Origin of the sequence: Avibacterium paragallinarum, assembly GCF_900450705.1 — a bacterium.
In the GTDB taxonomy this organism is placed as follows: domain Bacteria; phylum Pseudomonadota; class Gammaproteobacteria; order Enterobacterales; family Pasteurellaceae; genus Avibacterium; species Avibacterium paragallinarum.
This window is the reverse complement of the sequence record NZ_UGHK01000002.1, coordinates 567,896-625,566: the sequence shown is the minus strand read 5'-3', so window position 1 is coordinate 625,566 and position 57,671 is coordinate 567,896. Positions and strand designations below refer to the sequence as shown.

Annotated in this window: 52 protein-coding genes and 4 pseudogenes (1 of these 56 cut by a window edge); 31 read left to right on the top strand and 25 right to left on the bottom strand. The window is 41.6% G+C overall.

Annotated elements, in window-relative coordinates; translation table 11 throughout:
• Nucleotides 1–42: 42 nt before the first annotated feature.
• A complete protein-coding gene (locus tag DXZ23_RS07750; RefSeq protein WP_017806013.1) occupies nt 43–1,257 on the top strand; it encodes a pyridoxal phosphate-dependent aminotransferase in 1,215 nt (404 codons plus the stop codon).
• 68 nt (nt 1,258–1,325) lie between these two features.
• Here the strand turns inward: DXZ23_RS07750 and fadR are convergent, their stop codons facing one another.
• Nucleotides 1,326–2,051 carry a fatty acid metabolism transcriptional regulator FadR gene (fadR, locus tag DXZ23_RS07745; protein ID WP_017806014.1) on the bottom strand — a complete coding sequence of 242 codons (726 nt, stop codon included), beginning with the start codon at nt 2,049–2,051 and terminating at the stop codon, nt 1,326–1,328.
• A gap of 131 nt (nt 2,052–2,182) precedes the next feature.
• Between fadR and nhaB the strand changes: the two genes are divergently transcribed.
• Both nhaB and dsbB read left to right on the top strand, forming a co-directional pair.
• Complete coding sequence (gene nhaB / locus DXZ23_RS07740; protein WP_017806015.1) at nt 2,183–3,724, top strand: Na(+)/H(+) antiporter NhaB; 1,542 nt, start codon at nt 2,183–2,185, stop codon at nt 3,722–3,724.
• Between the two features lie 12 nt (nt 3,725–3,736).
• Nucleotides 3,737–4,270, top strand: coding sequence for a disulfide bond formation protein DsbB (gene dsbB, locus DXZ23_RS07735; protein WP_017806016.1), 534 nt, complete (start codon nt 3,737–3,739; stop codon nt 4,268–4,270).
• 155 nt (nt 4,271–4,425) lie between these two features.
• Here dsbB and DXZ23_RS07730 read toward each other — a convergent pair whose 3' ends face one another.
• From DXZ23_RS07730 to DXZ23_RS07700, 7 genes are all read right to left on the bottom strand, one after another.
• The gene (locus DXZ23_RS07730; RefSeq protein WP_017806017.1) at nt 4,426–5,148 is read right to left on the bottom strand and encodes a TerC family protein; all 723 of its coding nucleotides are present in this window, start codon (nt 5,146–5,148) and stop codon (nt 4,426–4,428) included.
• A gap of 139 nt (nt 5,149–5,287) precedes the next feature.
• The gene (gene mutH, locus DXZ23_RS07725; protein WP_017806018.1) at nt 5,288–5,956 is read right to left on the bottom strand and encodes a DNA mismatch repair endonuclease MutH; all 669 of its coding nucleotides are present in this window, start codon (nt 5,954–5,956) and stop codon (nt 5,288–5,290) included.
• 21 nt (nt 5,957–5,977) lie between these two features.
• Nucleotides 5,978–6,517 (bottom strand): methylated-DNA--[protein]-cysteine S-methyltransferase, encoded by a 540-nt coding sequence (locus DXZ23_RS07720; protein ID WP_017806019.1) that lies wholly within the window; start codon nt 6,515–6,517, stop codon nt 5,978–5,980.
• A 46-nt stretch (nt 6,518–6,563) separates the two neighbouring features.
• Nucleotides 6,564–6,884 (bottom strand): HigA family addiction module antitoxin, encoded by a 321-nt coding sequence (locus DXZ23_RS07715; RefSeq protein ID WP_017806020.1) that lies wholly within the window; start codon nt 6,882–6,884, stop codon nt 6,564–6,566.
• Between the two features lie 9 nt (nt 6,885–6,893).
• The gene (locus tag DXZ23_RS07710; protein WP_017806021.1) at nt 6,894–7,199 is read right to left on the bottom strand and encodes a type II toxin-antitoxin system RelE/ParE family toxin; all 306 of its coding nucleotides are present in this window, start codon (nt 7,197–7,199) and stop codon (nt 6,894–6,896) included.
• A gap of 111 nt (nt 7,200–7,310) precedes the next feature.
• On the bottom strand, nt 7,311–8,666 hold the full coding sequence (locus DXZ23_RS07705; protein WP_035695748.1) for an outer membrane protein transport protein: 1,356 nt from the start codon (nt 8,664–8,666) through the stop codon (nt 7,311–7,313).
• Between the two features lie 437 nt (nt 8,667–9,103).
• On the bottom strand, nt 9,104–9,922 hold the full coding sequence (locus tag DXZ23_RS07700; protein WP_017806023.1) for an HI_1241 family integral membrane domain: 819 nt from the start codon (nt 9,920–9,922) through the stop codon (nt 9,104–9,106).
• Nucleotides 9,923–10,084: 162 nt separating this feature from the next.
• Here DXZ23_RS07700 and DXZ23_RS07695 point away from each other — a divergent pair, with 162 nt between their 5' ends.
• The 4 genes and pseudogenes from DXZ23_RS07695 to DXZ23_RS07680 all read left to right on the top strand — a co-directional run.
• On the top strand, nt 10,085–10,756 hold the full coding sequence (locus DXZ23_RS07695; RefSeq protein WP_017806024.1) for a trimeric intracellular cation channel family protein: 672 nt from the start codon (nt 10,085–10,087) through the stop codon (nt 10,754–10,756).
• Between the two features lie 12 nt (nt 10,757–10,768).
• Nucleotides 10,769–12,028: a glutamate-5-semialdehyde dehydrogenase gene (gene proA, locus DXZ23_RS07690; RefSeq protein ID WP_017806025.1), complete on the top strand. Its 1,260-nt coding sequence runs from the start codon at nt 10,769–10,771 to the stop codon at nt 12,026–12,028.
• A gap of 196 nt (nt 12,029–12,224) precedes the next feature.
• Nucleotides 12,225–13,583: a lysine-sensitive aspartokinase 3 gene (gene lysC, locus DXZ23_RS07685; protein ID WP_017805611.1), complete on the top strand. Its 1,359-nt coding sequence runs from the start codon at nt 12,225–12,227 to the stop codon at nt 13,581–13,583.
• 104 nt (nt 13,584–13,687) lie between these two features.
• Nucleotides 13,688–13,891 (top strand): annotated as a pseudogene (locus DXZ23_RS07680) (helix-turn-helix domain-containing protein); the annotation flags it as partial.
• A gap of 15 nt (nt 13,892–13,906) precedes the next feature.
• On the opposite strand, the gene DXZ23_RS07675 reads toward DXZ23_RS07680, so the two are convergent.
• A complete protein-coding gene (locus tag DXZ23_RS07675; protein ID WP_017805439.1) occupies nt 13,907–14,557 on the bottom strand; it encodes an IS1595-like element ISHpa1 family transposase in 651 nt (216 codons plus the stop codon).
• 52 nt (nt 14,558–14,609) lie between these two features.
• Between DXZ23_RS07675 and DXZ23_RS07670 the strand changes: the two are divergent.
• Nucleotides 14,610–15,754: pseudogene (locus tag DXZ23_RS07670) on the top strand (IS3 family transposase); the annotation flags it as partial.
• On the opposite strand, the gene DXZ23_RS07665 reads toward DXZ23_RS07670, so the two are convergent.
• The 3 genes from DXZ23_RS07665 to DXZ23_RS07655 are packed head-to-tail and all read right to left on the bottom strand — an operon-like array spanning nt 15,704 to nt 18,551.
• Nucleotides 15,704–16,615, bottom strand: coding sequence for an ABC transporter permease (locus tag DXZ23_RS07665; RefSeq protein ID WP_017806026.1), 912 nt, complete (start codon nt 16,613–16,615; stop codon nt 15,704–15,706). The pseudogene DXZ23_RS07670 and the gene DXZ23_RS07665 sit on opposite strands and share 51 nt — an antisense overlap.
• A complete protein-coding gene (locus tag DXZ23_RS07660) occupies nt 16,612–17,481 on the bottom strand; it encodes an ABC transporter permease (protein ID WP_017806027.1) in 870 nt (289 codons plus the stop codon). The genes DXZ23_RS07665 and DXZ23_RS07660 overlap by 4 nt, the downstream gene beginning before the upstream one ends.
• Nucleotides 17,478–18,551, bottom strand: coding sequence for an ABC transporter ATP-binding protein (locus DXZ23_RS07655; protein WP_017806028.1), 1,074 nt, complete (start codon nt 18,549–18,551; stop codon nt 17,478–17,480). Before DXZ23_RS07655 ends, DXZ23_RS07660 begins: the two co-directional genes overlap by 4 nt.
• Before the next feature lie 221 nt (nt 18,552–18,772).
• On the opposite strand from DXZ23_RS07655, the gene DXZ23_RS07650 reads away from it, so the two are divergent.
• The gene (locus tag DXZ23_RS07650; protein ID WP_017806029.1) at nt 18,773–19,597 is read left to right on the top strand and encodes a glycerophosphodiester phosphodiesterase; all 825 of its coding nucleotides are present in this window, start codon (nt 18,773–18,775) and stop codon (nt 19,595–19,597) included.
• A gap of 31 nt (nt 19,598–19,628) precedes the next feature.
• On the opposite strand, the gene DXZ23_RS07645 is transcribed toward DXZ23_RS07650, so the two are convergent.
• From DXZ23_RS07645 to DXZ23_RS07630, 4 genes are all read right to left on the bottom strand, one after another.
• Nucleotides 19,629–20,048 carry a type II toxin-antitoxin system VapC family toxin gene (locus DXZ23_RS07645; protein ID WP_017806030.1) on the bottom strand — a complete coding sequence of 140 codons (420 nt, stop codon included), beginning with the start codon at nt 20,046–20,048 and terminating at the stop codon, nt 19,629–19,631.
• Nucleotides 20,049–20,063: 15 nt separating this feature from the next.
• Nucleotides 20,064–20,339, bottom strand: coding sequence for a hypothetical protein (locus DXZ23_RS07640; protein ID WP_017806031.1), 276 nt, complete (start codon nt 20,337–20,339; stop codon nt 20,064–20,066).
• A gap of 247 nt (nt 20,340–20,586) precedes the next feature.
• Entirely contained in the window at nt 20,587–21,222 is a 636-nt protein-coding gene (locus tag DXZ23_RS07635) for a bifunctional 4-hydroxy-2-oxoglutarate aldolase/2-dehydro-3-deoxy-phosphogluconate aldolase (protein WP_017806032.1), read from the bottom strand.
• Nucleotides 21,223–21,231: 9 nt separating this feature from the next.
• On the bottom strand, nt 21,232–22,173 hold the full coding sequence (locus DXZ23_RS07630; RefSeq protein WP_017806033.1) for a sugar kinase: 942 nt from the start codon (nt 22,171–22,173) through the stop codon (nt 21,232–21,234).
• A 159-nt stretch (nt 22,174–22,332) separates the two neighbouring features.
• Here DXZ23_RS07630 and kdgR point away from each other — a divergent pair, with 159 nt between their 5' ends.
• Nucleotides 22,333–23,121 carry a DNA-binding transcriptional regulator KdgR gene (gene kdgR / locus DXZ23_RS07625; protein WP_017806034.1) on the top strand — a complete coding sequence of 263 codons (789 nt, stop codon included), beginning with the start codon at nt 22,333–22,335 and terminating at the stop codon, nt 23,119–23,121.
• 49 nt (nt 23,122–23,170) lie between these two features.
• Here the strand turns inward: kdgR and kduD are convergent, their stop codons facing one another.
• The 3 genes from kduD to DXZ23_RS07610 all read right to left on the bottom strand — a co-directional run bounded on the left by kduD (nt 23,171) and on the right by DXZ23_RS07610 (nt 27,145).
• The gene (kduD, locus tag DXZ23_RS07620) at nt 23,171–23,929 is read right to left on the bottom strand and encodes a 2-dehydro-3-deoxy-D-gluconate 5-dehydrogenase KduD (protein ID WP_165381624.1); all 759 of its coding nucleotides are present in this window, start codon (nt 23,927–23,929) and stop codon (nt 23,171–23,173) included.
• Nucleotides 23,930–24,080: 151 nt separating this feature from the next.
• Nucleotides 24,081–25,571, bottom strand: coding sequence for a DUF2264 domain-containing protein (locus DXZ23_RS07615; RefSeq protein ID WP_035695745.1), 1,491 nt, complete (start codon nt 25,569–25,571; stop codon nt 24,081–24,083).
• 17 nt (nt 25,572–25,588) lie between these two features.
• Nucleotides 25,589–27,145 carry a sulfatase family protein gene (locus tag DXZ23_RS07610; RefSeq protein WP_017806037.1) on the bottom strand — a complete coding sequence of 519 codons (1,557 nt, stop codon included), beginning with the start codon at nt 27,143–27,145 and terminating at the stop codon, nt 25,589–25,591.
• Between the two features lie 296 nt (nt 27,146–27,441).
• On the opposite strand from DXZ23_RS07610, the gene kbaZ reads away from it, so the two are divergent.
• From kbaZ to DXZ23_RS07530, 16 genes are all read left to right on the top strand, one after another.
• Complete coding sequence (kbaZ, locus tag DXZ23_RS07605) at nt 27,442–28,725, top strand: tagatose-bisphosphate aldolase subunit KbaZ (protein ID WP_017806038.1); 1,284 nt, start codon at nt 27,442–27,444, stop codon at nt 28,723–28,725.
• Between the two features lie 15 nt (nt 28,726–28,740).
• A complete protein-coding gene (locus DXZ23_RS07600) occupies nt 28,741–29,901 on the top strand; it encodes an SIS domain-containing protein (protein ID WP_017806039.1) in 1,161 nt (386 codons plus the stop codon).
• Between the two features lie 14 nt (nt 29,902–29,915).
• Nucleotides 29,916–30,404 (top strand): PTS N-acetylgalactosamine transporter subunit IIB, encoded by a 489-nt coding sequence (agaV, locus tag DXZ23_RS07595; RefSeq protein ID WP_017806040.1) that lies wholly within the window; start codon nt 29,916–29,918, stop codon nt 30,402–30,404.
• A gap of 19 nt (nt 30,405–30,423) precedes the next feature.
• Nucleotides 30,424–31,191 (top strand): PTS N-acetylgalactosamine transporter subunit IIC, encoded by a 768-nt coding sequence (gene agaW / locus DXZ23_RS07590; RefSeq protein ID WP_017806041.1) that lies wholly within the window; start codon nt 30,424–30,426, stop codon nt 31,189–31,191.
• Nucleotides 31,181–32,053, top strand: coding sequence for a PTS system mannose/fructose/sorbose family transporter subunit IID (locus DXZ23_RS07585; RefSeq protein WP_017806042.1), 873 nt, complete (start codon nt 31,181–31,183; stop codon nt 32,051–32,053). Before agaW ends, DXZ23_RS07585 begins: the two co-directional genes overlap by 11 nt.
• A gap of 74 nt (nt 32,054–32,127) precedes the next feature.
• Nucleotides 32,128–32,562, top strand: a complete 435-nt coding sequence (gene agaF, locus DXZ23_RS07580) for a PTS galactosamine/N-acetylgalactosamine transporter subunit IIA (protein ID WP_021723988.1) — start codon at nt 32,128–32,130, stop codon at nt 32,560–32,562.
• Between the two features lie 17 nt (nt 32,563–32,579).
• Nucleotides 32,580–33,626 (top strand): glycoside hydrolase family 88/105 protein, encoded by a 1,047-nt coding sequence (locus tag DXZ23_RS07575; protein ID WP_017806043.1) that lies wholly within the window; start codon nt 32,580–32,582, stop codon nt 33,624–33,626.
• Nucleotides 33,627–33,661: 35 nt separating this feature from the next.
• Nucleotides 33,662–34,300: an RpiB/LacA/LacB family sugar-phosphate isomerase gene (locus DXZ23_RS07570; RefSeq protein ID WP_017806044.1), complete on the top strand. Its 639-nt coding sequence runs from the start codon at nt 33,662–33,664 to the stop codon at nt 34,298–34,300.
• Nucleotides 34,301–34,423: 123 nt separating this feature from the next.
• Entirely contained in the window at nt 34,424–35,620 is a 1,197-nt protein-coding gene (locus DXZ23_RS07565; RefSeq protein WP_035695670.1) for an anaerobic sulfatase maturase, read from the top strand.
• 17 nt (nt 35,621–35,637) lie between these two features.
• Complete coding sequence (locus DXZ23_RS07560) at nt 35,638–37,260, top strand: sulfatase family protein (RefSeq protein ID WP_017806045.1); 1,623 nt, start codon at nt 35,638–35,640, stop codon at nt 37,258–37,260.
• Nucleotides 37,261–37,307: 47 nt separating this feature from the next.
• Nucleotides 37,308–38,123: a hypothetical protein gene (locus tag DXZ23_RS07555; protein WP_021723990.1), complete on the top strand. Its 816-nt coding sequence runs from the start codon at nt 37,308–37,310 to the stop codon at nt 38,121–38,123.
• 131 nt (nt 38,124–38,254) lie between these two features.
• Nucleotides 38,255–39,028, top strand: coding sequence for a transcriptional repressor AgaR (gene agaR / locus DXZ23_RS07550; protein ID WP_017806047.1), 774 nt, complete (start codon nt 38,255–38,257; stop codon nt 39,026–39,028).
• 12 nt (nt 39,029–39,040) lie between these two features.
• A complete protein-coding gene (nagA, locus tag DXZ23_RS07545) occupies nt 39,041–40,201 on the top strand; it encodes an N-acetylglucosamine-6-phosphate deacetylase (RefSeq protein WP_021723993.1) in 1,161 nt (386 codons plus the stop codon).
• A 33-nt stretch (nt 40,202–40,234) separates the two neighbouring features.
• Nucleotides 40,235–41,185 (top strand): tagatose 1,6-diphosphate aldolase, encoded by a 951-nt coding sequence (locus DXZ23_RS07540; protein ID WP_017806049.1) that lies wholly within the window; start codon nt 40,235–40,237, stop codon nt 41,183–41,185.
• 378 nt (nt 41,186–41,563) lie between these two features.
• A complete protein-coding gene (locus DXZ23_RS07535) occupies nt 41,564–42,067 on the top strand; it encodes a YgjV family protein (RefSeq protein WP_017806050.1) in 504 nt (167 codons plus the stop codon).
• A gap of 29 nt (nt 42,068–42,096) precedes the next feature.
• On the top strand, nt 42,097–42,834 hold the full coding sequence (locus DXZ23_RS07530) for a carbohydrate-binding family 9-like protein (RefSeq protein ID WP_017806051.1): 738 nt from the start codon (nt 42,097–42,099) through the stop codon (nt 42,832–42,834).
• Nucleotides 42,835–42,898: 64 nt separating this feature from the next.
• Here the strand turns inward: DXZ23_RS07530 and purA are convergent, their stop codons facing one another.
• Nucleotides 42,899–44,197: an adenylosuccinate synthase gene (gene purA, locus DXZ23_RS07525; RefSeq protein ID WP_017806052.1), complete on the bottom strand. Its 1,299-nt coding sequence runs from the start codon at nt 44,195–44,197 to the stop codon at nt 42,899–42,901.
• A gap of 317 nt (nt 44,198–44,514) precedes the next feature.
• Here purA and DXZ23_RS07520 point away from each other — a divergent pair.
• Both DXZ23_RS07520 and DXZ23_RS07515 read left to right on the top strand, forming a co-directional pair.
• Nucleotides 44,515–45,530, top strand: a pseudogene (locus DXZ23_RS07520) (YeeE/YedE family protein).
• A gap of 28 nt (nt 45,531–45,558) precedes the next feature.
• On the top strand, nt 45,559–46,935 hold the full coding sequence (locus DXZ23_RS07515; RefSeq protein ID WP_017806053.1) for a rhodanese-like domain-containing protein: 1,377 nt from the start codon (nt 45,559–45,561) through the stop codon (nt 46,933–46,935).
• Between the two features lie 51 nt (nt 46,936–46,986).
• On the opposite strand, the gene DXZ23_RS07510 is transcribed toward DXZ23_RS07515, so the two are convergent.
• The 3 genes and pseudogenes from DXZ23_RS07510 to malK form a co-directional block, all read right to left on the bottom strand.
• A protein-coding gene (locus DXZ23_RS07510; RefSeq protein ID WP_114995390.1) for an IS3 family transposase occupies nt 46,987–48,326 on the bottom strand; the annotation gives its coding sequence in 2 pieces (ribosomal slippage) (nt 46,987–47,876 and nt 47,876–48,326; 1,341 coding nt in all).
• A gap of 218 nt (nt 48,327–48,544) precedes the next feature.
• Nucleotides 48,545–49,812, bottom strand: a pseudogene (locus DXZ23_RS07505) (maltoporin).
• Nucleotides 49,813–49,866: 54 nt separating this feature from the next.
• A complete protein-coding gene (gene malK, locus DXZ23_RS07500) occupies nt 49,867–50,985 on the bottom strand; it encodes a maltose/maltodextrin ABC transporter ATP-binding protein MalK (protein ID WP_017806054.1) in 1,119 nt (372 codons plus the stop codon).
• 365 nt (nt 50,986–51,350) lie between these two features.
• Between malK and malE the strand changes: the two genes are divergently transcribed.
• The 3 genes from malE to malG all read left to right on the top strand — a co-directional run bounded on the left by malE (nt 51,351) and on the right by malG (nt 55,071).
• The gene (malE, locus tag DXZ23_RS07495; RefSeq protein WP_026138515.1) at nt 51,351–52,541 is read left to right on the top strand and encodes a maltose/maltodextrin ABC transporter substrate-binding protein MalE; all 1,191 of its coding nucleotides are present in this window, start codon (nt 51,351–51,353) and stop codon (nt 52,539–52,541) included.
• Between the two features lie 74 nt (nt 52,542–52,615).
• On the top strand, nt 52,616–54,172 hold the full coding sequence (malF, locus tag DXZ23_RS07490) for a maltose ABC transporter permease MalF (RefSeq protein ID WP_017806057.1): 1,557 nt from the start codon (nt 52,616–52,618) through the stop codon (nt 54,170–54,172).
• Between the two features lie 8 nt (nt 54,173–54,180).
• Complete coding sequence (gene malG / locus DXZ23_RS07485; protein ID WP_017806058.1) at nt 54,181–55,071, top strand: maltose ABC transporter permease MalG; 891 nt, start codon at nt 54,181–54,183, stop codon at nt 55,069–55,071.
• A 190-nt stretch (nt 55,072–55,261) separates the two neighbouring features.
• Here the strand turns inward: malG and DXZ23_RS07480 are convergent, their stop codons facing one another.
• Nucleotides 55,262–55,825, bottom strand: a complete 564-nt coding sequence (locus tag DXZ23_RS07480; RefSeq protein ID WP_256593709.1) for a type III toxin-antitoxin system ToxN/AbiQ family toxin — start codon at nt 55,823–55,825, stop codon at nt 55,262–55,264.
• Between the two features lie 135 nt (nt 55,826–55,960).
• Nucleotides 55,961–57,671, bottom strand: partial view of an HTH-type transcriptional regulator MalT gene (gene malT, locus DXZ23_RS07475; protein WP_017806060.1) — the 3' portion only. The gene runs 968 nt beyond the window's last position; 1,711 of the gene's 2,679 nt are visible here — the last part of the coding sequence; the start codon falls outside the window, past its right edge; the stop codon is at nt 55,961–55,963.

Sequence of the window (57,671 nt, the reverse complement as noted above, 5' to 3'; positions counted from 1 at the left end):
AGACATTTGCACTATTTCTGTATCGCAACAAGGATTACCACAATGAAACAATTCCCTAAATCAGATAAATTAGAACACGTTTGCTATGATATTCGCGGCCCCGTGCATAAAGAAGCACTTCGCTTGGAGGAAGAGGGGCATAAAATTCTTAAATTGAACATTGGTAATCCCGCACCTTTTGGCTTTGAAGCACCAGATGAAGTGCTGGTGGATATTTTACGCAACTTGCCATCGGCACAGGGTTATTGCGATTCCAAAGGGATTTATTCCGCCCGTAAAGCCATTGTGCAATATTATCAATCTAAGGGTATTAAAGGGGCAACTGTTGATGATGTGTATATTGGCAATGGGGTGTCTGAGCTGATTACTTTGTCGTTACAAGCCTTGCTGAATAATGATGATGAAGTGTTGATCCCAATGCCTGATTATCCCCTATGGACGGCAGCGACTACCCTTGCGGGCGGGAAAGCGGTGCATTATCTTTGTGATGAGCAGGCGGATTGGTTTCCTGATTTGGCAGACATTAAAAGCAAAATCACTTCTCGTACCAAAGCGATTGTGGTGATTAATCCGAATAATCCAACGGGAGCGGTGTATAGTGAAGATTTGTTGAAAGGCATTGTAGAAATTGCGAGAACGCACAACCTCATCATTTTCGCCGATGAAATTTACGACAAGATTTTATACGATGGTGCGGTTCATCACCATATCGCCGCCCTTGCCCCTGATTTACTCACCATTACCTTTAATGGGCTGTCAAAAGCCTACCGCGTTGCGGGTTTTCGTCAAGGTTGGATGATTTTAAATGGTCCAAAACACCACGCCAAAGGCTATATTGAGGGCTTGGATATGCTTGCCTCAATGCGTTTATGTGCCAATCACCCCATGCAACACGCCATTCAAACCGCATTGGGCGGCTATCAAAGCATTAATGAGTTTATTCTCCCAGGCGGGCGTTTGTTAGAACAGCGAAATAAAGCCTTTGAAATGATTAATCAAATTGAGGGGATCAGTTGTGTGAAACCGATGGGGGCGTTGTATATGTTCCCTAAAATTGATGTGAAAAAATTCAATATTTACGATGATGAAAAAATGGTGCTGGATTTATTGCGTCAGGAAAAAGTGCTGTTAGTACACGGACGCGGCTTTAACTGGCACGCCCCCGATCATTTCCGCATTGTAACCTTGCCTTATGTCCATCAACTTGATGATGCACTAACCAAACTCGCACGGTTTTTAGCACATTATCGCCAGTAACGTATGGAAAAACGCCAGTGGAAGCTGGCGTTTTTTTTGAAACCTCTATAATCTCTTCAAATATAGCGTTACTCCCCAAAATCCTCAGGCAAATGATGTAACATTGCTTTCCAAATGCTGCTACTACGCTCGCGGTTTTCGGCTAGGCATTGAATGGCAAGTTCAACATTGCCTTGTTCGCAACTTTGGCGGAGGGTTTGATAAAACTGTAAGGTGAATTGGCGGGATTTTTCTTCGCGAAAAAATAGTGAAGCAACTTGGTAATAAAGATCCTTAAAGCTGTTCAGAATTAAACCGTAAACAGGTTTGTTCGCAATAAAAGTAAATGAGCGGTATAGATGATAGTCAAACTCCGCATAGGCTTGCGGTGTATCTACTAAGTGCGGTAAGTTTTCAAATAGTTTTAATGAAGCAGTTGCATCTGTTTGAATAGCTTCGGGAATATACTGCTCGCCCATTTTTGTTCGCAGGGAAACCACGTTAGTGATAATCACGGGGATTGTGGATTTATCCAGTTGGATCAAAGTGCTAATGATATTAGGGCCAGCCGTTTCCCAAATATTATTCACTCTTGTGGCCTTGCCGTGCTGAATATTTAACCAACCATCGCGAGCTAAACGCTGCAACACTTCGCGAAGCGTGGTTCTTGTTACCCCAATTTTTTCTGCTAGCTCTCGTTCAGCGGGGAGATCTGAACCCGGAGGAAAATGATTATTCCAAATACTTTTTACGATATATTCTTCCGCCAAACCAGCAGGGCTTTGAGCTTTAAGAATAGAATGGTGATTATTCATACTTTTTACTTGTAGATTTTTGGAAAATTTGTGATATAGATAACAAAATAAAGATTTTTTATTATCCTTGAAAGGTGGATATATTACAATTAGTACAGTTATTTTTTTATTTTATATTAAGGTTGTAAATGATGAGTTATACACAAGCGTTTTTGAAAAATTTTTTAGGGGCAAGTCCTGATTGGTACAAATTGGCAATAGTCGGATTTTTAATTTTAAATCCGATTTTGTTTTTTTGTGTTAGCCCTTTTGTTGCTGGCTGGGTATTGGTTGCAGAGTTTATTTTAACCCTTGCAATGGCATTGAAATGTTATCCATTACAACCCGGTGGGCTATTAGCCATTGAAGCGGTGATGATTGGAATGACTCACCCTGAACACGTTAAAGCAGAAATTATGGCAAATTTTGAAGTCATTTTACTGCTGATGTTTATGGTAGCAGGCATTTACTTTATGAAGCAGTTGCTACTGTTTATCTTCACAAAATTGTTGCTCAGTATCCGTTCTAAAATTACCCTTTCTCTTGCATTTTGCTTGAGTGCTGCATTTCTTTCTGCGTTTTTAGATGCATTAACCGTGGTCGCTGTCATCATCAGCGTAGGAATGGGCTTCTACGGCGTGTATCATAAAGTGGCATCAGGTAAACAATTCGATGATTCTGATGACATTAATGATGATAAGCACATTGGCAACAGTCGCGAAACCTTGGAAGAATTTCGTGCCTTTTTGCGTAGCTTAATGATGCACGCTGCCGTGGGAACAGCATTGGGTGGCGTAATGACAATGGTGGGGGAACCCCAGAATCTTATCATTGCAGAACAAGCAAAATGGGGGTTTGGCGAATTCTTTTTCCGTATGACACCGGTTACCGTGCCAATTTTACTTTGTGGTGCATTGACCTGCCTTGTAGTAGAAAAATTCCGTTTATTTGGTTATGGTGCAAAACTTCCGCGTAAAGTGTGGGGCGTACTGGCTAAATTTGACCGTAACCGCCAGCTTAAAATGAACAATCAAGAGCGTATTAAATTGGTGATCCAAGCCTTAGTGGGCTTGTGGTTGGTGATTGGTTTAGCCTTTCACTTAGCCGCTGTAGGGTTAATCGGACTAAGCGTAATTATTTTATGTACATCTGCTTGTGGAATTACCAGCGAACACGCACTTGGTAAAGCCTTTGAAGAATCGTTGCCATTTACTGCATTACTCGTTGTATTCTTCTCCGTTGTGGCAGTGATTATAGATCAGCATCTGTTTGCTCCTATTATTAACCTTGTGCTTTCAGCTTCGGAAGAGATACAGTTAATGCTGTTCTATGTTTTCAATGGGGTATTATCTGCTATTTCCGATAACGTGTTTGTCGCAACGGTTTATATTAATGAAGCAAAAGTGGCATTAGAACAACAGATTATTTCACCACAGCAATTTGAATTAATTGCCGTAGCCATCAACACTGGGACGAACTTGCCATCGGTTGCAACACCAAATGGACAAGCCGCATTTTTATTCTTGCTGACTTCTTCACTTGCACCATTAATTCGTTTATCTTACGGAAGAATGGTTTATATGGCACTACCTTATACGATAGTACTTTCTTTAGTTGGACTGACAATGGTAGAGTTTTTCCTACCCACTTTAACCCAACTTTTAATGCAAATTGGATTAATCACGCCTGTATAACAAGGAGTTGCAATGCTGAAATATTTTAAACAATTATCAATGAATCGTGGTGGCTGGTTACTTTTACTTGTATCAACATTAGCCCTAGAAAGCACCGCACTTTATTTTCAACACGGAATGGGGTTAGCCCCTTGTGTAATGTGCATTTACGAACGTGTTGCGTTAGTCGGATTGAGTTTTTCAGCATTGCTTGGTTTACTTTACCCAAGAGCATTGCTTCTACGCCTATTAGCCTTGCTAGGAGGGCTAGGAAGTTCGGTGAAGGGACTGTTATTAGCGATTAAGCACGTTGATTACCAACTTTATCCAGCACCTTGGAATCAATGCTCTTATATAGCTGAATTCCCGCAAACTTTACCACTAGATCGTTGGGTACCAGCTGTATTTAACCCAACAGGATCTTGTTCGGAGATTACTTGGTCATTTTTAGGTTTCTCTATGGCACAATGGATTGTGGTGATTTTTGCGTTTTATACTTTATTATTACTCGTATTATTAATCAGCCAATTTAAACGTGTTAAACAACCTCGAAATATATTTAAGTAGTTGATAATTAAATAATAATTCTTGTTATTTAACTGCATTGGGTATAATAGTCGTTCAAGCTTAAAACATTCCTTGTTAGCTTGTATCAGCGTACTATTTACCCAATCTTTAGATAAACACCTTACGCTGAACTTTTATAATAATATGTTTAAGTACTATAGTCGTTTAATCAACCGTTTACGCAATTTAATGTTGATCATTTCCACCACAACAGAAAAGCCCATTGCAAAATAAATGTAGCCTTTTGGAATGTGGAAATCTAACCCTTCACCGATTAATGCCACGCCCACTAAGATGAGAAATGAGAGGGCTAGCACTTTTAAAGTGGGGTGGGATTCAACAAAATCCCCGATCGGTTTTGCCGCGAGCATCATTACGCCAACGGCGATGACAATGGCTAAGATCATCACGCCTACTTGACTTGCCATTCCCACGGCGGTAATCACCGAGTCCAATGAGAAAACAATATCCAAAATGGCGATTTGGATTAACACACTAAAAAAATTCACTTTTTTCACCGCACTTTGTTCCTCCTCTTCTTCAGGCGTCATTGCGTGGTGGATTTCGTGCGTACTTTTTGCGACCAAGAATAAGCCTCCCACGAGCAAGATTAAATCTCGCCCTGAGATGGGTTGAGCAAAAATTTCAAATAGTGGCGTGGTTAATTTCATCAGCCAAGAGAGGGAAAGCAACAATAAAATTCGCGTTGCCATTGCAAGCCCCAGCCCAATAATCCGCCCTGATTGGCGTTGTTTTTCGGGTAAACGTCCGACTAAGATGCTGATAAAAATAATATTATCAATGCCAAGTACAATTTCTAACGCAGTTAGCGTAAATAAAGCCACCCAAGCTTCGGGGCTGGCGAGCCAATCAAACATAGTTGTTTCCTTAAAATGAGCCGTGTGAGTCAAAATCATATCGCATTATGGATTTATTCTGTTTTCGGCTTGTTGCGTTGTGTATTTTGAAATGAAATGGCTATGATATATTGCTTTCTAAGATTTATGCAAAGGAAAATCAGCGGGGCTGTTGAAATTGTTGCAGAATTTCGTGGGTGAAATTTTTGCGTAAATAAAAGCCGAGCGGTAAGGTGTCGATGATTTCGCCGTTGCGTCCGATGCCTTTGGTTAATGCCTTGCTATTCGCCCCTTTTGGGCGAAGTTGCAACACTTCGCCAAGGCGTGCGGTGATTTCATCAAGGCGACCGAAGACAATATATTCCATCAGTTCTTCCCAATCTTGTTGTAAGCGTTGCTCTTGCTCGCGGGAGGGTTGCCATAAAATGGGCTGTCCAATGCGGCGGGCGGCAAGGGGGATACGCCGTTCGCCCTCGATGGGAATCCATAAGACTTTGGATAATTTATGCCGAACGTGCGAGGATTGCCAAGTGATACCGCTATTGTGAATCAACGGGGCAAGGCTGACAAAGGTGGTTTCTAGCGGTTTGCCTTGGCTATCAATGGGAATGGTTTTGAGTTCGATGCCGAGATGAGCGAAATCTTGCTCTGCTTTGCTCCCCGCCGTTGCCCCTAATGCGGTTTCAAGCAACGTGCCAACCCAGCCCTTATCTCGTTTCAAATTGGGCGGAACGGGAAGCGATAGCTCTTGTGCCAGTTCCCCAAAGGTCAGCCCCGCGAGAGATTGGGCGAGGGCGAGTAAGTCTTGTTCCGTTTTTGGGCTATTCATAAAGTGCGGTCGTTTTTGAGCTTAGTTTTTGTATTTTTTCAATAATTTTTGCTTAACGTATTCTACGCCTTTATCCACATAAGAAATTTTTTCCAACTGCAACAAATGACGTTTAGCGGGCAAGCCGCCGCCAAAGCCTGTTAGCTGGCGAGTTTTCCCCAAAATGCGGTGGCAAGGAATGATAATGCTGATCGGATTACTCCCCACCGCACCACCAACGGCTCGCATCGCTTTGGGATTATTAATACGGTGAGCGAGTTCGCCATAACTTGAGGTTTCCCCATAAGGAATTTGGCAAAGTTGTTGCCAAATGCTTTGCTGAAATGGCGTGCCTTGCGGAGCAAGAGGAATGTCGGCAAAGGTTTCCTTTTCCCCATTGAAATAACAGGTTAAGGCTTCCGACACCTGAATAAAAAGCGGGAGATCGGGCTGTAAAATCCATTTTGGATTGGGGGCGATTTGCTCTGCTTCAAAATCTAAATTGGTGAGTTTGCTATCTTGGCTTATCATCAATAACCGCCCGATTGGTGATGAATAGTAGCAATAATAGATCTCGCTCATTGTGCTTCCTTATCGAAAAAGTGTGAAAAACATACCGCACTTTTCATTATACGGAAAATGCTGGGGGATAATGAGCAATCTTTACTTTACTCAAACTCTGCTGAAAACGATCATTATGGTTAAGCTCCCACAAATCTACAGCATTTTGTAGATTTATCCAAAACTCAGGGCTTGTTCCAAAAGCTTTTGCTAATTTGACTGCCATTTCTAAGGTTACTTTAGAATGGTTACTCACTAAGTTGCTTGCCGTATTACGGTGAACATCAAGAATTTCGGCAAGGTCATTGATTTTAAGATTAAGCGGAAGTAAAAATTCTTCTTGCAGAATTTCTCCTACCGAAGTGGGCTTACGTTGCGTTGAGAACATCATTTCTCCTTATAAATCATAACGATGAGGATCGAGATAAAGTTGAGAAAGCTCGCCATTATCAAAGTGGAATATTAAACGATATTGTTTATTCACTCGAATGGAATAACGTTTATTTTCTTTAGGTTCTAATAATTCCAAACGGTTAGCAGGTGGACTACGCAAATCATTTAGATTTTCTGCGGCATTTATCATATCCAATTTTCTTGCTAAGACTTTGCTTAACGTCATCGGAATTTTGCTATGTAATTCGCCATATTGGAAAAAACGATAAAGATAATCATCTTTAAAATGCTTAGCCGTTAAATTAAACATTTATAACCACTCCGCCTCTCAATGGATACATTTTAAACGGTTAGATTGCATAGTGCAAATAGGCATATAAGAAAAAACCTATCCCAAATGGATAGGTTTTTCGTAATAAAATTAGAAACTGTAATTTAAGTTTAAACCGTAGAGGTTGGCACTGGATTTTGAAGTGTAATCCGCTTCAATTTTGATTGTGCCTACCATCTCCTCTTCAGTAAAGTGAACTTTTTTACCGCGTAAGTGGGCAAAACCAAAATCAACAGAAAGATTTGGTGTAAATGCGTAAGTCGCCCCTAAGCTATACCAAGTTCTGTTTGTGTCAGGAATCGCCGCCGTTGCCTTTCCCGCTGCCTTGTCATAAGTAATACCTGCACGCAAGACAAGTTGTTCATTCACGTTATAAGTGCCACCTAATGCAAAACGTGAAGCATCGCGGTAATTAAGATCTTTATGGAACGCTTTGCTTCCGTTATCAAATGTTGCGTGTAAGTTTTGTAAACGACTCCATTTGGTGCGTTTGTAGCTATAATGTAATGCAAAATCATCCGTTAATTGGTGAAAGCCTGAGAACTCCCAATAGCTTGGTAAATGTAAAGTCAAACCGCCTGATCCTGTTTGGCTATTACCAACAGCGGTGCCATCTTTAAAATCAATATCAACCTTAGAATGATAAGCAAAACCAAGACGATGAGCTTCATTAAATTCATAAACTAAGCCCGCATTCCAGCCAAATCCCCACGCGTTTTTATCTTGCAAACGAACAACCGATGTTGTTTTAGTAACTGCATTACTTCGTGCGGTAACCACCGCAGCAAATGATGAACGTTTCGCAGTTAAGCTCTGTGAATATTTTTCTAAGGCATCATCAAGAACCCCAGCATTACGTTCAAGTTTGGCTTTCGCATACACTGCATTTAACCCTGCACCAAAACTTAAACCTTGTGTTACACGATATGCACCACTTAAATTTAAATTAATAGTAGTTAAATCTGTTTTTCCACCAAAAATGCCGCCATCATAATCTGAGTTATATTCACTTTTTAAACCAAAATTCACATTCATTCCAGCTCCAATCGCAAACTGATCATTTATTGGAGCAACGAAATACATATTTGGTACAAATGCACCCAGAACGACATCGTTATTAGCCAGATTTCCCTTAGCTAACGCTGTAGGTTGTTGACCTTGTAGAAGAGGAACTTGCGTAGCCGTTACTGTTCCATCAACCCGAATTTTTGAATCCACATAACCCCCACCTGCACTAAATTGGTTGGTTTTAAATAGGGTCATTAACGCGGGGTTGGTAGCGACCACAGAAGCGTTATCTGCGATTGCGGCTTCCCCCGCATAGGCACGCCCAAGACCAGAGCTTGATACTTCGGCTAATTGGAATGCGGCAGCTTGAGCCCCACCTGCTACAGCTAATAACGCAGAAGAAAGAAATGTTTTAGTCAAAAAATTTTTTGTTGTCATTGTTGAACCCTTTCGTTTTTATGGTGTCTAAATAGGATTATTAATCGCCTTAATTATAAAGAAAGGCGTTCTATACAGCAAACAAAATCCCACCCAATAACAACAGCTCAGACCAGTTAAATATCGCTTTATTTCGTGCTATTTTTTGCACAACAAGCCGTATTAAATGACGCGTATTTTTATATGCTTCCCTTGAAATGTTTCCAACAGTCAAACAGTTTTCCCCATCTTGAACTAACATATTCTTTTAGCGTTTTCACAAAAAATACTGATTGATAGACGTTAATCCCTCTACTTGTCAAAACCAAGAATGCTCTTCTGAAAATAAGTCCGATAACCAATCTGAAAGTAAACCTGTTTTCAAGTAAGCGAATTTACTTTTGCTATTAATGGCATCTTTATCTTTAAAATTAACCAGTTATGAAATAACGTTATGATTACGCCGTCTGTGCAATCAAACTAAAATTCGCCCAAATAGGCAAGCTTAAGCCAATAAAGAGTAGAAAAATCAACGCGTAATAGCTCAGAGGTTTCTTGGTTAAGATAGGCAGAGCGATGATTGCGGTAAGCACTAAATGCAGGAAGAAATATAAGCCGAGTGAAAATTCATTGCCAAAAACCACCGCACTCTGTGTTGCGAGATAAACCAAAACAATGGATAGCACTGCGTTCAGCAGTAACAACACTATCATCATTAACGGTAGCAACGCGATAAACCCTTGCAAGCGATTTTTGGAAATAACGAGGCATAAATTGGCTAAAATCACGCCGAGCAAAAGCTGTTCGAACGGGTTATAAGGCAATAAACCAAGCCAAGGGAGTTGGGTGAACATTAGCCCATAGACGACAACGCCTAATAAACCAAGTAAAGTGGCAAGAATGAGCATTGAGCGGCGTAATGTTGGCTCAGCAGGCTGAAAGCAAATAGCGATGGAAAGCCCAATTCCGCACAGGCTTGCCATATCCGTTAGCACATAATGATAGTTGGAAAAAAGGCTAATCAATAACCAAAATCCCCAATACAGCAAAAAGGCATTATTCACGCTGATTAAGCGGGAACGCTGTCCGTTACAAATTTGTCCTTTGTGAAAAACCAGCACGCATAAGAGCTGAGCGGTGAACGCGGCAAGAGTGAAATGAGAAATGGCTTTGCTCTGCCCTTGTAAAAATAACGCGAAGCAATCCACCGCGAGCAATAAAGCGAGTGGAACAAGGCTAAGAGCAACGCGGTGTGCTGAAGATTGGCTATCTGACATAATTTTTCCTTTTTATCCAAATAAGCTGCACATTATGCAGAAATTTAAAAGTGCGGTCAAAATTCTGCTTATTTTTTCTCATTTTGCACGCAATCCATTGTTTTTCTTGTTTATCCGCCTAAAATAGGGTGAAAAACTCACCGCACTTTAATGAAGGGGCTTATGCTACTGAGTATCTTATATATTGTCGGCATTACTGCGGAAGCCATTACGGGCGCTTTGGCAGCGGGTCGGGAGAAAATGGACATTTTCGGCGTGGTCATCATCGCTTCAATGACTGCCATTGGCGGCGGCTCGGTGCGAGATGTGCTGTTGGGGCATTATCCCCTTGGCTGGGTGAAAAATCCACACTATTTTATTATTGTTGCCAGTGCCGCTGTGCTGACGGTGGTGATCGCCCCCTTTATCCGCCATTTTATGCGTTATTTCCGCACCATTTTTTTGGTTTTAGATGCACTAGGTTTAATCGTATTTTCCATTATCGGCACGCAAATTGCGTTAGATATGGGGCATAGTTTTATCATTGCCATCATCGCTGCCATTATCACAGGGGCATTCGGCGGCGTGTTGCGGGATCTGCTATGCAATCGCATTCCATTAGTTTTCCAAAAAGAACTTTACGCCAGTGTTGCATTGCTCGCCGCAAGTATTTATATTGGCTTACAACAGTTAAATCTCAACCATAGCCTTGTTGTCGTCGTCACCCTCATTTGTGGATTTACAATTCGGCTGCTAGCCATTCGCTTTGAGTGGCATTTGCCTGTGTTTGATTATCAAGAACAAGAAATTGCCGAAAAACAACGCGATGACAAACTTCCAACCAAAATGAAATAGGATCGATCACCAATGACGAACTTAGTAGAAATGGGCAAACAAGCCAAACAAGCGGCATTCATCTTGGCACAATGTAGCGAAAAAGAAAAAAATCACGCCCTATTGTGCATTGCGGAACAATTAATCTTGCAAGCGGAGCAAATTTTAGCGGAAAACCGCAAGGATATTGAAATCGCCAAGCAAAATGGTTTATCTGAAGCCTTGATCGACCGCCTATTACTCACGCCAGAACGCTTAAACGCCATTGCTCAAGACGTGCGTCATATTGTTTCGCTGCCTGATCCCGTTGGAAAAATTATCGACGGTGGCACATTGGATAGTGGCTTAAAACTTGAACGCGTACGCGTGCCTTTGGGCGTGGTGGCAACCATTTACGAAGCCCGTCCAAATGTCACCATTGATGTGGCAAGTCTTTGTTTAAAAACGGGAAATGCGGTGATTTTACGCGGCGGCAAGGAAACTCAGCATTCCAATAAAATTTTGGTGGACGTGGTGCAACAAGCCCTCATTCAAGCAAATTTACCGCCAAATGCAGTGCAGGCGATTACCGATCCTAATCGTGATTTGGTAATGCAATTAATGAAATTGGATCGCTATGTGGATATGCTCATTCCAAGAGGCGGTGCGGGGTTACATCAGCTTTGCAAAGAAAATTCTACCATTCCTGTTATCATCGGCGGCGTTGGCGTGTGCCATACTTTCGTAGAAGAAAGTGCGGATTTACCCCGTGCGGTGGGCGTGATTTGCAATGCCAAAACCCAGCGACCAAGCACCTGTAATACGCTCGAAACCTTGCTTGTGCAAGAAAGTATCGCAGCACAATTTTTGCCAATGCTCGCCAATGCTGAGGCAGCACAACGCATAAAATACCACGCAGATCCCACCGCACTTGCTATTTTGAGCCAAACCCAAGCAGAAGTGATGCCTTTACAGGAACAGGATTTGCACCAAGAATGGGGATCGCCTGATCTCAATGTGGTGATCGTGAAAGATATTGATCACGCCGTCGCCTTTATTAACCAAAATGGTACACAACATTCCGATGCGATTTTAACCAGCTCACAACGCCTTGCCCAACAATTTATTAATCAAGTGGACAGTGCGGCGGTGTATGTGAATGCCAGCACCCGCTTTACTGACGGCGGGCAATTTGGGCTGGGAGCGGAAGTGGCAGTGAGTACGCAAAAACTGCATTCACGCGGACCAATGGGGCTGGAAGCACTCACCTCATACAAGTGGATTGGCACGGGGGATTATCTCTCACGCCCTTAATTAAATATTATTCAATTATTCGGCATAAATTTTTTAAAAAACGATTTTAAAAATGGTTTTTTATTTAGATTTATCGCGTATAATTTGACAAAATTTAGTGAAATCGTTATTTCTATAACCCTTTACGTTTAAACTTGTCATTTTAACTTTGAATGACGATAAATTCTCAAATACAACATTTATAGGAAGGAAAATTATGGCTCATCTCTCAGTGGCAAAATTTGGTGGTACAAGTGTTGCGAACCACGCGGCAATGCGTGCTTGTGCGGATATTGTGATCGCCGATCCCCATACTCGCGTCGTGGTGCTTTCCGCTTCGGCAGGGATCACCAACTTATTAGTTGCTCTTGCCAATGGCAAAGAAGCGGAAGAGCGGGCAAAATTACTCACAGATGTCCGTCAAATTGAAGAAAATATTCTGGCAGAATTAAAAGACGACAGCGAAGTGCGGGCAAAAATTGAAGAGATTTTGAAACATATTGAAACCCTTGCCGAAGCAGCCTGTGTTGCCACTTCACCAGCCCTCACGGACGAATTAATTTGCCAAGGGGAAATGATGTCCACCTTGCTTTTCGTGCAAGTGCTAAAAGAGCTAGGGGCAAAAGCCACTTGGGTTGATGTGCGTACCATTGTTGCCACTAACAGCCACTTCGGCAAAGCTGCACCTGATGATGAGCAAACGCAAAAAAATAGCGATGAATTACTCAAGCCACTACTCGCCCAAGATGATGACACAATGATTATCACGCAAGGCTTTATCGGTCGTGATCCACAAGGCAAAACCACCACCTTAGGGCGTGGCGGTAGCGACTATTCCGCCGCGTTACTTGCCGAAGTGCTAAACGCAAAAGATGTGCTAATTTGGACAGATGTGGCAGGCATTTACACCACCGATCCTCGCATTGTGCCAGCGGCAAAACGTATTGACACAATGAGCTTCGCTGAAGCGGCTGAAATGGCAACTTTTGGAGCAAAAGTGCTTCACCCTGCCACCCTCTTGCCTGCTGTGCGTAGTAATATTCCTGTATTCGTTGGCTCAAGCAAAGCACCACAAGACGGCGGCACTTGGGTAACCAAAGATCCCCAACCTCGTCCAACATTCCGAGCCATTGCCTTACGCCGTGATCAAACCTTGGTTACGCTCTCTAGCCTCAGTATGCTACACGCACAAGGGTTTTTAGCAAATATTTTCAATATTTTAGCTAAACATAAAATTTCCGTTGATACGATCACCACTTCTGAAGTGAGTGTTGCCCTCACCTTAGATAAAACAGGCTCAGCCTCTTCAGGCGCAGAAATGCTTTCCCCTGAATTACTGGCTGAGTTAAGAGAAGTTTCCAGCGTGAAAGTGGATACAGGCTTATCTTTAGTGGCATTAGTGGGAAATGATTTACACGTTACTGCAGGCATTGCAAAACAAATTTTCAGCACCTTAGAAAGCTACAATATCCGTATGGTAAGCTACGGAGCAAGCACAAACAACATTTGTATGCTCGTGAAAAGCGAACAAGCCGATGATGTAGTGCGTGCGTTGCATAAGAATTTATTTGAATAATTGACGATAAAATTTTATCTCTCAGAGCAAAAAGTGCGGTGTTTTCTTGATCTGCACCCCAAAAGTTGGACTAAATAACCAACTGATTAAGGTGCAGATTTTTTATGACTAAATATACTCAACGTTTCAAACAACAAGTGCTCGACTTTTATCATCAAAATGGAAAAAACCGTTCGCTTACTCGCCAGTATTTTCAGCTTCCCCAAAGCACGTTAGCACGTTGGATTGCGAAATTTAATCATAATGGAATCAATGGATTAGCTGTGTTAGGTAAAAAACGATATTATTCTGTTGAGTTTAAATTAAGTGGCTGTCCTAGATAACTAGACTAAACTCCCTTTAACCAATTGTTTTAAAATAGAAATTTGACTTTTTATGTTGCTGTAATTAAAACGCCATTCACATTCCTTTAAATAAAGCTCAAAATGCGCTTTTGGGATACCATTAAATTTGCGTAAATGGCGTTTTGCTTGGCTCCAAAAATTCTCAATTCCGTTAATGTGGTTATGATTTTCAGCAAAATGTGTGCTGTGATTGATACGAAAATGACTAAATTCACTCACATCAAGCACGTCATAACTACGATAATTATCGGTGTAAACAATACTATCAGGCTTTACCTGCTCCCGAATAATGGGTAACAAGGTGGCAGATTGCGTATTTGGAACCGCAACGGTATAAACCTTGCCATTGCGCTTGAGAAGCCCGAATACCGCAATTTTCCCTGCCGCACCACGACCACGTTTGCCTTTGCGAGCACCGCCAAAATAACTTTCATCGGCTTCAATTTCACCTTCAAACATCTCTAAGTGAAGGCTGTTTTGATAGATGAGTTGGCATAAACGATGAAAGTAATATGCGGCAGTCGTTTTGTTTACATTGACTAACTCTGCTGCTGTCCTTGCAGTAACACCTGCAACAAATAGCTCAATGAGTTTATTTTGTTTGTGCTGACTTAGACGACTTTTTCTCATTGGTTCATTCTAACCTAAATAGATTTTTTAGTTGTTATCTAGGACAGCCCCTAAATTAAAGGTTATTCAAGCTATCAAAAAAGGCCAGTGCTCCGCTGAAGCCGCCTGCTTTCGCTTTGATATCCCCAGTTCAGGGATAATTAGTCAATGGTTGCAACGCTTTGAAAAACAAGGTATAGATGGGTTATTACTCAAACCTAAAGGTCGTCCAAGTATGAAACTCAACTCACCTAAAATGCCACCAACGCCCAAAACAGAAGAAGAACGCTTGCGTTACCGAATTTTGGAATTAGAAGCGGAGAATGCAATGCTAAAAAAGTTGCAGGAACTCAACCAACAAAAAATGCAGAAAAAGCCGTCATCGTAAATGCCTTACGCTCGCGTTTCCCGTTGGAATTGTTACTCAGGCTAATCGGATTGGCACGCAGTTCGTTCTTTTATCATCTCAAGCCAAAGTCGGATAAAAATGTAGCGATTTCACAGAAAATAGAGGAAATTTATCGCAAAAATGACGAAAATTATGGTTATCGTCGAATTACCTTGGAATTAAGGAAATACTTGATTATCAACCACAAAAGGGGGCAAGCGATAATGCAACGTTTGGGGTTAAAAGGAAAAAGTAAGCAGAAAAAATATCGTTCTTACCAAGGCAAAGTGGGACACATTGCCGATAATCTGTTGCAACGGGATTTTACGGCAACGATGCCGAATGAGAAGTGGGTAACGGATATCACCGAGTTCAAATGTGCGGAAGGCAAAGTGTATTTATCGCCGATTAAAGACTTGTTTAATAACGAAATTATTGCTTATGATGTGGCGAGAAGTCCGAATTTTGAGCAGATAACTAGAATGTTGACCCAGGCGGTGAACCGATTAGCGGGGGAAAAACCGATACTGCATTCCGACCAAGGATGGCAGTATCAAATGATGGGTTATCGGGAGATATTGAAAAAACACGGTATTACGCAAAGTATGTCGAGAAAAGGCAATTGCCTTGATAATGGTGCGATGGAAAGCTTTTTCGGGCGATTGAAGACGGAATGTTACTTTGGCAAGCGGTTTGAAACCTTTGAACAGCTTGAAAAAGTGATTCACGAGTACATTCATTACTACGACAATGAGCGTATTCAAGTGAAGCTCAAAGGACTAAGCCCTGTGGAATACAGAACTCAGTCCTTGAATGAAATTAGAATATAGTCTAACTTTTTGGGGGCAGATCACTTTGCCTGTGGATTGTGATAAATAGTTACCTTTCAATAAACGCTCGATAATGAGTAACAAGATAACATTCGGAATTAATAAGATAATCGACACCACCGCCGCATTCGGTCGGATAAAGGAATAGCCTAAGAATGAATACAAAATGGTTGGCACGGTAATGAAATCCGGCGAGCCGATAACAAAAGAAATGCTAAATTCCTCAAGACTTTTCACTAAACAGAAAATAATAGAGGCTAAAAACGCAGGCTTGAGCATCGGCAGATACACATCTTTAAAGGTGGTGAGTTTTGACGCACCGAGATCACGGCTGGCATCAATTAAATCTTGTGGCACGGCGGAAAAGCCCGAAGATAAAATACGAATGGCATAAGGCAAGGTCATTACCGTATGCCCGATAATAATGCCGATCATTGGATTGCTAATGTTGAGTTGAATTAACACCGCACTAAAGAATAGTGCAATGAGCATTCCAGGGATCACCAAAGGAATTAAGGTAATAAGTTCGGCAATTTTTTTACCACGAAACTCCATTCGTCCAAAGGCATAAGCTGTTGGCAAGGCAAGCGTGATGGCGATTAAAGAAACAATCGGTGCAATGGTATAGCTATTCAACATTGCTTCTTTCAGGGCGGTGTTTTCCCACACATAATGCCAACGCTCAAAAGACAGCACAGGTGGGAAAATGTCGGGATAGCTCCAAGGGTGTTGCGGATCAACCAGCGACCACAGCCCAGCCATTAAGAAAGGCAACACCAACCAAACAAAATTCACCACTACAAAAAAGATGAGTACGATACGGTTAATTAAACGGGTGTTGTTACTTTGGATTCTGTTCATTTTACCGCTCCTCGTTTAACAGATAATGGACGAATAATTAAGGTGATGAGAACGGAGGCAAGGGCAGAAGTCAGCATTATCACCATTGCCAGCACTGCACTTTGGTTCCATTCCTCAAATTCATAGGCACTCATTTGCATAAAGCGAGCGAGAGAGTAGGTATCACGCGGACCCGCAATGCTGTAAAAGGCGAAATCGCCCAATGCCCCGATAAAAATCAAAATAAAGGACACTTGCACCGCCCCGAGCGTGAGAGGAAAGATCACATAAATAAAGCGTTGCCAACTGGTTGAACCTAGATTTGACGCAGCATCAAACAGATTGCTTTTTAGTGAATTGACCGCTCCGCCAACCAAAATTAACGCAAAGGGAATATTTTTCCACATTTGCAAAATCACAATGCCCCAGCCGAAGCTGTCATTTTGTAGGGATTTTGGTTCTTGCCAAATGCCGAGCCAAACCAGTGTTTCGTTTAAAATACCGTGATAGGAAATCATATTCATAAACAAAAAGGCAGCCACTAAGCCCGGTACGAGCATTGGCATACGGAAAAAGGTGATGATAAATTCTTTGCCTTTCATTGGGTTACGTAGCCATAAGGCGATAGGGTAGGCGACCAAAATCGACAGCAACGCTCCGAGGAAGGAAACCCGCACGGAATACCAAAAGGATTTATGAAAAATCGGGTTGCTCAGCACTTCTTGCCAATAATCCAAGGTGAAATGCGAGGGGTCGCCATACATATTTTGTAAGCCGAAACTTTGTGCCACCACCAAATAAAAGGTTGAGCCCATTAATAATAAAATCGTGCCAAGCCCTGTGCTTAACAGTAGCCAAGCCTTGAGATCTTGTTTTACCGATTTCATACTGCCTCCAAGAAACGAATGGCATTGCGTGCGAGGGTGAAAAATAATTCTTCTGATTGATTTAACAACGGCGAAAATTTGGTTAATTGCAACCGCACTTTCTCATTTGGCAAACCTGAAGTAACTAAGCCTTGCACTTCAGTCATATTGCCCATAAAGGCGGTTTGTAGCACTTTGACACTGAATTTGTTCTCCACATTGCTATCCGCTTCGCAAGGGATCGCATCTTCAGGACGAAAACAAATATAAATATTCTCAGCCACAGGCTTGTGAGCGGATTGCACAATAAATTTGCCCCATAAGGAATCCACTTGATAGAGATCCTCTTGCCAATGTTTGACGTTTGCTTTAGTAATGTTTGCCACGCCAATAAAATCGGCAATAAAGCGATTTTTCGGTTGGTAATAAATCTCTTGTGGCGTGCCGATTTGTTCGATTTGCCCTTTATTCAACACAATGATTTTATCGGACATCGACAGGGCTTCCGCCTGATCGTGGGTCACATAAATACTAGTAAGATTGTATTGATGAGAAAGCTGTTTGATTTCAAAACGCACGCTTTCCCGCAATTTGGCATCAAGGTTTGATAATGGCTCATCAAATAAAATCACATCAGGGCGGGTTACCATTGCCCTTGCTAATGCCACACGCTGTTGCTGACCACCTGAAAGCTCAGAGGGCAGTTTCAACTTTTGTGTTTCCAAATCCATTTGCTTTAATGCCACATTTAAACGGGCGATTTGCTCATCAATCGGCACATTTTTCTGTTTCAAGCCGTAGCAAATATTGTGCGAAACGTTCAAATGCGGAAAAAGGGCATAGGATTGAAAACACATCGCCGTGTTACGTTTTTCAGGTGGAATGTTATTCACTGGGCGATCACCGATGATAATTTCGCCCTCGTCAGCCTTATGAAAGCCTGCAATTAGTTTTAAGAGCGAGGTTTTTCCACAGCCACTCGGGCCGAGCAAGGTAACAAATTCACCTTCTTCAGCACTAAACGAAATATTATTTGCTGCATAGAAATCACCAAATTTCTTGGTGATATTGCGTAATTCTAGTTTTGCCATAATCGATTCCTCCTCGATGATAATTTTGTGGATACTCTAAACTAGAAGATAAATCACGATTAATTACAATTTAAAAAATAAATTCATTTAAGTTTATTTTTGTGAGTTCGATCACGAAAATTAGATATTTATCCCTATTATTTGCGATAGTATTTGCGCAATGTTTCTATTGTCTCTAGAATGAATTTAATTTTTAAATTGAATTAAAAGAGAGGTTGAAAATGGCATTTGAATTTAACGTTACAGAAAAAGGTTTGATTTTGGCAAACAGCCATCGTGGTTACAGTGCCAAGTATCCAGAAAACACAATGCCTGCTTTTATCGGCGCATTAGAGGCGGGAACACATAGCATTGAACTTGATATTGCAATGACAAAAGATGAAAAAATGGTGGTTATCCACGATTTTTCTATCGAACGCGTTTCTAACGGTGAAGGTTATGTGGAACAAATGACTCTTGCTGAGCTACAACGCTATGATTTTGGTGAAAAGTTCTCACCTGAATTCAAAGGTACGCACATTGTGGAATTAGAAACTGTGTTGAAATGGGCATTAGAAAATAATGTCGGCTTGATTGTAGAAGCCAAACAACGCCGTAATCATCAGCGTTTTGCCGAAGTGCTGGTAGAGATTTTGCAACGAACCAACACGGTAGATCAAATTTTGCTATTAGGCTTTGATCACGTTTTAATTAATAAAGTCAAAGCATTATTACCAGCGTTGCGTTTGCAAGTGGTTACCCTCGCACGCTATAACGATCAGCTCAGTGCGGTGTTGGGATCAAACGCCAGCAGTGTTTGCGTGGAATACCACTATGTTGGCAAAGAAGATTTAATTGCCTACAAAAAAGCAGGGCTGTCAGTGAGAATGTATCTGCATGAATCCAAAGAAATCCCCGTGTTAGAAATGTATAATCAAAAATATGGTTACGATACCGAAAGTGAAATCATTCAATGGTTAAGTGAAGGCTTGATCGATATGCTCAGCCACGATGATATTCCGTATCTAAAATCATTAATTGAAAAAGCGGGGAAAGTGCCTTATTGATGAATGGCATAAAAGTCGTACAAACAAGCCATTAATCAAGAAATGGATTGATAATTTCTATCCCGCAATTTTCAAAATCTTTGACATTGCGGGTAACTAATTTCAGACGATGAAATTTTGCGGTGGCAGCAATGTAGGCATCATTAATATCCATTTTATTTGGAATGTGCAATTCCGCCGCCATTAATGCAATTTCTGCTGTAATAGGTAAGGTATTTTGTTGATAAACAGGAATGATTTGTTGCTTAAACCATTCATTTAACAACGCCGCTTGAGTTTTGTCCCGACGTGCCTTTAACAAAATGCCCGTTTGAATTTCTGAAAGCGTAATGCAACTGATCGCGGTTTCACTCGGTAAAATCTCTGCCAACCACGCTTTTACGCCCGCATTAATTTTTCCGTTACGAAATTTATAAAGTTCGGAAATAATGTTCGTGTCTAATAAATACATTGCTCAAACCTTGTACTAATCCAATTCCACTTCGCGTATATGCGTATTTTTGCGAATTTCCGTAAGAATTTGATCGAAATCTTCAATGTCTTTATCGCTAACAGGGGTTGTAGGCTGCCCAAATAGCTCTTCAAAACTGGGTTCAGAGCGTGCTTTGCGATAATCCTGATAGTTCGACAACACACTGACAATCTTTCCCCATTTGGTAATAAAAACAGGCTGGGTTTCAGAGAGTTTCAATACATAGCTAGCACGTTGATTAAATTCTTTTGAGGTAACAGTAATCGCCATATTGTCCTCCTTATTAAAATTGTAGTTATTTTACTACCTTTTGAACGTTTGACAAGCAAGTGTTTTTTACAAAAAGAACAATGCACATATTATAGAGTTTGATCTGTTACAAATTAAAAGTGCGGTGGAATACAGAACTCAGTCCTTGAATGAAATTAGAATATAGTCTAACTTTTTGGGGGCAGATCATTTTTCAAAATTTTCCGCCGCACTTTTATTTCAAGGTTTTGTTTCGCTATTAGCCGAGTTAGGCGTTGGTAATTGCTACAGCTTCACGCACTAAACGGCCGATTTCTTCCCAGTTATGGCTGTTGATAAGGGATTTTTCTACGAACCAAGAACCGCCGCAAGCCACTACATTTGGAATGGCGAGATAGTCTTTAATGTTGTTTACGCTGATTCCGCCTGTTGGCATAATTTGTAATTGTGCATAAGGGCCGAGTAAGGCTTTGATCATTTTCACGCCGCCTGAGGCTTCCGCAGGGAAAAATTTTACTGCCGTGATACCCAACTCTAACGCCGCTTCAATGGACATCGGGTTGTTTACGCCCGGCATTACGGGGATATTCAATTCTTGGCATAGCTTCACAATTTTTGGGTTAAAGCCCGGGGTTACAATGCAATCTGCCCCTGCGTTTTTCGCTTGCACCACTTGCTCGCTGGTTAGCACGGTTCCCGCAGCGATAAGAATATTCGGGTTGTGTTGGCGGATTAAGCGAATGGCTTCTTCTGCCGCTGCCGAGCGGAATGTGATTTCCACCACGGGCAAACCGTTCTTGGCGAGGGTTTCGGCGAGGGGAAGAATGTCTTGTGCGTTGTCTAGAGCGATCACGGGGATCACTTTAAATTCACGAAGTTTTTCAATAATTTGTGCGGTATTCATAGTTTTTCCTTAATTAAATTGATGAATGAGGTGAGCGGTGGCGTTTTTGTCAATAATCGCCCCTTTGTGCTGAATGACGATCCCTGCGACTTGGTTGCCTTGTTGGCAGCATTGTTGCGGTAATTTATCACGCAAATAGCCGTTTAAAAAGCCAGCGTTGAAGGCATCGCCAGCGGAGGTGGTGTCCACAACATTGGCGACAGGTGTGGTGGCGATGTGTTGCTCGTTACCTTGTGCATCGCAGAATAATGCCCCGTCTTTGCCTTGTTTGAGGACAATATTTTTGACCCCAAAATCTTTCAAACGTTGCACGGATTGAGCGGTTTCGCTGTCGCCCCATAAGGCTTGTTCATCGTCAAACGTAACCAGTGCTAGATCGATGAAAGGCAAAAGTGCGGTGTAAATTTCTTGCGTTTTTTCCACGGACTCCCAAAGTTTTGGGCGGTAATTGCTGTCAAACGCAATTTTCACCCCTTGGCTGGCAAGTTGTTTTAGCTGGGCGATTAAAGCGTAGCGATCGGCATCTGGCAAGATGGCGAGGGAAATCCCGCTCAAATAGATCATATCCATTTCGCTGAGTTGCTGTTGTACTTGGGAATAGTCAGGGTGTTGAAGAAGATAACGAGCGGCAGATTCAGAACGCCAATAAAGGAAGGTGCGTTCGCCAAATTTATCAAGCTGAATGAGATAAAGCCCCGCTTGGCGATGAGGATCAATCAGCACGTTGCCGGTATTGATGTGATCTTGTTGCCAATGTTGAATCATCTGCTGGCTGAGTTTGTCCGCCCCCATTGCGGTAATATAATGCACATCAATATCTTGTGGATTACTTACTCGGGCAAGATAGGTAGCGGTGTTAAGCGTGTCCCCGCCGTAAGTTTGCCACATATTGCCAAATGGCTCACCGTTTAATTCGATCATACATTCGCCAATAATTGCAATTTTTTTCACTTTTTCCCCCTTAATAAAGTGAGTGAAATAATGCCGATTATAAATTTATTAATGCTTTTATTCAATAAAAATGAAATGCGATTTTAATTTTTATACTTTTCAAAAATATTGCTTGTGTTAATATGCACAGGCAATTCTTTTATGATATTTAGAGGCACTATGGAAAAAGATACTCAACCCGATGTCGTATCATCAGTATTGAAAGTATTCGGTATTGTTGATGCGTTAAGTGAACAAAAGGAAATTGGTGTAACGGATCTTGCTCAGCGTTTAATGATGTCGAAAAGCACGATCTATCGTTTTTTGCAAACGATGAAAGGCCTAGGGATTGTGGCTCAAGAAGGTGAAACGGATAAATATCGCTTAACCTTAAAATTATTTGAACTCAGCGCAAGGGCATTGGAATATGTGGATTTGATTGAGTTGGCAAATAAAGAAATGGAAGAAATTTCAAAACAAACAGGCGAAACCCTGCATTTAGGCACGCTTGATGGCAACGAGATTGTTTATTTACATAAAATTGATTCCACTTACAATTTAAGAATGTATTCCCGAGTGGGGCGGCGAAACCCTTCGTACAGTACGGCGATTGGGAAAGTGCTGCTTTCCGCACATACTGATGACGAAGTGGAAACCTTGTTGGAAGAGGTGGAATTTATCCCGCACACGGCGAACACGCTTAAAAATATCGAAGAACTCAAGCAAGAATTAGCATTGGTGCGTGAACAGCATTATGCTGAAGATAAAGAAGAACAAGAGGTCGGACTACATTGTGTCGCCGTACCGATTTACGACCGCTTTGGACATTGCATTGCCGCCATTTCGATTTCATTGCCGTTAGTGCGTTTTGAAAAAGAAAACCTCACTCACCTTGTGGACTTGCTTCACCAAGCAGGACGTAATGTGTCGAAACAGCTGGGCTATCAGCATTATCCTGTTGAAGAATAAAAAATAAAAGCTAGAAATTTCTAGCTTTTATTTTACGCAAAGGCAACGATTAACGTGCTAACCAACCGCCATCAACTGCGATGGTGTAACCGTTGATGTAATCTGCCGCGGCAGAAGCCAAGAATACGCAAGGTCCGGCTACATCACTTGGCAAGCCCCAACGTCCTGCAGGGATTCGATCCAAGATTTCTTTGCTACGTGTTTCATCAGCACGCAATGCTGCGGTGTTATCTGTTGCCATATAACCCGGTGCGATAGCGTTCACATTAATGTTGTACTTCGCCCACTCGTTCGCCATTAAACGGGTTAATCCCATTACCGCACTTTTCGACGCGGTGTAAGAAGGCACGCGAATCCCGCCTTGGAAAGAAAGCATTGAGGCGATGTTGATGATTTTGCCGCCATTTCCTTGTTTGATGAACTGTTTTGCGACCGCTTGAGAGAAGAAGAACACGGTTTTTTGGTTGATGTTAATCACATCGTCCCAGTCTTGCTCGCTAAAGTTAATCGCGTCTTCACGGCGAATAATCCCCGCATTGTTCACTAAAATATCCACTTTGCCAAAGGCTTCCACTGCTTTTTCTACAAGGCTTGGGATTTGATCTTGTTGCATTAAATTCGCAGTTAAATTCACAAAGCGGCGACCAAGTGCGGTGATTTTTTCTGCTGTTTCTGGAGCTTCTGCAAGGTTTACTCCAACAATATCACAACCCGCCTGAGCAAGTCCCACTGCCATACCTTGACCTAAACCTGTGTTACAGCCTGTTACAATGGCAACTTTTCCAGATAAATCGAATTTTTTTAACATTTCTAACATCGTTTTTTCTCCTGAGTTATATGAAATTAACTTTATAATAAATTGTTTTTTATTTTTTTTTTTTTGAAAAGTTATTTTATTTATTTTTTTGTTTTCTATGCAAAGTGAAAAGCAAAAGAAAACAAAGAGCAGTCGTTTTTTCTTAGGTTTTCTCTTTATCGGGAAGATAAAGATTTAAACGAGAAGAAAACGTCGTAACCCCTTTGCGTAGTAAATTATTTTTTCCTCTGGTTGAGCGTCCACAAAGCCATTCTAAGCCTCGTTTTAATACATTTTGTTGTTGCAAGCACGCTTGGCTGAATGGGGCGTTGGGGTATTGTTGATGTTGGAATAACGCCACAATTTCTTGCGTTGTTTGTGTGCCAATGATTCTTAAATTAATCGCGGGTATGCTGATGTCGTAGTCTTGCTGTTCGATGGCGAGGGGCTGTTCTTCCGTTTGCCAGAAATCAATCTGTTGGCTGCCATAAAGGAGTAAAATCAGCGGTCGTAACGACCAAAGCCCGCTCGCCGCACCGCTGTAAGGATCAACCAACCGTCTATCCGCTTGGAATAAGCCTTGTGTAACATTGCCTTGTTGAATGGCGGAATGTTGGATAAAAAACTGTGTGAGGGTGGAGAAAATCCGTTTGCCACGTCCGTCCGTTTTGCCTTGTTGGATCATTGTGCTAATTAAGGCACTTGGTGCGGCGAAGCGGTAAGGGAGGCTGCGTCCAAAAAAGGCAAAGCCTTGTGGGGCGAATAAATAATGAAATTTATCGCAAAATTGCACCGCACTTTGCTGAATAAAAGTGCGGTCAAAATTTGGGGTAATTTGGTCTAGCCAAAACAGCCCATAATGGAAACCCCACGAATTGTAATAGTCAAAATTCCCTTTTTCGCCATCACGAAACCAACCCTCGCCCACATAAAATTCTTTGATGCGTTGATAACGCTCGTGGCAGATTTCATCAATGCCACTGAGATCTTTCACCACAAATTGCACCAGTAAAACAAACAGATGCCAATTATTATCCACCGTTTGAACTTGATTAATTTGCCGTAGCCAAGTGAGAATTTGTTGCTGTTGTTCAGCGTTATATTGCTGCCAAATCCATTTTTTACTCAGCCACAAGGCAAGGGCAAAATCAGCAGTTTCGCAAATGGTTTGCTGAAAGCTGGCTAAATCTCCCCAATAGCCTGAATGTTGGGGATTGGTGGCATTCAGAAAACCTTGTGCAAGCTGTTCTCGAATTTGAATGAAAAGTGGCTCGCTGGAATGAGTTTGATAATGTAAATAGGCAGCAAGCAGGGGATAATTCCGTGCTGCTCCCTCAATGGAATCCGATACCGTTCCTTGTTCGGAAGGGTAGCCATAATAATCTGCTCGGGCATTGTCATCATTGGCGTAATGAAAGAAAGAGCGGATAAAATAATTTACCAATAATTCAAACTTTTCTTGAGTAAAGGTTTGATTTTGTGTAAATGCCTGTTGCACTTGTTGTTCAAGTTGCGGGTATTTTTTCGCAAATAATCCATTGCGTTTATAAGTACGTTGCACTCTTTCCTTGAAAGCATGGTAATAGTCCTGTAGTCGCGGGTGTTCGTGTGCAAGGTAAGGACGCTGGCTAAAACGAATGGTTGGTTTAGGCATTTATCCGCTCCCATTTTTTACGCTTTAGGCGTACAACTTTCCAGTTGTTTTTTCATTTTTTTCGTTGGCCCTGTGATGAACTCAACGGGACGCCAAGAATCCCCTGTTTTTTCGAGCCAAGGTATCAATTCCTCTTTGATGAGTTTTTGGATTAGCTCAGGATTTTCGTTGGCAATATTTTTCATTTGATACGGATCATTGACGTTATCAAAGAGTTTGTATTTCAATGGTTCACCATCTTGGCGATCGATTTCCAAGGTATGGGTTGCGGTTCTTACCCCGCGGCGACCAAAGGAAGGCTGTCCGTAAGGCACGAATAAATAAAGTTGCGAAGTTGGGCTTTCGCCTTTATCGTGCAACACTTGTTCAGCAAGGCTCACTCCTTCAACACTATCAGGGATCGCCTCTTTTAATCCAAGTAAATCTAACACAGTTGGATAAATATCTGGTGCTGACATTAAACTTTGGTTTACGCCAGAAGGAATTTTACCCGGCAAGCGGAACATCATTGGCACACGCATTGATTCTTCATAAATGTTATTTTTGGTTGGTGCACCGTGCGAACCTAGACAGCAACCGTGATCAGAGAAGAAAACAACAAGCGTGTTTTCGGCTAAGCCTTGTTTATCTAACTCGGCGAGGATACGCCCAAATTGCTCATCAACTCCTGAAACCATCGCAAGATATTCTTTGAAATATTGTGGACCATAGCCTTCTAGGTATTTTTTATTCCAATCTACATTTGGGCGAGTGTTAAGTTCTTTTGAACTTTGTGGATACATATCAAGGTATTTTTGTGGCACTTGATCATAAGGCGAATGTGGTGGGTTCATTGAAACCACTAACGCAAATGGTTTGCTTGGATCGCGATATTTGTTTTCTTCATTGCGAAGATACTTAATTGCCATATCGGCTTCGTGTTCTGGCCCCCATTGATCAATATATTGTGGGTATTCACGCGGTGTATCATTTCCCCAATACATTGGTTTTAAATGGAGATCATAAGTACCATAAGAATACCAGAAATCAAAACCGTGGCGGCGATCTGGCGGTGTCCAGTCATTCCAATAACGCCCTTCCATTGGGTTGTTATAACTTTTAATGTAAGGTTCTTGTGGGACATCTAAATGCCATTTTCCGATATAGCCTAAAGAATAGCCCTGTTCTTTAAGAACGTCTGACCAGCATTTTGCATAAGGGGAGAGTTCAATCCCTACTTTACCGCCGTAATCGTGGGTATTTCCTGTTACACCGCTGTGTTGTGGATATTTCCCTGTCATAAACATTCCGCGAAATGGCGAACAAAGTGGGTAATTGGACACCATTTGATCCATCACTTTTGCGGTTTTAGCAAAGGCATCTAAATGTGGAGTGATGGCGGGATCTTGATGTTTGAAGCCCTGTGCCATAGCTCGCATTTCATCTGGAAATACAATTAGTAGGTTTAGCGGTTTGTTCACCGTAGTTGCGTTTTTTTGTTCATTTGCTAGCACATTCGTTGCTGTGCCTGAAAGTGCTGCTGCAGCTCCTGTAGTAGCTACACCTTTTATAAAATTACGCCTTGAAATACTCATTGGGTCACTCCTTATGTTTTGATTAGGTAGGATTAATTTCGGCCGCTTTGTTGTACTTCTTCCTCAAAACAAAGTGCGGTTATTTTTTCATAAAAAAACGGTTTTCTCTATATTTCAAAATAATGTTTTATAAAAAATATTTTATTTTGTGAGTTAGATCACATATTTCGATTTTTGTGTTTTTTTGCTTTGATTACTTTCGTTATAATTTGTTTAAAGTAATGTGAAAGGTTAATTTCTTTCATATATACAAAATGAAATTCAATATTTCAATATAAAGAAAGGATGAAATAACAATGAGTATTTTATTAAACCTCATTAAAAAGCATAAAACAGGGCAAGCAATCGGGATTTATTCTGTTTGTTCAGCCCATCCGCTTGTATTAGAAGCGTCATTGTTACAAGCAAAACAAGATCAAACGCCATTACTTATTGAAGCAACCTCTAACCAAGTGGATCAATTTGGTGGTTATACAGGAATGACACCTGCAGATTTTCGCCACTTTGTTGAAAAATTAGCAGATGAAGTAGGATTTCCGCGTGATCAATTAATTTTAGGTGGCGACCATTTAGGGCCTAATCGTTGGCAAGGATTAACCGCTGATGAAGCAATGGCAAATGCCGAGAAGCTCATTGAAGCTTATGTCGCAGCAGGTTTTGAAAAAATTCATTTAGATTGCAGTATGTCTTGCAAAGGCGATCCTGTGCCTTTGTCTGATGAAATTGTGGCAGAACGTGCGGCTCGTTTAGCTGTGGTTGCAGAACAAACCGCGTCAAAAAATGGTTTGGCGGATCGTATCGTTTACATTGTTGGCACAGAAGTTCCTGTACCAGGCGGTGAAGCAGAAGAAATTGCTGAATTAGAAGTAACTTCACCAAGTGCCGCGAAAGCCACCATTAATGCTCATCAACAAGCCTTTGCTCGCGTTGGGTTAGAACATATTTGGCCACGCGTAATTGGTTTGGTGGTGCAGCCAGGGGTAGAGTTTGATCATACAAAGGTGATTGATTTTATTCCTGAGAAAGCACAAGCCTTAAGCCAAGTGGTGAATGATTATGAAAATTTAGTGTTTGAAGCACATTCTACTGATTATCAAACGGAAGAAGCTTACAAAGCATTAGTAAAAAATCACTTTGCGATTTTGAAAGTGGGGCCGGCATTAACGTTTGCATTGCGTGAAGGCTTATATGCTTTATGTGCAATGGAAGCCTATTTATTCCCAGCGGAGCAACGCTCTAATTTACTTGCTGTACTTGAAGAGCAAATGTTAGCACACCCAGAAAACTGGCAAAAATACTATCACGGTACCGAGTTAGAGCAACGTTTTGCAAGAAGTTTTAGCTTTAGTGATCGTATTCGTTATTACTGGACTAATCCTGAAATCGCAGCGGCAGTGGAAAAATTATTTGCTAATTTTGAGAACGTAGATATTCCATTACCATTGTTAAGCCAATATTTACCAGAGCAATATGCCGCCGTGCGTGCAGGTACATTAGCCCCTCGTGGTAAAGACGTAGTGTTAGATAAAGTGCGTGCGGTGGTTCGTCAATACGCCTTAGCAAGTTTTTTCAATAAATAATTGGGGATAGATAAGATGACAAATTATTTAGGGTTTTCAGAAAGCGAATTAGTGGCGGGTAAAGCCATTATGACCGCAAAAGAAATTGAACATCAGCCTCAAGCTTGGTTGCAAGCATTGCATACGGTAGATACACAGCGTCAGCAAATCTTAGATTTCATCGCACCTGTAATGAATGCAGCAAATGGACGTGTGATTTTCACCGGCGCAGGAACTTCCGCTTTTGTGGGGCATTCCTTACAGCCTTTCGTTTTAACATTAACGGATAAACGTGTGGAATCTATTGCCACAACAGATATTGTGTCTAATCCTTACCAATATTTTTCACAAGACGTGCCAACCTTATTAATTTCTTTCGCACGTTCAGGTAACAGCCCTGAAAGTGTGGCAGCAGTGGAATTAGCCAATCAGTGTTTAACCAACTGTTATCACTTATTCATTACTTGTAATGAGCAAGGGGCGTTGTATCAAAATGCACAAAAAAATGACCGCACTTTAGCGTTATTAATGCCTCCACAAACCAATGACGGCGGTTTCGCAATGACATCAAGTTTTAGCTCAATGATGTTATCAGCACTTTCCGTGTTCTTATTGCCAAAAGGCTCAGTGGTTGAACAGCTACAATTTATTTGCGATGCCACAGAAAAATTGCTCCCTCGCTATGTGGATTATGCACGCCAACTTTCTAATGTTGAGATGGAACGCATTATCTATTTAGGCAGCGGTGGCTTGCAAGGTTTGGCACAAGAATCTGCATTGAAAATTTTGGAATTAACCGCAGGACGCATTGTGGCAACCTATGATTCACCGTTAGGTTTCCGCCACGGACCAAAATCTATTGTAAATCCTAAAACGGTAGTGGTGGAATTTTTATCAAATCAACCTTATACCCGTTTATATGATCTTGATTTATATAATGAATTACGACGCGATAATATTGCAAGTCGTGTTGTGTGTTTAACCGCACAAGCAGGTGTAGAAGGCAATGATGTGATCACTATCGAGGGATTTGAAAATGCTCCCGATTATGCCTTGTTATTCCCGTATATTGTGTTTGCACAAATTAATTCATTCTATAGTTCATTCAGTCGTGGTATCACCACTGACAACCCTTGTCCAACAGGTGAAGTAAATCGTGTGGTTCAAGGCGTTATTATTCACCCATTTCATTCGTAATTAAGGAGTTTTTTATGGCAACACCAAATATTGTATGGACTCGTATTGATGAGCGTTTATTACATGGTCAAATTAAAATTACTTGGGGGAAACACTCTGAAGCGAATTTAATTCTTGTCGCCAATGACGAAGCAGCAGAAGGTCCAAATGCTGCATTTATGCAGGCTGGAATGAAAGCGTCAGCGGGTGGGGAATATGCAGTGCGTTTTTTCACCATACAAAAGACTATTGATGTGATTCATAAAGCATCACCACAGCAAAAAATCTTTATTTTATGTAATAACCCAACAGACGTTGCACGCTTAGTTGAAGGTAGAGTGCCTATTAAACATTGTAATATTGGCAATATGCACTTCCACGAAGGAAAAAAACAATTAACTAAAACGGTTTCTGTTGATGAAAAGGATCTTGATGCATTCCGTCGTATGGTGAATGCAGGAGTAACTTGTACTATTCAAAATACACCTGATGTACAAGAGATCGATATTAAACAATATCTTTAATATTCAGTAAGGAGCATTTATGTTAACTGAAGCACTATTAGTCGCCCTTTGGGCGTTCTTCTGCGGTATCGATAAATACGACGTCGCGTTAAATATTCACCGTCCGTTAATTACAGGTCCAGTAGTGGGTTTGATTATGGGCGATTTACAACTTGGCTTAATTACTGGAGCGACGCTAGAGTTGGCTTGGTTAGGGTTAGTACCTAATGCAGGCGCTCAGCCGCCTGATGTAACAATGGGTACGATTGCAGCCGTTGCTTTTGCTGTGATGACAGGGCAAAGTGCAGAAGTAGCAATGGGTGTAGGTCTGCCTATCGCAGTATTGATGCAGATGTTGATCATCGGATTCTTTGCAATAACCTCATTTACAATGGGAAAAGCTGATGAATATGCAGAACAGGCCAATCCGAATGGACTGGATTTCTTGTTAATTTCCACTATTTCATTACGCGGTCTACTTTATGCTGTAGTTGCCTTTATCACGGTATATTTCGGTGAACACGCAGCAGATTGGATCAATAATAATTCGCCAAAAGTGTTATTAGAGGGGTTAGGTTTAGGGGCGCGTTTAGTGCCAGCAATTGGTTTTGCAATGCTACTTAAAATTATGTGGTCAAAACAAGTTGCAGGTGTGTTTTTTATCGGTTTCGTTGCAACCACTTACTTAAAACTACCAATTATGGCGGTGGCGATCATCGGTGGTTCAATCGCAGTACTTTATTTCTACTTCTCAGGTAACAGCAATAACAACCAATCTCAAGCACAGGAGTTCGAAGATGGAATCTAAAAATGTTAATAACCAAGTAACAGAAAGTCTTGTTGATGATATTGATGCATATCAAGATCAAACTGTTCGCAAAGTGATTACCAAAGCAGATCTTTGGAAATGTGCAATTCGTGGTTTGTTTATGGAAGGTAATTTTAACTTTGAACGTATGCAAGCAGGTGGTTGGGCATATTCAATTATCCCCGCGTTGAAAAAAATTCACGGCAATAATAAATATGACTTGGCGAAATCATTGAAAAACCACCTACAGTTTTTCAATGCAAGTCCGAAACTCTTTACTTTCTTGCTGGGTACAGCTATTGCAATGGAAGAAAATAAAGAAAAACCTTCTACTATCAACGTAATGAAAGTAGCGGGAATGGGGCCAACTGGCGGGATTGGTGATGGTATCGACCATATGACCATTATGCCATTAACTCTGGCTTTAGGTTCATCAATTGCAATGGAAGGATCTATTGCGGGGCCATTTGTATTCTTTATCCTCTATCAGATTATGCACTTTTTTGTATACTTTAGTTTGATGTTTATGGGATACAAAGCGGGTACAGCAGCGATGGTAAGTATGAGTGATTCTACAGAACGTCTTGCTAAGGCTGCAAATATTATGGGGATTTTCGTTATTGGAGCGTTATGTGCTACTTTTATTCGATTTAAAACCACCGCAAGTATTGAAATGGGTGGAAAAGTGGTGGAATTACAGACTGCACTTTTCGATAAAATTATGCCGAATCTACTTCCTCTAGCCTTGGTATTCCTAATGTTTAAATTAGTGAAAGGTACGGGTTTCTGGGCAAAACCACCAGTATTGATCTTTAGTACCTTGATTTTTGGTGTTATAGGACATTGGATTGGTATCCTTTAATTTACTTTCATAACATAAAGGAAATGGGGATTTCTCGTTTCCTTTATAGAATAGCAATAAAATAAGGACAGCTTATGTTAGGTATTGTTGTATCAGGTCATATTAATTTTGCCTCAGGTATGCGTTCAGCTGTAGAAGCTATTGTAGGGCAACAGCCGCAGCTTGAATTTGTTGATTTTTTAGAATCAATGTCCACTGATGAGTTAGAGTCGCAGTTATTAGCAGCAAAAGAAAAAGTGAATAGCGGAGATGGTGTGCTTTTTTTAGTAGATCTCTACGGTGGTTCACCTTGTAATCGAGCAATTAATCTTTTATTGCAAGATCCTAATGTGGAAGTGGTGGCTGGTGTTAATTTATCAATGATTGTTAATGCTGCATTAGAACGTGAAGAATTTTCTGTAAGCGAATTAGCCGATTGCTTGGCCCGTGGTGAATTTAGCCAAATAAAAAATCTACGTCAGGATCTGACCGCACTTTCAGATGATGACGGCGATGAAGATGGTCTATAAATTTGAGAGGAAATACAATGAAAGCTCAACAGCAAACTCTTGAGTTAATGAAACGTGTGTATCATTGGCAAAAAGATCATCAAACACGCACGGTGATTAGACGCACAGGACGAGTGCGTTTTATTAAAGATACCGATTGGGATCGTGCCGTGTTTTGGGCAAGCGTGTCCAACGCGTGGAAAGTAATAGGCGAACAAACCTTTTTAGATGGGGCATTAGATTACACCTTGCACACGGGGTTCCGCACAGGACCACATTTACGTTTTGCCGATGATTTGGTTTGTGCACAATCCTATCTTGATGTGTATCCGTTATTTAATCAACCAGAAGCCTTAGAGCCAACCATCAACTTTGTAGAAGATATGCTGGCAAATCCAAAACCAGGGCGTGAAGATTGGTGGTGGTGTGATTCACTCTTTATGGCACCACAAGTGTTCTTTACCCTCTCCACCTTAACGGGCGAAAGCAAATACCGTGATTATGCTAACCAAGCGTGGTGGGATTCTGTTGATCACTTACAAGATAAAGAAACAGGCTTGTTCTATCGTGATTACCGTTATATTCCTGACGGTAAAGGGGGAGAATTACGCGAAGAAAATGGTGAAAAAGTCTTTTGGGGACGTGGCGTAGGTTGGGTGATTGCAGCGATTCCACGCTTATTCCGTGATATGCCCGAAGACTATCCAGAACGTGAGCGTTATTTAACCCTTTATCGTCAGCTTGCAGAAATCGTTTTACCATTCCAACACGAAGATGGTTTCTGGCGAGCGAGCTTACTTGATCCGCAAACGTTCCCTGCGAAAGAGAGCAGTGCAACGGCATTATTCTGCTACGCATTAGCTTGGGGGATCAATCAAGGCATTTTAGATCGTGCAACTTATTTGCCAGTGGTTGAAAAAGCGTGGGCAGCATTAGAAAGTGCGGTCAATTCTGATGGCAAATTAGGCTGGATTCAGCTTCCTGCTTTCAATCCGCGTGAAGTGAAAGAAGAAGACAACATCGATTACGGTGTGGGTGCTTTCTTACTTGCAGGAGCAGAAATTTATCAATTACAAGCTGAATAACGGTAACTTTTAATTATTGAATTAAGGAAAGAAAAATGAAAATTGCATTAATGATGGAAAACAGCCAAGCGGCGAAAAATCCAATTATCTTAAATGAGTTAAAAAACGTGGTTGAGCCAAAAGGGCATAGCGTTTATAACGTGGGAATGAACAGCGAACAAGATCACCACTTAACTTATATCCACTTAGGGATTATGGCGAGCATTTTATTAAACTCAAAAGCCGTTGATTTTGTGGTAACAGGTTGTGGTACAGGGCAAGGTGCATTAATGTCATTAAACCTGCACCCAGGTGTGGTGTGTGGTTACTGCTTAGAACCTGCTGACGCGTTCTTATTCGCACAAATCAATAACGGTAACGCATTATCTTTAGCTTTTGCCAAAGGATTTGGCTGGGGGGCTGAATTAAACGTGCGTTATATGTTTGAAAAAGCTTTTGAAGGTGAACGTGGTCAAGGCTATCCAGTTGAACGTCGTGAACCTCAAGTTCGCAATGCTGGCATTCTCAACCAAGTGAAAACAGCGGTGGCGAAAGACTATTTAGACACCTTGCGTTCAATTGATCCAGAATTGGTGAAAACCGCAGTGAGCGGTGAACGCTTCCAACAATGCTTCTTCGATAACTGCCAAGATGATGAAATCCGAGCTTATGTTACAGAAGTATTGAATAGCTAATTTCGTTTTTGCTTTTTATGCAATGTAAGAGGGAAAAGGAAATTTCCCTCTTATCAGATAATTTTAGTTAAATTGAATTATCGTTTCCCTAACCTAACATTTCTTTCACATTAGGAGTTGTTTATGTGTCAATCTCAATCTGCTTATTTTCATATGATGGCAAAACCAAGTAGTTTCCATTGCAATATCAAATGTGAATACTGTTTTTATTTGGAAAAAGAGCAAGCCCTAACACATAACGTTCGCCTAATGTCTGACGATACTTTACGTCAATATACCAAAAATTACATTGAATCCCACGCAGGCGATCACGTTGATTTCGCGTGGCAAGGCGGTGAACCCACCTTACTCGGTTTAGATTTTTTTAAAAGAGCGGTGCAATTTCAGCAAGAATTTGCTAACGGTAAAACGATTACCAATGGTTTTCAAACCAATGGCATTGCGATTAATCGTCAATGGGCAGAATTTTTTAAAGAAAATAATTTTCTTATAGGGATTTCTGTGGATGGTTTAAGTGAGGTTCACGACCGCTATCGTATTTCTGTCAATGGACAGCCCACATTTGAGCGAGTGAAAAAAGCCATCGAACTGTTGAAAGAATATGAAGTGGATTTTAATACGCTCACTGTAATTAATGATAAAAACTGGGATAAAGGACGGGAAACTTACCAAGTGTTGAAAGAGTTAGGCTCGACTTTTATGCAGTTTATTCCTATTGTTGAAGTGGCGAATTATTCCTTACAACGCTGTGATTATAGCCCTGGAAAAAATTATCGAATGGCTCCCTTTTCTGTACCAGCCGATGGCTACGGGCATTTCCTATTAGACGTGTTTACCGAATGGGTTCGACAAGATGTGGGACGTATTTTCGTGCGTGAATTTGATAACTTACTTGGGCAATGGTTGGGCTATCCTTCCACCAGCTGTATTCATACGGAAACTTGTGGTACCGCAATGATCGTAGAAGCCAATGGAGATGTTTATTCTTGCGATCATTATGTTTATCCTGATTATCGTTTAGGTAATGTTAATAAACAGCCTCTCAATCAAATTGCACTTTCAACCAAGCAACAAAAATTTGGTAAGGCGAAAAAAGAAACGCTCACTAAAGCCTGCGAAAAATGTGATGTGAGAATGATTTGTCAAGGCGGGTGTCCGAAGCATCGTATTGTGAATTTGAAAGGGGAAAAATTTAAACAAAATTATCTTTGTCCTTCTTACCAACTCTTCTTTCGTCAAACCGCACCTTTGATGCACCGTATGCGAGAAATTATTCAGCGTGGCGGGTTGGCTGAAGATATTATGAAAATAATCAACTAAAATCAAAGGAGATCATAATGAAACGCTCGTTACTTAGTCAGTGTTTATTATCCGCATTGGTTGTTGGTGCTGCGGCTCAGCCTGTTTACGCACACAGCCAAGATCCTCAAAAACCGAACGTGCTGGTTATTGTAATGGACGATTTAGGCACAGGCCAGCTTGATTTCGCCATTGACAGCTTAGACAAGAACGAATTAAGCAAACGCCCTGTTGCTGCTCGTTATCAAGGTGATTTAGATAAAATGATTGATGCCGCACAGCGTGCAATGCCGAATGTGTCTAAATTAGCCGCGACTGGGGTAAAAATGACCAATGCGTTCGTTGCTCACCCTGTTTGTGGCCCATCTCGTGCAGGGATTTTGACAGGACGTTATCCAGCGTCATTTGGTATTTATAGTAATGATGATTCTTTCAACGGTATTCCACTTGATGTGAAACTGTTGCCAGCGTTATTCCAAGAAAATGGCTATGCCACGGCGAATATTGGTAAATACCATAATGCTCGAGTGAATAAAGACAGAAAAATTGGACGTATCACTAAGCCTGATGATGTAAAAACCCGTGATTACCACGATAACTTCTCATCTGTACCAGATAAAGGTTATTTCCCAACTGATCGCGGTTTTGATTATTCTTACAGCTACTTTGTATCAGGGGCGGCATTGTGGAATTCCCCGGCACTATGGCGTAATGACAAACCGATTGAAGCACCGGGCTATTTAACCCATAATTTAACCAATGAAGCACTTCAATTTATTGATAAAACAGGCGATAAACCGTTTTTCTTAAATCTCGCTTATAGCGTACCACACATTCCATTGGAAGAGGCATCACCTGCCAAATATATGGATCGTTTTAATACAGGGAATGTGGAAGCCGATAAATATTTTGCGGCGATCAATGCGGCTGATGAGGGCATTGGTAAAATCATCGACAAATTAAAAGCCGACGGCAAATTAGATAACACCATTATTTTCTTCTTATCCGACAATGGTTCGGTTCACGAAGCGCCAATGCCATTAAATGGAATGGATCGTGGCTTTAAAGGACAAATGTATAACGGTGGAGTGCGAGTGCCATTCATCGTTTCTTGGCCGGGACACATTCCAGCGGATACCAAAAATGACAGCTTAATTTCTGCGGTAGATATTCTGCCAACAGCACTGAAAGCTGCGAATATTAAAGTGCCAGCTTCTTTAAAACTTGATGGTCGTGATATTTTGCCAGTGTTAGAAGGCAAAGAAAAAGTTTCACCGCACAAATATCTCTATTGGGCGGGACCAGGTGCAAAACATTATAGTGAGGATAACCAAAAATTCTGGGCGGATTATTGGAAATATATCACCTATAACACCAATGATGCACCGAAAAATCCAAACTTAGAGAAACTCTCAAAAAGCTCGTGGGCAATTCGCGATCAAGATTGGGCGTTATATTTCTACAATGACGGAAGTAACAAACTTCACCTTTATCACGACAAAGTTGACCCAGCAGAAAGCCAAGATGTGGCTGATAAATATCCAGAAAAAGTAAAAGAATTGCAAAAAGCATTTTACGACTGGATCAGCACACAACCAAAACCAATGGCGTGGAATCCTGAAGAATTCCAAGCGATTGAGGCTTCAGCAAAAGCAAAATAATCTGATGAATCAGCCACTGTTATGGTGGCTGATTTTTTTGAGGAAGAATGATGACAAAAATTACGCTCAGTGTTTTAGATCAAAATAACAACATCAAAATTTGCAAAAGTGCTTTTGACTTTTTAATGCTCACTTATAAAGGTGAATATCAAGCGGGCGATGTGATCCGTATTGAGGTAGATAATCCCCCTTGTTATTTAAAGTTGCGTTTAGAGGATAGCTTAGAAAGTTGCCTTATTTATGTAACGGAAAACCTTTTTGAGTTTCAAATTCCGTTTGGTGATCAAATACGCTTATACAATAGTGATAAAGCATTCCAAGGCGGGCTGCATTTCCTCTGGGTTCGCAGTGCGAGAGAGTATGAAATTAACCAATATGGCAATCTAGCGTTTAACCCTTATTGCCAACCTCAGCAAAAAGGTGTGTATCCACAAATTAGTAGTAATATTGTGCCAAGCAATATTCGCTTTGCCCCTTATAATGTGATTGATGGCATTTTTGATAGTAATGCACACGGTTCTTATCCTTTTACCTCTTGGAGCAACGCCCAATCCCCTAATGCACAATTAAAAATCGATTTTGGACGAACAGTAGAAATTGACGGCTTGATTTTGATGTTAAGAGCGGATTTTCCTCACGATGCGTGGTGGGAAAGTTTGAGTGTACATTTTTCTGATGGTAGCGAAGAAATCTTGCATTTAAGCCGAACAGGACAACCCCAGACATTTTCTTTCAAGCAACGACAAAGTGATTTTATTTTGCTGACTAATTTTATAAAAGGTGAAGACAAATCCCCTTTTACTGCTCTAACGCAAATTGAGGTATTAGGGCAGAATATTAGAATACAGCATAGTGAGAAATAAGAAAATGAAAGTAGGAGGAGGCTTCTAACATATTATATTCCTATTTTTGTAATATATCATTTCGTTTTATTTCATTTATCTTTGTTTAAGGCTATAATTGATACAATATAAAACCGGTCAAAGGAAAAAAGATGAAAAGTGCAATTGAAAGACGAATGGAGATTGTCGCGATCGTCAATAAGAATTCTTCGGCACGAGTAGAAGATTTGGCGGAGGCATTTTCTGTTTCAACGGTTACCATTCGCCAAGATCTTAATTTTCTTGAAAAGAATGGTTATATCATACGATCACATGGCGGGGCTATTCCCAACAAAGGAATGATCGCCGAACTCAGTAATTCTGAGAAACGCAACCGCTATTCTGGTGAAAAAAGCAAAATTGCTGAGGCCGCCTTAAAACTGATCCACGACAACGATATTATTATTTTAGACTCAGGCACGACCACCAAAGAAATTGCATCTGCACTCAAAAAATCACCTCTCAAAAATATTGTAGTGATGACAAACAGCCTTGATGTCGCTTATGAACTGTCCGACTCTGACAATACCGATGTGCTAATGACAGGCGGGAAATTACGCAAAAATGCGATGTCTTTCTCTGGCCCACAAGCAGATGCGAGTTTAGCAAATTACTGCTTCAGCAAAGTATTTTTGGGCGTTGATGGATTTGATATTCAAGCAGGTATTACTACGCATAATGAGCAAGAGGCGAATCTCAACCGCATTATGTGTGAGATTTCTAATCAAGTGATTGCGGTAACGGATTCCAGTAAATTTGGTAAAAAAAGTTGCCACGTTATCCGCAAATTTGCCGATATTGATGTATTAATTACCGATTCTGGCATTTCTCCTGAATATTTGACCGCACTTCAGGAAAATAATATTGAAGTGATTATTGTAGATTAAGAGGAAAAAACAATGCGTTATGCCATTAAACCTGAAAAAGTGATGACGTCATCAGGGGAGTTACTGAATAAATATGTGGTGATAAATCAAGGTAAAATCGAACGTATCCAAGTAGAAAAGCCCACTGATTGCGATGTACATTATTATCCTGACAGCTATCTTTCTGCGGGGTTCATTGATGTGCATATTCACGGCCGTGCAGGTGCCGATGTGATGGACGAAAACGACACCGCACTGGCGACCATTGCACAAGCATTACCACAAACAGGCGTTACTGCGTGGGTAGGAACGACTGTTTCAGCCCCTTGGGCGAATATTCTTTCCTCAATGCAACGAATGAAAGATTACATTCAACAAGGCAAACAAAAAGGAGCGGAATTATTAGGTAGCTTTATGGAAGGGCCTTATTTTACCGAACGCCATCGTGGCTCGCACCCAACCGAATATTTAATGCCACCAACGATTCCACAGCTAGAAGAATTATTGCAAATTTCCGACCGCACTTTATTACGGGTTGCCATTGCACCTGAAATTGAAAATGCCGAACCTGCTATTAAATGGTTGGTGGAAAATGGCGTAAAGGTGTCTGTAGCTCATACTAATGCCATCTTTGAGCAGGTAACCAAAGCTTATTATTTAGGGGCAGATTGCGGTGTACATTTATTCAACGGAATGAGCGCTTTGCATCACCGTGAGCCGAGTTGTACGGGGGCAGTGTTGTATCACGATATGCTGGCAGAAATTATTGCAGACGGCATTCACGTTCACCCAGCCGTATTAAATTTAGCTTATAAATTAAAAACCTACCGCAGAATGGTGCTGATCACAGATTGTATGCGTGCAGGTGGCTTACCTGATGGCGAGTACACATTAGGCGTGCAAACCGTACGGGTAGAAAACGGTCAAGCGAGAACCTTTGACGGATCGCTCGCAGGTAGCACTTGCAGCCTCGATCAAGCCTTACGCAATATGGTATTTAAAGCTGATGTGCCTGTATGGGAAGCCATTCAAATGGCTACCACCATTCCCGCCACTTATTTAGGTGTGGCAGATCGCATTGGTGATATTGCTGTCGGCAAAGAAGCAAATTTCACCTTATTAAACAAAGAATTACGAGTTCAAGCCACTTATATTCAAGGCGAACAAGTTTATAAGTGCGGTGAAAAATTTTAAGATTTTTATATTTACAAAGATGGAGAGAAAACAATGTCAAAGTTAAGAACTGAACGTTTAAAAAAATTATGTAGCCAAGACGATCTAATCGCAGCACTTGCCATTGACCAACGTGGTGCATTACGCCGTATGTTGGGCGAAGACGCAACGAATGAGCAACTTGCTGAGTTTAAAGTATTGGTGTCTGGATACTTAACCCCTTATGCCTCATCTATTTTGCTTGACCCAGAAGTGGGCTGGAAAGCGGCTGAAAAACGTGCTTCCAACGCAGGCTTATTAATGGCTTATGAAAAAACAGGTTACGACAAAACCCAACCAGGCCGTTACCCTGACTTAATTGACGATGTTTCCGTGCAACGCTTAAAAGCCAAAGGTGCAGATGGGATCAAATTATTGCTTTATATCGACATTGACGAGGGCAAAGAAGTCAATGATCGCAAAGAAGCCTTTGTAGAACGGGTGGCTTCAGAATGTAAAGCAGAAGAAATGCCGTTCTTCCTAGAGCTTGTGAGCTATGATGCGAATATTTCTGATCCAAAAGAATATGCGAAAATCAAACCGCGTAAAGTGATCGAAGCAATGAAATTATTCTCCGAAGCACGTTTTGGCGTTGATGTGTTAAAAGTGGAAGTGCCAGTGGATATGAAGTTTGTCGAAGGTTTTGCAGAGCAAGATGCGGTATATAGCCAAGCACAAGCGAAAGCCTACTTCAAAGAACAAAGCGATGCCACCGAAATTCCATTCATCTTCCTAAGTGCAGGCGTGAGTTCCTCCTTATTCCTTGATACGTTACGTTTTGCTAAAGAGGCTGGTTGCGATTTCAACGGCGTATTATGCGGACGTGCTACTTGGGCAGGTGCTGCGGAAATCTTTAAAGCAGAAGGTGCAGAAGCGGCAAAACAATGGTTACTCAACGAAGGCAAAGCCAATATTGAAGCATTAAATGCCGTGTTAAAAGAAACCGCACAGCCTTTAGTATTATAAAGCCCAGATTGTTTTAGCTAACTTAAAAAGTGCGGTGAAAAAAGACCGCACTTTTTCTTTTATTTTAAAAATCAAAACAGCGTTTCTAAATTTTAGATCAAGATCACAAAATTAAACATTGTTTATAGACGAGCTTTCTATTCTAGTTTACATTTGACATGTTTTTTCTTTAAGGAAATAAGGTGTAAGAAAGCGGTAATTTACAGATAAAATGACAAATTGTTGCTTATTGTAAAATGTTATTTTTTTTGCGTATGATAGCGAAGCGGATTTTTCTTCTGTATTAGACAGTATGAGAAAGAAGAATAAGGCAATCTGTGCATTATTTACGGCTTGCTGTACCATCTTATTTTTAACTTAAATGATTATAAAATTTCTATGTTAGATAAATTTATCACTTTTCCACAATTCCTTGGCATTTTGGCGTTTATTTTAGGCGTGATTTGTTTTTATCAGCGGAATGATCGGAAATTAAAAATCGTGATGTTGATTCAAAATATCACCTATATGAGCCATTTTATTTTGCTTGATGCCAAAGTGGCAGCGTTGAGTTCGTTGCTTTCGACGTTGAGAACGGCAACTTCGATTTATATTTCTTCGAAGTATATCGCCTTAGGCTTTGTGATTGTGGGGATTATTTTTGGTTATGTGATTGCGGATTCCGTGTGGCAGGTGTTTCCTATCATTGCCTCGACCATTGGGACAATTTCTTTATTTTTATTGAAAGGCATTCCAATGCGATTATTTATGCTGGTCGGCTCTGCCTGCTGGCTCACGAATAATATTCTAGTGGGATCGCTCGGTGGAGTATTGCTAGAAAGTACAGTGATGTTTGTTAATACCATTACCATTATTCGCCTAATGCGGCAAAAGCATCGCTAACTGGTTTTTATATCAAAATAGGAGAAAAAATGATGAAAAAATTACTGATTGCTTCACTTTTTACCACCGCACTTTCGTTTCACGCCTTGGCGGCGGACAATCCCGCTAAAAGTTATAAAGTCGCTTTTGAGTCACAAGTGCCTGTTTTAGATGGAAAACTTGACGAGGCTGTTTGGGCAAAAGTGCAAGGCGTTACGGATTTTGTGAACCCTTGGGAACAAGCACAAATGCCCAAAACAGAATTTAAGGCGTTTCACGATGATCAATATTTTTATTTCTCTTTTGATGTAGAAGATCCGAATGTTTTAATTTATGACACCACCGATCACGAATGGATGGTGGCACGTGAAGACCGTGTAGAATTATTTATGGCACTAGGGGAAATTGATAAACCGCAAGCAGATGGAAAATATCCAAAATATGTTGCCTTAGAAATGGATTACAAAGGTCGCACCTTATCAATGTTGCGTGATGTTGAAAAAAATATTAATGCCGAATGGGATCCAAAAACCTTAGAAACCGTGGGTGTTCGCACAGAAAAAGGTTATACCCTTGAAGCTAAAATTGCACTTAGTGAATTAAAAGAACATAACTTAATTCAAGGCAATAAAATCCGTGCTGGGGCTTATCGTGCAGAATTTTCGATTATTAAAGGAAAAGGCAAAGAACAAACGAACTGGATCACTTGGGTTGATCCAAAAACGGAAAAACCGAATTTCCATATTAATTCTTCATTTGGTGAATTTGTGTTAGAGCCGAAAAAGTAAGGATTTAAGAAAGCCCAAAAGAAACCCCTGTCTATGCAGGGGTTATTATTTTTTGATGTTTGACTTACGCCGCAAAGGGATCGCGTAAAATCATTGTTTCAACACGGTCTGGACCCGTTGAAAGAATATCTACTGGTACGCCTGTTACTTCTTCAATGCGTTTAATGTAATTACGCGTATTTTCAGGCAGTTTATTCACATCGGTTACGCCGAATGTGCTTTCTTTCCAGCCGAGTAGGGTTTCATAAATTGGCTCAACGCCTTCCCAATCTTTTGCCGCAAGCGGAGCAAATTCAGCAATTTCACCATTTGGCATTTTGTAGCCTACGCAAATTTTGATTTCGTCAAAGCCGTCTAATACATCAAGTTTTGTCATACAAAAACCTGAAATGGAGTTCACTTGAATGGCACGACGCATAGCTACCGCATCGAACCAACCGCAACGGCGAGGACGACCTGTTACCGCCCCAAATTCATTGCCCTTGCGTGCAATTTTAGCACCCACTTCATCAAACAGTTCAGTGGCAAATGGCCCACCGCCAACGCGGGTGCAGTAAGCTTTAATAATGCCTAAAACGTAATCAATATGACGCGGGCCAAAGCCTGAGCCTGTAGAAACCCCGCCCGCTGTGGTATTGGAGCTGGTTACATAAGGGTATGTACCTTGGTCAATGTCAAGCATTGTGCCTTGTGCGCCTTCAAACAGAATGTTATCGCCATTTTTGCGAGCAACATCAAGAATTGCGGTAACATCTGCCACCATTCCCGTGATAATCGGTGCAACGGCAAGCACATCATCAAGGGTTTTCTGATAATCTACAGGCTCAACCTTGTAGTAGTGAACTAATTGGAAATTGTAGTAATCCAAAATGGCTTTCAGTTTTTCAGCGAAACTTTCTAGGTCGAATAAATCACCAACACGCAAACCACGGCGGGCAACTTTGTCTTCATAGGCTGGTCCAATACCGCGCCCTGTTGTACCAATGGCTTTTTTGCCTAAGGCGGCTTCACGAGCTTTATCCATCGCAACGTGGTAAGGCAAGATGAGCGGGCTGGCTTCAGAAATTAATAAACGCTCACGCACATTAATGCCACGGGCTTCAAGCTCGCCCATTTCTTGCATTAAGGCATCAGGGGCAAGCACCACGCCGTTACCGATCAAACAGGTTACATTTTCACGCAAAATGCCTGATGGAATTAAACGCAAAACCGTTTTCTCGCCATTAATAATCAGCGTATGCCCCGCGTTATGCCCACCTTGATAACGCACCACATATTTTACGCGATCGGTAAGTAAATCAACGATTTTCCCTTTTCCCTCATCGCCCCATTGAGCCCCTAAGATAACAACACTTTTTCCCATAGATTCCGCCTTAGCTGAGTAATATCAATCGTTTTAGCCCAACATAGCCCTGCCGAATAGTGGCGGCTTATGCTGAAATAAAACAAGTGTAATGAATGAAAAACAGTGAGCTACTTTACTATTTTATGCGTATAATCTCAATGCAAAATCGGCATTTCTTTTTGATTTTTATCATTGAAAAAAGCAGTATTGAAAAGTGCGGTCAGAAAATCTAGGCGTTTTTCTCCGCGAAAGTTTGAAAGCAAAAATTGAAATTTGCCCCAAGCTGTGATTTAATGCCCGCTACATTTTGAAATAGTCGTATTAAGGTTTAATCGATGTATTCTGGTTTCGTGATTGGTCTGCTGTTGGGCTTTTTGTTGCAACGCGGGCAATTCTGTTTTGTGTCGGGCTTTCGCTCCATTTATACGCAAAAAAGTCTTCGTTTTCTGACCGCACTTTTTATCGCCATTAGTATTCAATCCGTAGGATTTTTTACCCTCGAGCATTTTGGCATTATCCAAATTCCTACTTCCCAACTTCCCTTGCTGGCGACCCTGTTAGGTGGTTTGCTGTTTGGCATTGGAATGAGCCTTGCAAATTGTTGCGGTAGTGGTGCGTGGTTTCGTACTGGAGAGGGAGCGATTGGGGGCTATCTGGCATTGCTCAGCTTTGCCCTCACAATGGCAGCGACCCAATCAGGTATTTTAAAATATCAAATCAATAGGCTGCTAGAAAACCCGCTCTCCCTTGATAATATGTACCTCACCTTTCAGCTTTCCCCTTGGTACTTCGTGATTTTGCTGATTTTTAGCACCGCACTTTTAGGCTATGTTGAATGGCGATCACGCCGTTATCGCTTCCCCACACCGCCTAGCCCCGCGATAATTTTCCCTAAAATTTTTGCCCGAACTTGGTCGCTTTTTTAACGGCTGTAGCGATCGGTATTTTAGGCGTGATCGCGTGGTGGCTGAGTGCTGACGCAGGGCGAAATTTTGGCTTTGGCATCGCTGTGCCATCGGCGAATGTCATTCAGTATATCGTAACTGGGCAGCAACGCTATCTAAACTGGGGAACGCTTTTTGTGCTAGGCATTCCGCTCGGTGCGTTGCTGAGTGCTAAATTAGCGGGCGAACTCAAGTGGCGATTGCCCGAACCGAAAGGCATTTTTCAACGCATTTTCGGTGGCGTAATAATGGGGATTGGGGCTGCCTTAGCGGGTGGTTGCACCATTACCAACGCGTTAGTGTCCACCGCGTATTTCTCTTGGCAGGGCTGGCTTGCCACCTTAATGATGATGCTCGGCTGTTGGATTACCGCCGCATTCATCAAACCGACGCAATGTGGCGTGTAATCGATATAAAATGAATAAGGAAAATCCTATGAAAATGAAACCAATCTTATTGGCGGTCGCTGTGAGCTTGGCGTTGTCGGCTTGTAATGATCGCAAAGTTACGCTGATGGAAACCCGCGAATTACTCAACCATCTTGACGATCCCAATTTTGTCATCATTGACACAAGGCAAGACAGTCTTTACAACGGATTTAAAGAGAAAAACGCCACACGCGGCGGGTATATAAAAGGGGCGATACAATTTAGCTGTGATTGGCTAGAACATATCCAGCCCGAAAAATTTGACAGCTTTGCCGCGGGGAAAGGCATTACAAAAGAAAAACATCTCGTATTTTACGACAGCAACCCTGAAAACCTCGATTGCGTTACCGCAGAATTTGCCGCGAGAGGCTATAAGGTTTCGCGTTTCAATGATTTCCTGAGCTATGCAAACGCGGGTTATCCTTTTGAATCCTTCGCAAATTTTCAATATAGCGTTTCCCCGCAATGGGTGAACGCCGCCCTCAAAGGGGAAAAGCCCGAAACCCTAAATAATGACAAAGTGATGTTATTTGAAGTGTCTTGGGGCGATTTGGAACACGCCAAAGCCTATATGCAACACATTGTGGGGGCGTACCATTTTAATACAGATTGGGTGGAAAACGACCCTGTTTGGAATCTTTCCGATCCTAAAGTTATTGAGAAAAATTTACTTGCCAATGGCATTACCAAAGACAAAACCGTAATTTTATATTCCGATAACCAACTGGCGGCGTACCGTATTTTCTGGGCATTAAAATGGGCAGGCGTGGAAGATGTGCGGGTACTCAACGGAAATTTAGCCACTTGGCTTGACGCAGGTTTGCCAACGGAAACCAAAATTAATCTTCCGCAGCCAGAGAAAGATTTTGGCACAACCATTCCAGCCAACCCACAAATTGACATCGCGACTCCTCAGCAAGCGATGAATGCACAAAAAGCGGGATTAAAATTAATCAGCAACCGAGCGTGGGACGAATACACGGGCAAAGTCAGCGGTTACGATTACATACCCGGCAAAGGCGAGCCACAAGGGGCAATCTGGGGCTTTGCTGGCACGGATTCCTCCAATATGGCGGATTATTACGACCCCGACAACACCTTACGCAACCCCAATGAGATTTTTGCCTTATGGCAAACGCAAGGGATTCACAAAGGTGATAAATTAGCCTTTTATTGTGGCACTGGTTGGCGTGCAGGCGTACCTTGGTTTCTCACTCAACTCGCGGGCTGGAAAGACACGGTCATTTATGACGGTGGTTGGAATGCGTGGCAAATGGACAGCCAATACCCCGTTCAAAAAGGTGCACCAAACCCACAAAGCAAACCCGACAGCAAAAACGATTTCGGCAAAGTGATGAAAAAAGGAAATTCTTGTAAGAGCTGAGGATAGAGATTAAAAAAGTGCGGTGAGATGATCTGCCCCCAAAAAGTTAGACTATATTCTAATTTCATTCAAGGACTGAGTTCTGTATTCCACAGGGCTTAGTCCTTTGAGCTTCACTTGAATACGCTCATTGTTGTAGTAATGAATGTACTCGTGAATCACTTTTTCAAGCTGTTCAAAGGTTTCAAACCGCTTGCCAAAGTAACATTCCGTCTTCAATCGCCCGAAAAAGCTTTCCATCGCACCATTATCAAGGCAATTACCTTTTCTCGACATACTTTGCGTAATACCGTGTTTTTTCAATATCTCCCGATAACCCATCATTTGATACTGCCATCCTTGGTCGGAATGCAGTATCGGTTTTTCCCCCGCTAATCGGTTCACCGCCTGGGTCAACATTCTGGTTATCTGCTCAAAATTCGGACTTCTCGCCACATCATAAGCAATAATTTCGTTATTAAACAAGTCTTTAATCGGCGATAAATACACTTTGCCTTCCGCACATTTGAACTCGGTGATATCCGTTACCCACTTCTCATTCGGCATCGTTGCCGTAAAATCCCGTTGCAACAGATTATCGGCAATGTGTCCCACTTTGCCTTGGTAAGAACGATATTTTTTCTGCTTACTTTTTCCTTTTAACCCCAAACGTTGCATTATCGCTTGCCCCCTTTTGTGGTTGATAATCAAGTATTTCCTTAATTCCAAGGTAATTCGACGATAACCATAATTTTCGTCATTTTTGCGATAAATTTCCTCTATTTTCTGTGAAATCGCTACATTTTTATCCGACTTTGGCTTGAGATGATAAAAGAACGAACTGCGTGCCAATCCGATTAGCCTGAGTAACAATTCCAACGGGAAACGCAAGCGTAAGGCATTTACGATGACGGCTTTTTCTGCATTTTTTGTTGGTTGAGTTCCTGCAACTTTTTTAGCATTGCATTCTCCGCTTCTAATTCCAAAATTCGGTAACGCAAGCGTTCTTCTTCTGTTTTGGGCGTTGGTGGCATTTTAGGTGAGTTGAGTTTCATACTTGGACGACCTTTAGGTTTGAGTAATAACCCATCTATACCTTGTTTTTCAAAGCGTTGCAACCATTGACTAATTATCCCTGAACTGGGGATATCAAAGCGAAAGCAGGCGGCTTCAGCGGAGCACTGGCCTTTTTTGATAGCTTGAATAACCTTTAATTTAAACTCAACAGAATAACATCGTTTTTTACCTAACACAGCTAATCCATTGATTCCATTATGATTAAATTTCGCAATCCAACGTGCTAACGTGCTTTGGGGAAGCTGAAAATACTGGCGAGTAAGCGAACGGTTTTTTCCATTTTGATGATAAAAGTCGAGCACTTGTTGTTTGAAACGTTGAGTATATTTAGTCATAAAAAATCTGCACCTTAATCAGTTGGTTGTTTAGTCTAACTTTTGGGGTGCAGATCATTTTTTGGTTAATTTCATTGTTACCTCACAAGAAGAAAGCCATTGTGTTGTTGAAGATGCAAGCAAAAGTGCGGTGGTTTTTTAAGCCAGTTTTTTTGCTTGCCTTGTCCTATGATTTACTTATGGGTTGCCTGAATCTGAGATCCATTCCGTGGTTGGCATTACCACCAAGCCTCAAATTGTATGCCAGCGATAAATTCGCCATCTTTGGCTTTATAGCCTGCGTCAGTGCGTTTGCTGGTATTAAATTTATCGTTCCAATGAGCATAAGTGCCGAACACACGGATTGCAGGTCTTGCCCAAATACTGCTGCCTGCTTGCCATTGTTGGGCGAGGGTGTATTTCATTAGTTAATTTTTCAATCCTGTTTGCTGATCTTTAATGCGATCATAACCCACTTCAACCAGCGTACTCATTGTGTCAGTCCATTTGTACATCGGGCGAACGCCTGCGGAATACCACGTTTTCCCTTGATGATTATCTAAATCGGTTTTTTCGTAAATTAACGCATACATCACTTCCACTTTATCTGACGGTGCGACAACGCCTTGATTGATTAAACGTAGCATATGCCCTTTATTGGTATTTGAGCCGCCTTGAGAATGCCCCGTACTCCAAGAGGTCATCGCGTCTGTGGCGTATTGCACGGTAAATTTATTAAAACCGCCAAAAAATTCGCCTTGTGTGTGCTCGAGGGTGAGCATATAGCCGTTTTTACTTGCACCCTCGACACGGCTGGCGTGATTTTTGGTATGCGAGTTGCCGTAATCTAGCCCGATTTCTAATTTTCCGTTTTTATTCACTTCAAGATCGGCAAGACGCACATCAAAGACATCGTTATACACGTCTTTATCTAGATCACGAGTGGATTCCCACTTTTTCGTAATCGGGTTATAATTCCAGCCGTACGCTCCGCCTTGCTCGGTATTGCGAGTTACGGCAAAAGACAATTTCCCTACGCCCACATCAATATTCTCTACCCCAGCACCGGGGCCTGAAATATCCCAATAATAGAAGTCATTAAGATGCACATCGTGGCGTTGATAAAAGCGTTTCCCTGCCCATAAAGTGGCATCGGGTAGGCTGTCGAGGAAATTTTTAAATTGCACATTGATCTCACGCAAGGCAGGCGTGGTGGTTTCCCAATCGCCTTGCTGATTAATGGAATAAGCAAGATTGGAATCTAAATAAATAGATTTATTGCCTTCATTGAAAAGGGATTGCCCTAGTTTAAATTCCGCATAGGTTTCCGCTTCGTTACCTAAGCGATATTTTGCCCCCCATTCACCGTAAAGGCGGTTTGCTCACCACCGCCTGATGTCCAACCAATGCCCGAACGAGCATAGCCGTGAAAATCAACGGCATTCGCACTCAGTGCGATAAAACTGGCGGCGATAGCGGTTGCAATGCGTGTTTTTGCGTTTTTCATAAGCGACCTCACTTGAAAATAATTGACGTATGAAAGAGAAATGAAAAATGATGGTTACACCCCTTTTTCTTTAAAAAGCCTTGGACAAGCCACCCCGTTTTCTTTGAATAAATGACAACGCTCTGGCACGATCCCAATATCAAATTCTGCCCCCTCATCAATCAACACCACATCATTTTGTCGATAGACCAAGGTTGGCTGTTTGATTTCAGGGATTTCAAGATGGATTTGGGTTTCATAGCCCAGCAGTTCCACCACTTGCACTTTGCCTCGCAGAGTAACCTGTGCGTTTTCAGAAGGAACAAGGTGTTCAGGACGAATGCCAAGGGAGAGGTTATCGCCCACTTTCACCCCACTAGCGAGAACGGGAATCCAAAAGTTGTGATGATTGGCATCGGGCAATTCCACCCGAACTCGCTCTGGCTCTACACCTGTAACTTTAACAGGGAGGAAATTCATTTTAGGCGAGCCGATAAACCCAGCGACAAAACGATTAGCAGGATAATGATACAGCTCAAGCGGTTTGCCAACTTGTGCGATGCCGCCTGCTTTTAGCACCACGATTTTATCGGCAAGGGTCATCGCCTCCACTTGATCGTGGGTAACGTAAATCATAGTGCGGTTCAATTTTTTGTGTAATTTGGAAATTTCCACCCGCATTTGTACGCGTAATGCGGCATCAAGATTAGAAAGGGGTTCATCAAGTAAAAAGACTTCAGGCTGAGAAACGAGAGTTCTGCCAATCGCCACCCGTTGTCGCTGACCGCCCGATAAGGCTTTCGGCTTGCGATCGAGCAAATGGGCAAGTTGTAACACTTCTGCCACTTGATTTACCCGAGCCTCACGTTCCGCTTTGCTCACCCCAGCCAGTTTTAAGCCGAAAGACATATTTTCCGCCACATTCAAATGAGGGTAGAGGGCGTAAGATTGAAACACCATTCCTATGCCTCTTTTGGCTGGCGGCACATCATTCATTCTTTTTTCGCCGATGTATAAATCCCCTGTGCTGATGTCTTCAAGCCCTGCGATCATTCTAAGTAAGGTGGATTTTCCACAGCCAGAAGGTCCAACAAAAACGACAAATTCGCCTTCATCAATTTCTAAATTAATGTCCGTTGAAATCTGTACATTGCCGTAGGATTTACCCACATTGCGTAAGGATACCTTTGCCATATTTAACCTCGTTTTGCATTTTTATCCGAAAGCTTAGGATAATTCAATGTGCCGTATCTTCCCCTATTCATTTATAAAAAAAATCCTCCTTGACGGATTTTTTTAAGGATTAGATGAAAAAATCGGCTGAAAATGATGTTGTGTGTTGAAAAGGACAATTTGGCGAGCTTTTGTGATAGCGATCACATTTTCTTCTTTCATTTTTGTGAGCTTGCTCACAGAAATAGAAAAAACTTGTCAGAACAGGCTGATTTTTTAAAAGGAGGAGATGGGGGGAGGATAACAAATTGTAAAATTTACGCATAATGAAGCAGTAATCCTTATTACCCACTCACAATCAGGAGCGTAGTATTATGAAAAAAGTGATGAAAAAAACCTTATTGACTTTCACCCTAAGCACCATTGCCAGCCTTGTTTTCTCAGGGGCGGTAATGGCGAAAATGAGCGAAGGAAAACTGGTGATTTGGATCAACGGCGACAAAGGCTATAACGGCTTGGCTGAAGTTGGGAAAAAATTTGAAGCGGATACAGGCATTCCCGTGTTAGTAGAACACCCTGATAAACTAGAAGAAAAATTCCCACAAGTTGCCGCAACAGGCGATGGACCCGACATCATTTTCTGGGCACACGATCGCTTTGGTGGCTATGCACAAGCAGGATTGTTAGCCGAATTGCACCCTAGCCCTGACTTTAAAGAAAAATTTGCCGATTTCGTGTGGGACGCACAAACCTATAACGGCAAAGTGATCTCTTACCCTGTGGCGATTGAATCCCTTTCATTAATCTACAACAAAGACCTGATCAAATCGCCACCTCGCACTTGGGAAGAAATCCGCGAATTGGATAAAACCCTAAAAGCACAGGGGAAAAATGCCATTATGTGGAATCTTGCAGAGCCTTATTTCACTTGGCCAGTAGTTGCTGCCAATGGAGGCTATGCATTCAAATTTGACAATGGACGCTACAACCCGCAAGACATCGGCGTGAATAACGCAGGTTCGCAACAAGGATTACAATTTGTCGTGGATTTGGTGAAAAGCAAGGTGATCAATCCTGATATGGACTATTCCGTTGCGGAAGCTAGCTTCAACAAAGGGGAAACGGCCTTAACCATCAACGGACCTTGGTCGTGGGGCAACATTGAAAAAAGTGGGATCAATTATGGCGTGGCAGTATTGCCTACCCTCAATGGTAACCCATCTAAACCATTTGTGGGGGTATTAAGTGCCGCGATCAATGCCGCAAGCCCAAATCAGGATCTCGCTATTGAGTTTTTAGAAAATTATCTTTTAACAGACGAAGGGTTAGCCACTGTGAATAAAGATAAACCATTGGGTGCGGTGGCATTGAAATCTTACCAAGCTAAGCTCGCTGTTGATCCTCGCATTGCTGCCACGATGACGAATGCGGAAAACGGAGAAATTATGCCGAACATTCCGCAAATGTCCGCCTTTTGGTACGCTGAACGCAGTGCGATTACTAATGCGGTGAATGGTCGTCAAACGGTACAACAAGCCCTAGATGACGCACGAGCAAGAATTTTAAAACAGCAATAATTTGAGGGGAATTTCCCCCTTTTGTCTATAGCTAAAAGTGCGGTGCTTTTTTTCACATTTTTTTGAGGTGTAGTATGCGATCATTTTTAAGCCCCAATCCTGTTTTAACCCCCAAGCTGAAGCAACGAGGTTTTGTCAGATACAGCCTAATCCTTGCCATTTTGCTCTTGGATTTTTACGCTGTAATGCTGATGTATTCCCAAGGCGAGTATCTTTTTGCGATTTTAACCCTCGTGATTCTCACTTCTGGGGGTTATATTTTTAGCAGCCCGAAAGCCTATTCGTGGCGATATGTTTACCCTGGGATCACAGGAATGATCATCTTTATTCTGTTTCCGCTGGTGGCAACCATCGCCATTGCGTTCACCAATTATAGCAGCACTAACCAGCTTTCATTTGAGCGTGCGTTAAACGTTTTAACCACCCAGAAATATTTATCTGGCGAAAAATATGATTTCAAGCTCTACCCACAAACTGAAGGAAAATATCAAATTGGCTTATCGCATAACGGAGAATATTTTCTTTCCGAACCCGTACCGTTAGCCCCTGCACAAGTCAATTTAACGCAACAAGATCTGCCTGACATCAGTACTGCCCCGCTGAAAACTATCACCCAGAATCGCCAAGCCTTGCAAGCGATGACCTTAATTTTACCGAATGGCTCATCATTAACAATGAGTTCATTACGCCAGTTTTCAGCCCAAAGTCCTCGCTATCATTATGACGAAGCGACACATCAGCTCGTTAATAACGAAAACGGCAAACGCTATGCTGCCAATTTTGACACGGGCTTTTTCCAACAAATTGATGCACAAGGCAACTGGCTGAAAGAAACCCTTGAACCCGGTTTCACCGTTTCCATCGGCTTCAGCAATTTTATTAAAATTTTCACCGATGAGGGCATTCAAAAGCCGTTTATCCAAATTTTTATCTGGACGATTGTATTTTCTGTGCTGACGGTGATTTTTACAGTGATCTTAGGAATGATTTTCGCCAGCCTCGTGCAGTGGGAAGCCTTAAAAGGCAAAGCGGTTTATCGTCTTTTATTAATTTTGCCCTATGCCGTTCCCGCTTTTATTTCGATTTTAATTTTCAAAGGCTTATTTAATCAGAGCTTTGGCGAAATCAATATGATCTTGCATCAGCTTTTTGGCATTCGCCCTGAATGGTTTAATGATCCGTTCTTGGCTAAAGTGATGATTTTAATTGTAAATACTTGGCTGGGCTATCCTTATATGATGATCTTATGTATGGGATTATTAAAAGCCATACCGCAAGATTTGTATGAAGCCTCCGCAATGGACGGGGCGTCCACTTGGCAAAATTTTAGCAAAATTACTGTGCCATTATTGTTAAAACCGCTAACTCCCTTAATGATCGCCTCGTTCGCCTTTAATTTTAACAATTTTGTGCTAATTCAATTATTAACCAATGGGCGACCAGATATGATTGGCACAACCACCCCAGCAGGACATACTGATCTTTTAGTCAGCTATACTTACCGAATCGCATTTGAGGGTGGCGGAAGCCAAGATTTCGGGCTAGCCGCTGCCATTGCAACCCTCATTTTCTTATTAGTCGCAGGGCTTGCTTTATTAAATATCAAAGCCACAAAAATGAAATTTGACTAGGAGGAATTATGGCTATTGTTCAAGCAAAATCCTTACGCTATCGCCTATGGGCAACCCATTTATTTTTAATTGCCTTTATCGCTTTAATAATGTTTCCGCTATTAATGGTGGTTGGCATTTCTTTACGTCCAGGGAATTTGGCACTTGGAGATATTATTCCACACGAAATCTCTTGGGAACACTGGAAACTCGCCCTCGGGTTTGATGTGGTGCATTCCGATGGCACTATCACCCCACCGCCGTTTCCCGTATTACTTTGGCTTTGGAACTCGGTGAAAGTCGCAACGCTGACTTCAGTGGGAATTGTTGCACTTTCAACCACTTGTGCTTACGCCTTTGCAAGAATGAAATTCAAAGGCAAAAAAACGCTATTGCAAGGAATGCTGATTTTCCAAATGTTCCCTGCGGTGTTATCCCTTGTCGCCTTATATGCCTTGTTTGATCGCCTAGGGCAATATATCCCATTTCTGGGGTTAAACACTCACGCTGGCGTGATCTTCGCCTATCTTGGTGGTATCGCATTGCACGTTTGGACGATCAAAGGCTATTTTGAAACTATCGACGGCTCATTAGAAGAAGCTGCAGAATTAGACGGTGCAACCCCGTGGCAGGCATTCCGCTTAATCTTGCTTCCTCTTTCCGTACCGATTTTGGCAGTGGTGTTTATTTTATCTTTCATCGCTGCCATTACAGAAGTGCCAATCGCCTCGTTACTTTTGCGTGATGTGGAAAGCTACACCCTCGCCGTGGGTATGCAACAATATCTTTATCCACAAAATTACCTATGGGGCGATTTCGCCGCCGCAGCCGTCCTTTCCGCTATCCCTATCACCGCCGTCTTCCTACTCGCCCAACGTTGGCTAGTTGGCGGATTAACCGCAGGCGGTGTAAAAGGTTAATTCCTGAGGGGGAAGAAAAAGTAAAAAAATAGCGAAAATCTGACCGCACTTTGAATGATAAATCACGCTCTTAACACTTGTAGGGCGTGATTTTTAAGCCTGTAAAATATGATTAAAGAGAGTTAAAACCATTTCTGACTTTGCTGATAGTGGTGGAGGGGAAGAAGATTATAATGCACTAAAGTAATTTTTACTGCGTTTCATAATCTCTGTGCTTTTCTTCTAATTTTGCAAAGTTGCAACAAAATTTCTCAAAGCCAAAACGTTTTGTAATTGCATTGGTATATGTTTTGGTTGCGATCTCGTAAATGCGGGCTTTATGTTGATTGATATATAAATCTTCTTTGATGAGTAACGCTGTATATTTTAAATCTATCTCAAATTCTTTGGTATAATCAATCTCAATTAAAGCACTATCAACAATAGGGAACATATAAGCAAAGCGAATACTTGCCTTTTGTTCACCACTGCTTTTTACCTTAAAATCACTTTGACTTTTACAAATTTTAGAAGATAAAGGGGCAATATATTTTATACCGTTAATGGAAAGGACTATACCGACAAAAGGTCGCTTTTTTCCATTATCTTTATTGGCTGGAATTTTCGGTTCAATTTCTCTTAAAAAATCAAGATAGTGATCTGTTACACGATATAATTTTAATCTATCACTCATAACCATTTCCCCAATGAAAATACTGTGCAAAAAAAAGATGCCGATTAGGCATCTTTTTTCAGCACTTGTGGTAGCTTGCACCTAATTAAGTAGCACTTATGGCAGCTTACGCCCGATTAAATAGCACTTATGGCAGCTTACGCCTCAGCACATAATATAGCCATTTTTGAGTGGTATTTCAAGGTTTGTTATTTCTAGTAGTTTTTCGTTTTTAATTTAATTATACCCCATCAACTGCAAAAGTTCCCTTGTGTATTGAATGGCTTCGTTACGATTTGCTACGCCTAATTTTTGATATAAATTGCGGATATGGGTTTTAATTGTAGTGGTGGCAACTTGTAATTCATCTGAAATTTGGTCGTTGCTATATCCCGAATAAATTAAGCCTAGCACTTGCCATTCCCGTTGGGTAAGGGGGCTGATTTTTAATAAATCTGGCACTTGCGGATTTTTTAATAATTGTGCGACAAATTCTTCATCAAAATGAGCGAATTTATGTCGATAATATTGGTTGATGTGGCGTAAGATAAATTGAGCTTTATGAGCAACTAATTCATCGAGGCTGTTTTGGGCAAGTAATTGGCGGATTTGCTGTGCCATTATTTCCCCCTCCAACACGAAAACACTGATAAAGTTGGTTTGTTTGGTGAGGGCAAGAGCAAGCTGAAGATCTGCCATCGCCGCTGTTTTGTTATGTGTAAGAAAATGCAGCCGATTGCGTAAAATTAAGGCTCGGTTTAAGTCGCTGATAAATTGTAACTTTTCCGCCGTTTGGATCAATTTATCCAAAATCGTTTTGGCAGCCTCATAATCGCCGATCAGCATTTTTGCCCGCGCAATATTACGCCATTGTACTTGGCTGAAATGATTGGTATCCGTGCTTGGTGGTTGGTTTTGAATTAGCCAATTTTGAGCAGCTTGGTTATCGTTCGTCATTTGCCATAACACAATTTTGACCTGATCAGCATTGGCATTCCAATCGTTGTGATAATGATGTGCATTTTGTAGTTGGGTAATTTTTTCTAGCAGTCGGGCGGCGTTGTCTAAATCCCCGCGTACAATGGAAATTTTGCATAAAATCGCCAAACATTGTAGCCTTGCTTCTTCGCTATCCAACACAGAAATACCAGCGGTTGCCATTGCTTCGGCTTTGTCCAAATCATACCAATCCCATAAAATTTGCCCTTTCAAACGGAGCAAAAACTCATACATTGGAATTTGTTGTAAGTGGTTTTCTTTCACAAATAGCGTCGCTTTATTGAGCATATCATACCCCGCTTGTAAAAAACCTTGGGCGATCAAGATTTCCGATTGTTGGAGTAATGTCCACAGCACATTGTGAGAGGTGTGATACTGACGAGCCATTTTTTCCGCTTTTTGCAGCATTGTAATGGCATCGGCGAAATTGCCTTTAACGTGCCACGCCTCGCCAATAATGGAGGTGGCAACAATTTTAGCATAGTGGGCGTTGTCAGCAAGGCGATTTAATGCGTTGGAGGCAAGTGAAAGTGCGGTGTTTTCATCGCCTGAATTTATGGCGACTTGGGCGAGCAACACGTCAAATTCCGCTTGATTTTCAGGGCTGAGATCGATGTTCTGTTGCTCAAAATGGGCAAAAATGCCAGCCACTTCACTATGCCGATGTTGGCTTTGGGCAAGCCACGCTTTTAATAACACCAGATTAGGGTAGGCGGCAAGCCATGTATCATCAAGATGTTCTAGGCTTTGTTCTAATAATTTGAGTTCCCCTTGGTGGAATAATTGCCAGCCGTTTTGTGATAAAATTTGCAACAATAATTGTTTGTTTTCTAACAAGCTGGCGTGGTAGAGGGCTTCGGTAACATAGCCTTGAGCGAGCCAACCTTGTGCCGCTTGTTGGTGCAATGCGGGTATTTCATTTGCCAACTCACGCTGGCTACAATGAGCT

Coding starts and splice junctions, on each gene's coding strand:
- agaF (WP_021723988.1), top strand. CDS start 32,128: ATGTTAGGTATTGTTGTATCAGGTCATATTAATTTTGCCTCAGGTATG.
- kdgR (WP_017806034.1), top strand. CDS start 22,333: ATGGAAAAAGATACTCAACCCGATGTCGTATCATCAGTATTGAAAGTA.
- agaW (WP_017806041.1), top strand. CDS start 30,424: ATGTTAACTGAAGCACTATTAGTCGCCCTTTGGGCGTTCTTCTGCGGT.
- DXZ23_RS07710 (WP_017806021.1), bottom strand. CDS start 7,199: ATGTTTAATTTAACGGCTAAGCATTTTAAAGATGATTATCTTTATCGT.
- malG (WP_017806058.1), top strand. CDS start 54,181: ATGGCTATTGTTCAAGCAAAATCCTTACGCTATCGCCTATGGGCAACC.
- fadR (WP_017806014.1), bottom strand. CDS start 2,051: ATGAATAATCACCATTCTATTCTTAAAGCTCAAAGCCCTGCTGGTTTG.
- DXZ23_RS07540 (WP_017806049.1), top strand. CDS start 40,235: ATGTCAAAGTTAAGAACTGAACGTTTAAAAAAATTATGTAGCCAAGAC.
- DXZ23_RS07645 (WP_017806030.1), bottom strand. CDS start 20,048: ATGTATTTATTAGACACGAACATTATTTCCGAACTTTATAAATTTCGT.
- malK (WP_017806054.1), bottom strand. CDS start 50,985: ATGGCAAAGGTATCCTTACGCAATGTGGGTAAATCCTACGGCAATGTA.
- DXZ23_RS07560 (WP_017806045.1), top strand. CDS start 35,638: ATGAAACGCTCGTTACTTAGTCAGTGTTTATTATCCGCATTGGTTGTT.
- DXZ23_RS07600 (WP_017806039.1), top strand. CDS start 28,741: ATGACAAATTATTTAGGGTTTTCAGAAAGCGAATTAGTGGCGGGTAAA.
- DXZ23_RS07535 (WP_017806050.1), top strand. CDS start 41,564: ATGTTAGATAAATTTATCACTTTTCCACAATTCCTTGGCATTTTGGCG.
- kduD (WP_165381624.1), bottom strand. CDS start 23,929: ATGTTAAAAAAATTCGATTTATCTGGAAAAGTTGCCATTGTAACAGGC.
- DXZ23_RS07640 (WP_017806031.1), bottom strand. CDS start 20,339: ATGGCGATTACTGTTACCTCAAAAGAATTTAATCAACGTGCTAGCTAT.
- DXZ23_RS07650 (WP_017806029.1), top strand. CDS start 18,773: ATGGCATTTGAATTTAACGTTACAGAAAAAGGTTTGATTTTGGCAAAC.
- DXZ23_RS07515 (WP_017806053.1), top strand. CDS start 45,559: ATGAAAATGAAACCAATCTTATTGGCGGTCGCTGTGAGCTTGGCGTTG.
- DXZ23_RS07655 (WP_017806028.1), bottom strand. CDS start 18,551: ATGGCAAAACTAGAATTACGCAATATCACCAAGAAATTTGGTGATTTC.
- lysC (WP_017805611.1), top strand. CDS start 12,225: ATGGCTCATCTCTCAGTGGCAAAATTTGGTGGTACAAGTGTTGCGAAC.
- proA (WP_017806025.1), top strand. CDS start 10,769: ATGACGAACTTAGTAGAAATGGGCAAACAAGCCAAACAAGCGGCATTC.
- mutH (WP_017806018.1), bottom strand. CDS start 5,956: ATGAATAGCCCAAAAACGGAACAAGACTTACTCGCCCTCGCCCAATCT.
- DXZ23_RS07610 (WP_017806037.1), bottom strand. CDS start 27,145: ATGAGTATTTCAAGGCGTAATTTTATAAAAGGTGTAGCTACTACAGGA.
- DXZ23_RS07555 (WP_021723990.1), top strand. CDS start 37,308: ATGATGACAAAAATTACGCTCAGTGTTTTAGATCAAAATAACAACATC.
- DXZ23_RS07675 (WP_017805439.1), bottom strand. CDS start 14,557: ATGAGAAAAAGTCGTCTAAGTCAGCACAAACAAAATAAACTCATTGAG.
- DXZ23_RS07715 (WP_017806020.1), bottom strand. CDS start 6,884: ATGTTCTCAACGCAACGTAAGCCCACTTCGGTAGGAGAAATTCTGCAA.
- DXZ23_RS07565 (WP_035695670.1), top strand. CDS start 34,424: ATGTGTCAATCTCAATCTGCTTATTTTCATATGATGGCAAAACCAAGT.
- malE (WP_026138515.1), top strand. CDS start 51,351: ATGAAAAAAACCTTATTGACTTTCACCCTAAGCACCATTGCCAGCCTT.
- DXZ23_RS07730 (WP_017806017.1), bottom strand. CDS start 5,148: ATGTTTGATTGGCTCGCCAGCCCCGAAGCTTGGGTGGCTTTATTTACG.
- dsbB (WP_017806016.1), top strand. CDS start 3,737: ATGCTGAAATATTTTAAACAATTATCAATGAATCGTGGTGGCTGGTTA.
- DXZ23_RS07530 (WP_017806051.1), top strand. CDS start 42,097: ATGATGAAAAAATTACTGATTGCTTCACTTTTTACCACCGCACTTTCG.
- DXZ23_RS07660 (WP_017806027.1), bottom strand. CDS start 17,481: ATGAAATCGGTAAAACAAGATCTCAAGGCTTGGCTACTGTTAAGCACA.
- DXZ23_RS07750 (WP_017806013.1), top strand. CDS start 43: ATGAAACAATTCCCTAAATCAGATAAATTAGAACACGTTTGCTATGAT.
- DXZ23_RS07695 (WP_017806024.1), top strand. CDS start 10,085: ATGCTACTGAGTATCTTATATATTGTCGGCATTACTGCGGAAGCCATT.
- agaV (WP_017806040.1), top strand. CDS start 29,916: ATGGCAACACCAAATATTGTATGGACTCGTATTGATGAGCGTTTATTA.
- DXZ23_RS07665 (WP_017806026.1), bottom strand. CDS start 16,615: ATGAACAGAATCCAAAGTAACAACACCCGTTTAATTAACCGTATCGTA.
- purA (WP_017806052.1), bottom strand. CDS start 44,197: ATGGGAAAAAGTGTTGTTATCTTAGGGGCTCAATGGGGCGATGAGGGA.
- DXZ23_RS07570 (WP_017806044.1), top strand. CDS start 33,662: ATGAAAATTGCATTAATGATGGAAAACAGCCAAGCGGCGAAAAATCCA.
- malF (WP_017806057.1), top strand. CDS start 52,616: ATGCGATCATTTTTAAGCCCCAATCCTGTTTTAACCCCCAAGCTGAAG.
- DXZ23_RS07615 (WP_035695745.1), bottom strand. CDS start 25,571: ATGCCTAAACCAACCATTCGTTTTAGCCAGCGTCCTTACCTTGCACAC.
- DXZ23_RS07635 (WP_017806032.1), bottom strand. CDS start 21,222: ATGAATACCGCACAAATTATTGAAAAACTTCGTGAATTTAAAGTGATC.
- agaR (WP_017806047.1), top strand. CDS start 38,255: ATGAAAAGTGCAATTGAAAGACGAATGGAGATTGTCGCGATCGTCAAT.
- nhaB (WP_017806015.1), top strand. CDS start 2,183: ATGAGTTATACACAAGCGTTTTTGAAAAATTTTTTAGGGGCAAGTCCT.
- kbaZ (WP_017806038.1), top strand. CDS start 27,442: ATGAGTATTTTATTAAACCTCATTAAAAAGCATAAAACAGGGCAAGCA.
- DXZ23_RS07585 (WP_017806042.1), top strand. CDS start 31,181: ATGGAATCTAAAAATGTTAATAACCAAGTAACAGAAAGTCTTGTTGAT.
- DXZ23_RS07575 (WP_017806043.1), top strand. CDS start 32,580: ATGAAAGCTCAACAGCAAACTCTTGAGTTAATGAAACGTGTGTATCAT.
- DXZ23_RS07700 (WP_017806023.1), bottom strand. CDS start 9,922: ATGTCAGATAGCCAATCTTCAGCACACCGCGTTGCTCTTAGCCTTGTT.
- DXZ23_RS07705 (WP_035695748.1), bottom strand. CDS start 8,666: ATGACAACAAAAAATTTTTTGACTAAAACATTTCTTTCTTCTGCGTTA.
- DXZ23_RS07720 (WP_017806019.1), bottom strand. CDS start 6,517: ATGAGCGAGATCTATTATTGCTACTATTCATCACCAATCGGGCGGTTA.
- nagA (WP_021723993.1), top strand. CDS start 39,041: ATGCGTTATGCCATTAAACCTGAAAAAGTGATGACGTCATCAGGGGAG.